Source organism: Xanthomonas arboricola pv. guizotiae (assembly GCF_002940205.1).
Classification (GTDB): domain Bacteria; phylum Pseudomonadota; class Gammaproteobacteria; order Xanthomonadales; family Xanthomonadaceae; genus Xanthomonas; species Xanthomonas arboricola_C.
This window is the reverse complement of record NZ_MDSK01000023.1, coordinates 1-57,671: the sequence shown is the minus strand read 5'-3', so window position 1 is coordinate 57,671 and position 57,671 is coordinate 1. Positions and strand designations below refer to the sequence as shown.

At 65.4% G+C, this 57,671-nt stretch carries 47 protein-coding genes (1 of these 47 running past the window's edge); 27 read left to right on the top strand and 20 right to left on the bottom strand.

The window, feature by feature from the left end; genetic code table 11:
* On the bottom strand, positions 1–479 hold the beginning of the coding sequence (locus XarbCFBP7408_RS14490) for an amino acid permease (RefSeq protein ID WP_181106882.1). 994 nt of this gene lie to the left of the window's left edge; the window shows 479 of its 1,473 coding nt (coding positions 1–479); its start codon is at positions 477–479; the stop codon falls past the left edge of the window.
* Positions 480–621: 142 nt separating this feature from the next.
* Between XarbCFBP7408_RS14490 and XarbCFBP7408_RS14485 the strand changes: the two genes are divergently transcribed.
* Complete coding sequence (locus tag XarbCFBP7408_RS14485; protein WP_181106880.1) at positions 622–1,221, top strand: NUDIX hydrolase; 600 nt, start codon at positions 622–624, stop codon at positions 1,219–1,221.
* A 62-nt stretch (positions 1,222–1,283) separates the two neighbouring features.
* On the opposite strand, the gene XarbCFBP7408_RS14480 is transcribed toward XarbCFBP7408_RS14485, so the two are convergent.
* Entirely contained in the window at positions 1,284–2,276 is a 993-nt protein-coding gene (locus XarbCFBP7408_RS14480) for a hypothetical protein (RefSeq protein ID WP_219820278.1), read from the bottom strand.
* Here XarbCFBP7408_RS14480 and XarbCFBP7408_RS22970 point away from each other — a divergent pair.
* Positions 2,275–2,574 carry a hypothetical protein gene (locus XarbCFBP7408_RS22970; protein WP_219820277.1) on the top strand — a complete coding sequence of 100 codons (300 nt, stop codon included), beginning with the start codon at positions 2,275–2,277 and terminating at the stop codon, positions 2,572–2,574. The two genes, XarbCFBP7408_RS14480 and XarbCFBP7408_RS22970, sit on opposite strands and share 2 nt — an antisense overlap.
* Positions 2,575–2,881: 307 nt before the next feature.
* On the opposite strand, the gene serA is transcribed toward XarbCFBP7408_RS22970, so the two are convergent.
* A complete protein-coding gene (serA, locus tag XarbCFBP7408_RS14475; protein WP_104563553.1) occupies positions 2,882–4,123 on the bottom strand; it encodes a phosphoglycerate dehydrogenase in 1,242 nt (413 codons plus the stop codon).
* A 208-nt stretch (positions 4,124–4,331) separates the two neighbouring features.
* On the opposite strand from serA, the gene XarbCFBP7408_RS14470 reads away from it, so the two are divergent.
* The 3 genes from XarbCFBP7408_RS14470 (at position 4,332) to XarbCFBP7408_RS14460 (ending at position 7,940) form a co-directional block, all read left to right on the top strand.
* Positions 4,332–5,750, top strand: coding sequence for an FAD-binding oxidoreductase (locus XarbCFBP7408_RS14470; RefSeq protein ID WP_104563552.1), 1,419 nt, complete (start codon positions 4,332–4,334; stop codon positions 5,748–5,750).
* Between the two features lie 34 nt (positions 5,751–5,784).
* Positions 5,785–6,084, top strand: a complete 300-nt coding sequence (locus tag XarbCFBP7408_RS14465; RefSeq protein WP_064634966.1) for a DUF2388 domain-containing protein — start codon at positions 5,785–5,787, stop codon at positions 6,082–6,084.
* 107 nt (positions 6,085–6,191) lie between these two features.
* Positions 6,192–7,940 (top strand): DUF4105 domain-containing protein, encoded by a 1,749-nt coding sequence (locus XarbCFBP7408_RS14460; protein ID WP_258072143.1) that lies wholly within the window; start codon positions 6,192–6,194, stop codon positions 7,938–7,940.
* Between the two features lie 375 nt (positions 7,941–8,315).
* Here XarbCFBP7408_RS14460 and yeiP read toward each other — a convergent pair whose 3' ends face one another.
* The 4 genes from yeiP to XarbCFBP7408_RS14440 all read right to left on the bottom strand — a co-directional run bounded on the left by yeiP (position 8,316) and on the right by XarbCFBP7408_RS14440 (position 11,584).
* The gene (yeiP, locus tag XarbCFBP7408_RS14455; RefSeq protein WP_016904354.1) at positions 8,316–8,882 is read right to left on the bottom strand and encodes an elongation factor P-like protein YeiP; all 567 of its coding nucleotides are present in this window, start codon (positions 8,880–8,882) and stop codon (positions 8,316–8,318) included.
* A 100-nt stretch (positions 8,883–8,982) separates the two neighbouring features.
* A complete protein-coding gene (locus XarbCFBP7408_RS14450; RefSeq protein ID WP_104563551.1) occupies positions 8,983–9,753 on the bottom strand; it encodes an SDR family oxidoreductase in 771 nt (256 codons plus the stop codon).
* 140 nt (positions 9,754–9,893) lie between these two features.
* On the bottom strand, positions 9,894–10,790 hold the full coding sequence (locus XarbCFBP7408_RS14445) for a hydroxymethylglutaryl-CoA lyase (protein WP_104563550.1): 897 nt from the start codon (positions 10,788–10,790) through the stop codon (positions 9,894–9,896).
* Positions 10,787–11,584, bottom strand: a complete 798-nt coding sequence (locus XarbCFBP7408_RS14440; protein WP_104563549.1) for an enoyl-CoA hydratase-related protein — start codon at positions 11,582–11,584, stop codon at positions 10,787–10,789. The genes XarbCFBP7408_RS14445 and XarbCFBP7408_RS14440 overlap by 4 nt, the downstream gene beginning before the upstream one ends.
* 116 nt (positions 11,585–11,700) lie before the next feature.
* Here XarbCFBP7408_RS14440 and XarbCFBP7408_RS14435 point away from each other — a divergent pair, with 116 nt between their 5' ends.
* From XarbCFBP7408_RS14435 to recJ, 13 genes are all read left to right on the top strand, one after another.
* Positions 11,701–11,949, top strand: coding sequence for a FeoA family protein (locus tag XarbCFBP7408_RS14435; RefSeq protein WP_016904358.1), 249 nt, complete (start codon positions 11,701–11,703; stop codon positions 11,947–11,949).
* Positions 11,946–13,805, top strand: a complete 1,860-nt coding sequence (gene feoB, locus XarbCFBP7408_RS14430) for a ferrous iron transporter B (protein ID WP_104563548.1) — start codon at positions 11,946–11,948, stop codon at positions 13,803–13,805. The genes XarbCFBP7408_RS14435 and feoB overlap by 4 nt, the downstream gene beginning before the upstream one ends.
* A 1-nt stretch (position 13,806) precedes the next feature.
* The gene (locus XarbCFBP7408_RS14425) at positions 13,807–14,061 is read left to right on the top strand and encodes a DUF6587 family protein (RefSeq protein ID WP_047125452.1); all 255 of its coding nucleotides are present in this window, start codon (positions 13,807–13,809) and stop codon (positions 14,059–14,061) included.
* Between the two features lie 132 nt (positions 14,062–14,193).
* The gene (locus XarbCFBP7408_RS14420) at positions 14,194–15,420 is read left to right on the top strand and encodes a PLP-dependent aminotransferase family protein (protein ID WP_104563547.1); all 1,227 of its coding nucleotides are present in this window, start codon (positions 14,194–14,196) and stop codon (positions 15,418–15,420) included.
* Positions 15,417–16,139 carry an MOSC domain-containing protein gene (locus XarbCFBP7408_RS14415; protein ID WP_104563546.1) on the top strand — a complete coding sequence of 241 codons (723 nt, stop codon included), beginning with the start codon at positions 15,417–15,419 and terminating at the stop codon, positions 16,137–16,139. Before XarbCFBP7408_RS14420 ends, XarbCFBP7408_RS14415 begins: the two co-directional genes overlap by 4 nt.
* Positions 16,140–16,442: 303 nt before the next feature.
* Positions 16,443–17,159 carry a 4-hydroxy-tetrahydrodipicolinate reductase gene (gene dapB / locus XarbCFBP7408_RS14410; protein ID WP_104563545.1) on the top strand — a complete coding sequence of 239 codons (717 nt, stop codon included), beginning with the start codon at positions 16,443–16,445 and terminating at the stop codon, positions 17,157–17,159.
* 239 nt (positions 17,160–17,398) lie between these two features.
* Positions 17,399–18,526 carry a glutamine-hydrolyzing carbamoyl-phosphate synthase small subunit gene (gene carA / locus XarbCFBP7408_RS14405; RefSeq protein WP_104563544.1) on the top strand — a complete coding sequence of 376 codons (1,128 nt, stop codon included), beginning with the start codon at positions 17,399–17,401 and terminating at the stop codon, positions 18,524–18,526.
* 105 nt (positions 18,527–18,631) lie between these two features.
* Positions 18,632–19,765 (top strand): AAA family ATPase, encoded by a 1,134-nt coding sequence (locus XarbCFBP7408_RS23195; RefSeq protein WP_258072142.1) that lies wholly within the window; start codon positions 18,632–18,634, stop codon positions 19,763–19,765.
* Positions 19,762–20,205 (top strand): type II toxin-antitoxin system VapC family toxin, encoded by a 444-nt coding sequence (locus XarbCFBP7408_RS14395; RefSeq protein ID WP_104563542.1) that lies wholly within the window; start codon positions 19,762–19,764, stop codon positions 20,203–20,205. The genes XarbCFBP7408_RS23195 and XarbCFBP7408_RS14395 overlap by 4 nt, the downstream gene beginning before the upstream one ends.
* A complete protein-coding gene (gene carB / locus XarbCFBP7408_RS14390; protein ID WP_104563541.1) occupies positions 20,183–23,425 on the top strand; it encodes a carbamoyl-phosphate synthase large subunit in 3,243 nt (1,080 codons plus the stop codon). The genes XarbCFBP7408_RS14395 and carB overlap by 23 nt, the downstream gene beginning before the upstream one ends.
* 8 nt (positions 23,426–23,433) lie before the next feature.
* Positions 23,434–23,898 carry a transcription elongation factor GreA gene (greA, locus tag XarbCFBP7408_RS14385; protein ID WP_024937720.1) on the top strand — a complete coding sequence of 155 codons (465 nt, stop codon included), beginning with the start codon at positions 23,434–23,436 and terminating at the stop codon, positions 23,896–23,898.
* A gap of 30 nt (positions 23,899–23,928) precedes the next feature.
* Positions 23,929–24,849 carry a phosphoglycerate mutase gene (locus XarbCFBP7408_RS14380; protein WP_104563540.1) on the top strand — a complete coding sequence of 307 codons (921 nt, stop codon included), beginning with the start codon at positions 23,929–23,931 and terminating at the stop codon, positions 24,847–24,849.
* Positions 24,846–26,585 carry a single-stranded-DNA-specific exonuclease RecJ gene (gene recJ, locus XarbCFBP7408_RS14375; protein WP_104563539.1) on the top strand — a complete coding sequence of 580 codons (1,740 nt, stop codon included), beginning with the start codon at positions 24,846–24,848 and terminating at the stop codon, positions 26,583–26,585. Before XarbCFBP7408_RS14380 ends, recJ begins: the two co-directional genes overlap by 4 nt.
* Before the next feature lie 230 nt (positions 26,586–26,815).
* Here the strand turns inward: recJ and XarbCFBP7408_RS14370 are convergent, their stop codons facing one another.
* Both XarbCFBP7408_RS14370 and XarbCFBP7408_RS14365 read right to left on the bottom strand, forming a co-directional pair.
* Positions 26,816–27,853, bottom strand: a complete 1,038-nt coding sequence (locus tag XarbCFBP7408_RS14370; protein WP_104563538.1) for a DUF1176 domain-containing protein — start codon at positions 27,851–27,853, stop codon at positions 26,816–26,818.
* A gap of 100 nt (positions 27,854–27,953) precedes the next feature.
* Positions 27,954–29,168 carry an acyltransferase family protein gene (locus XarbCFBP7408_RS14365; protein ID WP_104563580.1) on the bottom strand — a complete coding sequence of 405 codons (1,215 nt, stop codon included), beginning with the start codon at positions 29,166–29,168 and terminating at the stop codon, positions 27,954–27,956.
* 152 nt (positions 29,169–29,320) lie between these two features.
* Between XarbCFBP7408_RS14365 and XarbCFBP7408_RS14360 the strand changes: the two genes are divergently transcribed.
* From XarbCFBP7408_RS14360 to XarbCFBP7408_RS14340, 5 genes are all read left to right on the top strand, one after another.
* A complete protein-coding gene (locus XarbCFBP7408_RS14360) occupies positions 29,321–30,241 on the top strand; it encodes a LytTR family DNA-binding domain-containing protein (RefSeq protein WP_258072141.1) in 921 nt (306 codons plus the stop codon).
* A gap of 231 nt (positions 30,242–30,472) precedes the next feature.
* Positions 30,473–31,598, top strand: a protein-coding gene (gene prfB, locus XarbCFBP7408_RS14355; protein ID WP_104563536.1) for a peptide chain release factor 2 whose coding sequence is annotated in 2 segments (ribosomal slippage) — positions 30,473–30,547 and positions 30,549–31,598 — 1,125 coding nt in all. Because the reading frame shifts where the segments join, the coding sequence is not laid out codon by codon here.
* A gap of 208 nt (positions 31,599–31,806) precedes the next feature.
* Positions 31,807–33,324 (top strand): lysine--tRNA ligase, encoded by a 1,518-nt coding sequence (gene lysS, locus XarbCFBP7408_RS14350; RefSeq protein WP_104563535.1) that lies wholly within the window; start codon positions 31,807–31,809, stop codon positions 33,322–33,324.
* Between the two features lie 140 nt (positions 33,325–33,464).
* Positions 33,465–34,601, top strand: coding sequence for an HD-GYP domain-containing protein (locus tag XarbCFBP7408_RS14345; protein ID WP_104563534.1), 1,137 nt, complete (start codon positions 33,465–33,467; stop codon positions 34,599–34,601).
* 4 nt (positions 34,602–34,605) lie between these two features.
* Positions 34,606–36,804: an ATP-binding protein gene (locus XarbCFBP7408_RS14340; protein ID WP_181106953.1), complete on the top strand. Its 2,199-nt coding sequence runs from the start codon at positions 34,606–34,608 to the stop codon at positions 36,802–36,804.
* A gap of 55 nt (positions 36,805–36,859) precedes the next feature.
* Here the strand turns inward: XarbCFBP7408_RS14340 and XarbCFBP7408_RS14335 are convergent, their stop codons facing one another.
* The 3 genes from XarbCFBP7408_RS14335 to acnA form a co-directional block, all read right to left on the bottom strand.
* Entirely contained in the window at positions 36,860–37,729 is an 870-nt protein-coding gene (locus XarbCFBP7408_RS14335) for a crotonase/enoyl-CoA hydratase family protein (RefSeq protein WP_104563532.1), read from the bottom strand.
* A 183-nt stretch (positions 37,730–37,912) separates the two neighbouring features.
* Positions 37,913–39,595 carry a long-chain fatty acid--CoA ligase gene (locus XarbCFBP7408_RS14330; RefSeq protein ID WP_104563531.1) on the bottom strand — a complete coding sequence of 561 codons (1,683 nt, stop codon included), beginning with the start codon at positions 39,593–39,595 and terminating at the stop codon, positions 37,913–37,915.
* 438 nt (positions 39,596–40,033) lie between these two features.
* Positions 40,034–42,802 carry an aconitate hydratase AcnA gene (acnA, locus tag XarbCFBP7408_RS14320; RefSeq protein ID WP_104563529.1) on the bottom strand — a complete coding sequence of 923 codons (2,769 nt, stop codon included), beginning with the start codon at positions 42,800–42,802 and terminating at the stop codon, positions 40,034–40,036.
* A gap of 151 nt (positions 42,803–42,953) precedes the next feature.
* On the opposite strand from acnA, the gene XarbCFBP7408_RS14315 reads away from it, so the two are divergent.
* From XarbCFBP7408_RS14315 to XarbCFBP7408_RS14300, 4 genes are all read left to right on the top strand, one after another.
* The gene (locus XarbCFBP7408_RS14315; RefSeq protein WP_016903180.1) at positions 42,954–43,202 is read left to right on the top strand and encodes an AbrB/MazE/SpoVT family DNA-binding domain-containing protein; all 249 of its coding nucleotides are present in this window, start codon (positions 42,954–42,956) and stop codon (positions 43,200–43,202) included.
* A complete protein-coding gene (locus XarbCFBP7408_RS14310; protein ID WP_024937706.1) occupies positions 43,199–43,609 on the top strand; it encodes a type II toxin-antitoxin system VapC family toxin in 411 nt (136 codons plus the stop codon). Before XarbCFBP7408_RS14315 ends, XarbCFBP7408_RS14310 begins: the two co-directional genes overlap by 4 nt.
* A gap of 48 nt (positions 43,610–43,657) precedes the next feature.
* Complete coding sequence (acnB, locus tag XarbCFBP7408_RS14305) at positions 43,658–46,249, top strand: bifunctional aconitate hydratase 2/2-methylisocitrate dehydratase (protein ID WP_104563528.1); 2,592 nt, start codon at positions 43,658–43,660, stop codon at positions 46,247–46,249.
* A gap of 194 nt (positions 46,250–46,443) precedes the next feature.
* Positions 46,444–47,325: an alpha/beta fold hydrolase gene (locus XarbCFBP7408_RS14300; RefSeq protein WP_258072140.1), complete on the top strand. Its 882-nt coding sequence runs from the start codon at positions 46,444–46,446 to the stop codon at positions 47,323–47,325.
* Between the two features lie 336 nt (positions 47,326–47,661).
* On the opposite strand, the gene XarbCFBP7408_RS14295 is transcribed toward XarbCFBP7408_RS14300, so the two are convergent.
* The 8 genes from XarbCFBP7408_RS14295 to XarbCFBP7408_RS14260 form a co-directional block, all read right to left on the bottom strand.
* A complete protein-coding gene (locus XarbCFBP7408_RS14295) occupies positions 47,662–49,989 on the bottom strand; it encodes an EAL domain-containing protein (protein ID WP_181106946.1) in 2,328 nt (775 codons plus the stop codon).
* 6 nt (positions 49,990–49,995) lie between these two features.
* A complete protein-coding gene (locus XarbCFBP7408_RS14290) occupies positions 49,996–51,072 on the bottom strand; it encodes a protein-glutamate methylesterase/protein-glutamine glutaminase (protein WP_104563525.1) in 1,077 nt (358 codons plus the stop codon).
* Complete coding sequence (gene cheD / locus XarbCFBP7408_RS14285) at positions 51,069–51,665, bottom strand: chemoreceptor glutamine deamidase CheD (protein ID WP_024937701.1); 597 nt, start codon at positions 51,663–51,665, stop codon at positions 51,069–51,071. Before cheD ends, XarbCFBP7408_RS14290 begins: the two co-directional genes overlap by 4 nt.
* Positions 51,662–52,528: a CheR family methyltransferase gene (locus tag XarbCFBP7408_RS14280; protein ID WP_104563524.1), complete on the bottom strand. Its 867-nt coding sequence runs from the start codon at positions 52,526–52,528 to the stop codon at positions 51,662–51,664. Before XarbCFBP7408_RS14280 ends, cheD begins: the two co-directional genes overlap by 4 nt.
* 237 nt (positions 52,529–52,765) lie before the next feature.
* Positions 52,766–55,144, bottom strand: coding sequence for a methyl-accepting chemotaxis protein (locus tag XarbCFBP7408_RS14275; protein WP_181106949.1), 2,379 nt, complete (start codon positions 55,142–55,144; stop codon positions 52,766–52,768).
* A gap of 85 nt (positions 55,145–55,229) precedes the next feature.
* Positions 55,230–55,613: a hypothetical protein gene (locus XarbCFBP7408_RS14270; protein WP_003486337.1), complete on the bottom strand. Its 384-nt coding sequence runs from the start codon at positions 55,611–55,613 to the stop codon at positions 55,230–55,232.
* 171 nt (positions 55,614–55,784) lie between these two features.
* Positions 55,785–56,270 (bottom strand): chemotaxis protein CheW, encoded by a 486-nt coding sequence (locus XarbCFBP7408_RS14265; protein WP_016904902.1) that lies wholly within the window; start codon positions 56,268–56,270, stop codon positions 55,785–55,787.
* A 131-nt stretch (positions 56,271–56,401) separates the two neighbouring features.
* The gene (locus tag XarbCFBP7408_RS14260) at positions 56,402–57,187 is read right to left on the bottom strand and encodes a flagellar brake protein (protein ID WP_181106951.1); all 786 of its coding nucleotides are present in this window, start codon (positions 57,185–57,187) and stop codon (positions 56,402–56,404) included.
* Positions 57,188–57,671 lie beyond the last annotated feature (484 nt).

The window sequence follows — 57,671 nt, the reverse complement described above, 5'->3', positions numbered from 1 at the left end:
GCGCCGGCCAGCTCCGCCGGAAACGGCAATCCCAGCGTGCCGGTCAGGAAACTGATCAGGTAGGCGGACCAGCCGACCGCAACGCTGGAGCCGGCGAACAGGTATTCCAGTACCAGGCACCAGCCGATGAACCAGGCGATGCCCTCGCCGAGGGTGGCATATGAATACGAGTAGGCGCTGCCGGAAACCGGCATCATCGCCGCGAACTCTGCGTAGCACAGGCCGGCGAACGCGCAGGCGATGCCGGCAAACACGAACGACAGCATCACCGCCGGTCCTGCGTGGTTGGCAGCGGCCTGGCCGGTCAGCACGAAGATGCCGGCGCCGATCACCGCGCCGATGCCAAGCATGATCAGATGCTTGGCAGTGAGGGTGCGTTGCAGTGTGGCCTCGCCTTGCAGGCGGCCTTCGACCGGTTCGCCCCCATCGACATGTCCAGCGGGCTCGATCGGTTTGACCCTCAACAGAGACTTCAGCATTCGGTACATCCCCAAGTGGCAAAGCTAAGGCGCGCGCGCCTGGACGAAGGTGGTGCGCCGCATCCCGGTGGGACAGGCAAGCGGCCTACCTTGCCAAAGCTACGCGCTCACGACAAGCACGTACGCAGCATGAACGACGATAATGAGCGCCTGGCCCGCAACGGGCGACCGAGAACGACAGATGGTGGATGCGACGCTGCAACAGCAATTGGCTGCCTATCGCGCACGCTGGCCGGACGAAGCCGAGTTGGCCGAGCAATTCGCGCAACTGCTGGACGATGCCAGTAATCCATTCGTGCGCGAGCGTGTCGAAGGTCATTTCACCGGTTCTGCGTGGGTGGTCAGCGCCGATGGCACGCGCACGCTGCTGACCCATCACCGCAAGCTGCAGCGTTGGCTGCAGCTGGGCGGACACGCCGACGGCGACCGCGATCTGGCGCAGGTCGCTTTGCGCGAGGCGCAGGAGGAGTCTGGATTGAGCGGGCTGCGCCTGGCGGAGCCGGCAATCTTTGACCTGGACCGGCACTGGATTCCAGCAAGGGGCGAGGTGGCCGGGCATTGGCACTACGATGCGCGCTATTTGGTGGTCGCCGGCGAGAACGAGCACTTCCAGGTCAGCGAGGAGTCGCTGGCCCTGGCTTGGAGGCCGATCGCCGAACTGCTCGCGGAACCGGACCTGGATACCTCCTTGCGGCGAATGGCGCGGAAGTGGGTGGCGCGCCCATTGGTCTGGCTGAGCTGACAAGAGGTTCCGAGGCACCGCCAGTGTATCGCTGCAGGACTGATGCGCCCGAAGCGCGAGTTCTAGGGTCTGCAGCGATCTATGGAATCGGATAGCGGCTGCGAATGGGTGGCAGCCCCTCGATCACCGCTCAGCGCGACATTACCAATGTGCCGTGCCCGCAGCCGGATGCTGGACGCGTCGATGTCGTCGCTATCGATCATCTCGTCAATCAGTTCCCCGTGCCGGATCGTCAGCGTCTGTGCGCTCACGTTGGCAACATCCTGTAGATCCAGAGCAATCTTGCTCTTGCCGATAGACGGTGCGTCCAGGGTTTCATCGACCAATTCTCCCTCGTCGATACGCACGCAGCCGTTGCCCCGGACGTTTCCGGAATCGCGCAGCCTGACCTTGACCTTGCTATTGCGAATGCGCTTTGCGTCGACCGGTTCATCGATCAGTTCTGCATGATCGATGACCAGCGCCTGGTGTGCATGAAGGTTACCGCTCTGGCGCATGGTCACGCGAACATCGGCTCGCTCCAGAGACGGCGTCTCCACGATACTGCTCAATAACGCGCCTTGTCTGATCTCGATCCTGCCTGCCTCGACATTTGCGGCCTGGTCGAGATGCACGCCGGTCGTGCCGCTTCGCATCGACGAGACAAGCGAGGCATACGGCAAATAGGCTCGATCGATTTTCAGCGTACCTTGACTGCCTAGAACGTTTGCGCTCCGGCGCAGTTCGATGGCGATCGCAGGGGCCACCGAGGGATTGGACGTGCGTATGTCCATGAATGAACTCCGGCTCGGCGGCATCGGGCCGGTACGGCCGATGCGGACTTCAGCGCCAGGCTGAGATAGCAGGATGTTCGCTGAATCTTCAATCGCTATCCGAATATACGCATTTTTGCCCACCGGTCCTGCCACCAGACTCATCGGCGCTTGCGCAGCGCTGTCGTCACTGATATCGAGCAGGCCTGAGACGTGGAGGTTGCCACTGTGGCGGACGAGCAGCCGGACGTCGGCGGACCGTCCTATGCCATACACCAGCAAAGGCAACAGCGAGGCTGTCATGCGGGCATTATCCACGCTGGCATTGCGCTCGTTGCACACGGCAATGGAGACGTTTTGTCCATCGCCGATCATGACGGCGTCGGCCGTTGCAAGTCTCTTCCAAGGGCCGGCGTTGAAAGAAATGAAGCGGCCTGCCGTCGCGGGCCGTGTTGCCGTGCATGCCCTCGGTAGAGCAAAGCGAGAGCGAGGCTCCAAGACACTGGCCTGCGCGTACGTGCTGTGCAGCAACGCCAGCGTGATGAAAAAAACGATCTGCTCGATGTGTCTGGCGACCTTCGGCGAAGACCACGCGCTATGAAACCTGCTCCTCATCCGTATCGTCCCTATTAGGAAAGCGGCTGCTTGAAAGAGGGGGCGCTGCGAACGCTGCCTTGTTCGCACACTAGCACTGGATGCGATCGGAACGTGTGCCTGATGCCAGGTATCGGATGCTGCGCAGCCTCGCTCTCATTGTCTGCGCAATGTCGAGACGATGTGCACGATGCTGGATCGGGAGGTCAGCTCCAGCACATGCCCGCTGCTTTGCCTCGCGAAAACGTTCCTACGCAGTCAGAGAGCATGCGTAGCGTAAAAGCGGTGCGGATATCGGGCGGCGATATCCACCCTCAATACAGGATGCGCGTCCGCAAGGTGCCCTGGATCTGGGCCAATCCTTCCTTCAACGCGGTGGCCTGCGCCTCGCTGGCGCTGACATCGATCACTACGTAACCCACCCTGGCGTCGGTGCGCAGGAACTGGCCGTCGATGTTGACGTTATGGCGCGAGAACAGTTCGTTGATCTTGGACAGCACGCCCGGCACGTTGCGGTGGATATGCAGCAAGCGCAGGCTGTCGGGATGTTCGGGCAGGGTGACTTCAGGGAAATTCACCGCCGACAAGGTGCTGCCGTTGTCGCTGTAGCGCACCAGTTTGGCGGCCACTTCGACACCGATATTGTCCTGCGCTTCCAGCGTGCTGCCGCCCACGTGCGGGGTCAGGATCACGTTGTCGTGCGCAATCAACGGGGATTCGAACGCATCGCCGTTGCCCTTGGGCTCGATCGGGAACACGTCCACCGCCGCGCCGCCGATCTGGCCGGAGGTCAGCGCCGCATCCAGCGCGTCGATATCGATGACGGTGCCGCGCGAGGCGTTGATCAGATGCGCGCCATGCTTCATGCGGGCAATTTCTGCAGCGCCGATCATGTCCTTGGTGGACGGCGTTTCGGGCACGTGCAAGGTCACCACGTCCGAGCGCGCCAGCAGGTCGTTCAGATCGATCGCCGCACGCGCGTTGCCCAGCGACAGCTTGGTTTCGATGTCGTGGAAGATCACCTGCATGCCCAAGGATTCGGCCAGCACGCCGACCTGCGTGCCGATATGCCCGTAACCGACGATGCCCAGCACCTTGCCGCGCGTTTCGTGGCTGCCGGCGGCCGACTTGGACCAGCCGCCGCGATGGCATTCGGCGTTCTTTTGCGGGATGCCGCGCAACAGCAGGATCGCCTCGGCGATGACCAGCTCGGCCACGCTGCGGGTATTGGAGTAGGGCGCGTTGAACACCGGGATGCCGGCCAGCTCGGCCGCGTCCAGATCGACCTGGTTGGTGCCGATGCAGAAGCAGCCCACTGCGATCAGCCGCTTGGCATGCGCCAGCACCTCGGCGCTCAACTGCGTGCGCGAGCGGATGCCGACGATATGCGCCTCGGCGATGCGCGCGATGAGCTCGTCTTCCGGCAACGACTTGGCGTGCAGTTCGATCTGCGAATAACCGGCGGCGCGCAGCACATCCACGGCGGTCTGGCTGATGCCTTCCAGCAACAGGACGCGGATGTCCTGCTTGGGAAACGAGGTTCTCTTCGGCGACATGGGGGAGCGCATTGCAGCAATCGGGTCGGCAACTATGCCAGATGCGCCGCGCGATGGGGCGCCCGCAACGCAGTGTTTGCGCAGGCGAAGTCCTTGCGGTGCAACGGTTTCAGCTGAATCCAACGCCGTGGCGGCGCCACGCCGTGCAACTGGACGCGCCTGGCGCGCACTGGCACGCTGTGCGGTTCCTACTGCAGCGCCGTGTGCCATGACCGATCCCCGTATCCTTTCGTTGCAACAGGCCGTGCCCGGGTTGCGTTTGAAGACCGAGCCGGCCGACCTGGAACACTACGGCCGCGACTGGACGCGGCGCTGGACGCCCAACCCGCTCGCGATTGCCTTGCCCGGTGCGGTGGACGAGGTGCAGGCGGTGCTGCGCTGGGCCAATGCGAATGCGGTTGCGGTGGTGCCTTCGGGCGGGCGCACCGGCCTGTCCGGCGGTGCGGTGGCCGCCAACGGCGAGCTGGTGCTGAGCCTGGAGCGCCTGAACAAGGCGCTGGAGTTCAATGCGGTGGATCGCACGCTCAGCGTCCAGGCCGGCATGCCGCTGGAAGCGGTGCACAATGCCGCGCGCGCGCATGGGCTGGTGTATCCGGTGGATTTCGCCGCGCGCGGCTCGTGTTCGATCGGTGGCAACATCGCCACCAATGCCGGTGGCATCCGCGTGATCCGCTACGGCAATACCCGCGACTGGGTCGCCGGCCTGAAGGTGGTCACCGGTGCCGGCGATCTGCTCGAACTCAACAACGCGCTGGTGAAGAATTCCAGCGGCTACGATTTCCGCCATCTGATGATCGGCTCCGAAGGCACGCTCGGCGTGGTGGTCGAGGCGACGCTGCGACTGACCGACCCGCCGCCGCCCAGCAATGTGATGCTGCTGGCGCTGCCCTCGTTCGAGGTGCTGATGCAGGTGTTTGCCGCGTTCCGCGCGCAACTGCGGCTGGAGGCGTTCGAATTCTTCACCGACCGCGCGCTCGAACACGTGCTGGCGCACGGCGCGCAGGCGCCGTTTGCGCAGGTGCATCCGTATTACGTGGTCACCGAATTCGCTGCCGGCGACGAGGCGCAGGAAGCCGCAGCGATGGCGGCATTCGAGACCTGCATGGAGCAGGGCTGGGTCAGCGACGGGGTAATCAGCCAGAGCGATGCGCAGGCCGCGCAACTGTGGCGACTGCGCGAAGGCATCACCGAAGCGCTGGCGCGCTACACGCCGTACAAGAACGACGTGTCGGTGCGCATCTCGGCGATGCCGGCGTTCCTGGCCGAAACCCAGGCGTTGCTGCACGATGCGTATCCGCATTTCGATGTAGTGTGGTTCGGCCATATCGGCGACGGCAACCTGCATATCAACGTGCTCAAGCCCGACGACACCAGCCAGGCCGATTTCGTGGCGGCCTGCGATCAGGTGACCAAGTTGCTGGCGCAGGCCTTGCAGTGTTTCGGCGGCAGTATCTCCGCCGAACACGGCATCGGCCTGGTCAAGAAGGCCTACCTGTGGAGCACGCGCTCGGGCGAGGAGATCGCCTTGATGCGCGGGATCAAACATGTGCTCGATCCTCATCTTTTGCTGAATCCCGGCAAGCTGTTCGAGATGGACGACGCGCCTGCCGCCACGCGTGCCGGTTAGTCTTTCACCACCTTCACATGGAATCGATACGCCAATGATGCGCTCCTTAGTGTTTTGCGCTTTGACGCTGCTGCCGCTGGCGGCCTTCGCATCCAGCCTGGCCGGAACCTCGGCGGGTGCATCGTCGGCCGGTTCGTCCAATTCCTCCGGCAGCAGTTCCGGCGACGACAAGGTAGTGGCAGACGCACGCGAAGATGCCGCCGGCTTCGTCGCCAGCGATGGCGTGATCCGCGGCGCGCGGCTGGAAGCGGCGCTGCTGCAGTTGCGCAGTCGCAGCGATGCGGCGCGGCTGTCCAGCGACCTGGAACTGGCGCAGTCCATCCTGGCCCAGTGAGTTCTCTTCGCCGGTGCTGGTGGCTGTGGCTGGCCGCAGCGATCGCACCGGCGGCGCAGGCCGAATTACGCATCGATGTCGATCCGCGGGGCCTGTCTGCGGCGTAGATCGACACCACGCACGCATTGGTGAAACAGGTGGCGCAGCGTCTGCCGCCGGCCTGGATGCAGCGCATCGACGCACCGATCCAGCTGCAGTGGCGCACGGACTTGCCGGCACACGTGCATGGCCGCGCGATCGGCCGGCGCATCCTGCTCGATCGTGACCTGCTGGATGCCCGGAGCGTGCAGGCGACAGCCACGCAGACCGACCCCGAGACACCGGCCACGCGCGCGGCAATGGCCGCCGTGGTGCATGAACTGGCGCATGTGCTGGACCGCGGTGCGCACGGCGGCCTGTCGCGCGACCCGCGGCTGCGCGATCTGGCCGGCTGGCAGGTGCGTCCCTGGCGGATCGGGCGTGGCGCAAACCGGTTCAGCGATCGCAGCCCCGACGATTACGAGCGGCGCAGCCCAGCCGAATTCGTCGCGGTGAATCTCGAACACTACGTGCTCGATGCCGACTATCACTGCCGGCGTCCGGCGCTGGCGGCCTGGTTCGCCGAGCAGGTCGGTGGCATGCCCGATACGACCCATTGCGAGACGACGCTGCCGTACCTGCAGGCCGATAACGATGCCGGCGCGATGTCGCTGCTGGCACTGGATCCAGCGCGTGTGTACGCGGTGGACTACCTGCTGGCCGAGGGCAATGCGCAGCCGATGAGCCGCTGGGGCCACAGCATGCTGCGTCTGGTGATCTGTGCGCCTGGCCGCGCGCCGGGCCCCGATTGCCGTCTGGATCTGCAGTATCACCGCGTGCTGTCGTTCCGCGCCTTCGTCGGCGATGTGCAGATTTCCAGCTGGCGCGGGCTGACCGGCTCGTATCCCTCGCGGCTGTTCGTATTGCCGTTGAATCAGGTCGTGGACGAATACACCAAGGTGGAGCTGCGCGCGCTGTCGTCGGTGCCGCTGACACTGGCGCCCGGGGAGATCGCCGCGCTGCTCGCACGCGCCGCGCAGGTGCATTGGAGTTACGACGGCCGCTACTACTTCATCGGCAACAACTCTGCGGTGGAGACCTTCAAGCTCCTGCACGATGGCGTGCCGCGGCTGGCCGCGGCCCGGCTGTCGTCGATCACTCCGCGCGGCGTCAGGCAGCGCTTGCAACGCGCCGGCATCGCCGACATGCAGGTGCTGGACGAGCGTGCGCAGGCGATTCGCCAGGGCTATTACTTCGAGTCGGCGGCGGCGCATTACCAGACCATGTTCGAGGTGATCCGCCGCGGCCTGCCGGTGCCGCAGACCAGCGTGGAGCAATGGCTGGACGCGCGTGCGGACGCGCGTGCGCAGTGGTTCGACCGCGGCGGTCTACGCGAGACGGCTGCAGCGTTGTTGCTGGAACAGGCCGCGTTGCGCCGCCAGGAGTTGCTGGCACGCGATGCGCTCAAGCGCCTGCTGACACCCGGCGCAGCCGGGCGTCACTCGGTGCAGGGTCAGCTGCAATCGCTGTTCGCGCGGCAGGCCCGGCTCAGCCACCCGGCCACGCTGTTGGGCAGCGCCGGCTATGGACTGCCGCAAGCAGACGAGCGGCAGGACCTGAGCGCGCGCGTGGCGCAGGAAACCGGCGTATTGGTCGACGGCTGGAAACAGCTGCAGGCGCTGGGGCGGCAGCAACTGCCGGCCGACGTCCGCACGGGATTGGAGCAGGGCGAGGCGAATGTGCAACGCCTGCGCGCACGCCTGCGCGTGCTGGCGCGCGGTGATGCGGCTGCCGACAAAGTGCGGTCTGACATGGGTATACCTCTGCAGGCGCAATAACGATTCGGACCACGCCGGAGGGCGGTACCAGCCGCTCTCCCTACTGGGCGAGAAGGCACCGCTTGCGCGCCATTGGCGCGCGTGGCTTGGAGCGCCCGCGCTGCTAGCGCGGGCCGGGGCGCGGAGCGGGGGTTGGGGTGAGGGTACGGGCGAAGCTCTCGTATAGGTCCAACTGCATGAGGCTTCGCCCGTACCCTTATCCGACGCTTTGCGCCACTTTCTCCCGATGGGAGAAAGTGGCGCTGTCGCATGCAGCTGCAAGTCCCAGTTCCCAGTGCTCCGGCCAGGGACGACGCAACGCACCAACTGGCACCTGTCACACCAGCCGGCGCACCTCAGCCAGCCGGTTGCAGATCCGCCTGCACCGATTGCGCATCAGTCGGCGCGGCCCGCGAATTCGCCGGTCGTGGTGTTGACCAGCACGCGCTCACCGTTGGTGATGTACTCGGGCACCATGATTTCCAGGCCGGTATTGAGCTTGGCCGGCTTGGGCCGCTTGGTGGCGGTGCCGCCCTTGAGTTCGGGCGGGGTTTCGACCACTTCCAGCGTCACCGTCTGCGGCAGTTGCACGGCCACCGGCTGGTCGTCGATCACCTGCACGTAGATGCCGGTCAGCCCGTCGATGATGTAACCGGCATCGGTGCCGATCACGTCCGCATCCAGCGTGTAGGGCGTGAAGTCCTCGTCGTCCATGAACACGAACGCCTCGCCATCCTTGTACGAAAACGTCGACAGGCGACGCAGCAACTCCACTTCCGGCAGGTTGTCGTCGGCGTCGAAGCTGGCGTCCAGCTTGGCGCCACCGGGCACGCTGTACATGATGAAGCGGAAGCGCACGTTGCCACCGCGGCCCTGCGGCGAGCTGCGCTCGATGTCGCGGATCTGGTAAATGCCGCCGTTGTATTCGACGACGTTGCCTTTCTTGATGTCGTTGGCTTTCATGGGAATCGGGAGTTGGGAATAGGGAATCGAAAAAGCCGGGGCCGGGGTGCTGAGAGTAGGGCGCCGTTACGATTCCCCGTTCTCGATTCCCCATTCCCCGCTACTTGGGCGCCAAGCGCACGCCGCCGTCCAGGCGGATCACCTCGCCATTGAGGTAGCGATTGCGCAGGATGAAGGCGACGGTGTCGGCGTATTCGTCGGGTTGGCCCAGCCGCGAGGGGAACGGGATCGCCGCGGCCAGCGATTGCTGCACCGCCTCGGGCATGCCGTCCACCATCGGGGTCCAGAACACGCCTGGCGCGATCGTCATCACGCGGATGCCGAAGCGGGCCAGTTCGCGTGCCATCGGCAAGGTCATGCCGACCACGCCGCCCTTGCTGGCGGCGTAGGCGGCCTGGCCGATCTGGCCTTCGTAGGCGGCCACCGAGGCGGTGTTGATGATCACGCCGCGCTCGCCGTCGTCGCCGGCACTGTTGTGCTGCATCACATCGGCCGCGGCCTTGGCGACATTGAAGCTGCCGACCAGGTTGACCAGCACCGTGGTGCGGAAGGTCGCCAGCGGCATCGGCGCTTCCTTGCCGAGCACGCGGCCCGCGCCCAGGATGCCGGCGCAGTTCACCGCCAGGTTGAGCCCGCCCAGCGCCTGCGCGGCCTGCGCCACGTTGGCGGCGACCTGCGCCTCGTCGGTGACGTCGGTGGCGAAATACTGCGCGTTGCCGTCACCGAGCAGCGCCAGCGCCGCCTCGGCCTTGTCGGCGTTGACGTCGAACAGGGCGACCTTGCCGCCGTCGGCCACGATGCGCTGCGCCACGGCCAGGCCCAGGCCGGAAACGCCGCCGGTGACGATGGCAAGAACAGAAGAAGGCTGCATGCGGTGGTTCCTTGGAAATCCTGGAAGCCGGTGGATGCCGGCAGGCGAACGGGTGACGACGCAGCCGGCGATTCTAGCCGAAGCGTCCGTGTGACCGCCCTGGAAGATGCGCGGGTGCGGCAGCGTGCGGGACCGAAATCTCAGCCGGCGGCCGCCAGGGCCTTGCCGACCTTGCTGCCGGTCTCGCGGCCCAGCAGCTGCGCCAGCCAGCGGCCGGTGCGGGCGAGGGCGGGCAGGTCGATGCCGGTCGGCATGCCCAGCCCGTGCAGCAGATACACCACATCTTCGCTGGCGACATTGCCGCTGGCGCCCTTGGCGTAGGGGCAACCGCCGGCACCGGACACCGCCGAATCGACCACGCGCACGCCTTGCTCCAGGCAGGCGGCGATGTTGGCCAGCGCCTGGCCGTAGGTGTCGTGGAAGTGCACGGCCAATGCCGGCATCGGGACCGCCTGCGCCACCGCGGCCAGCATCTGGCGTGCCTTGGCCGGGGTGCCGACGCCGATGGTGTCGCCCAGCGAAATCTCGTAGCAGCCCAGTGCGTACAGCCGTTGCGCGACATCCACCACGTCGGCCACCGGCACCTCGCCCTGATACGGGCAGCCCAGCACGGTGGAGACGTAACCGCGCACGCGCACGCCGTCGAGCGCGGCCTGTTCCAGGATCGGCCGAAAGCGCGCGATCGATTCGTCGATGCCGGCGTTGGTATTGGTGCGATTGAAGGCCTCCGACGCCGCGGTGAACACCGCAACCTCCTGCGCACCGGCGGCGCGTGCGCGCGCATAGCCCTGCAGGTTCGGCACCAGCACCGGATAGGCGATGCCCGGCGCCTGGGTGATGCCGGCAAACACCTCGGCCGCATCGGCCAGCTGCGGCACCCAGCGCGGGCTGACGAAGCTGGTCGCCTCGATGCTGCGCAGCCCGGTCGCGGAGAGTTGATCGATCAAGGCGATCTTGTCGGCGGTGGCGATCGGTGTCGCTTCGTTCTGCAGGCCATCGCGCGGGCCGACCTCGACAATGCGGACAAAGTCGCTCACGCCGCGCCCTCCGGCACCCAGGCCGGGCTGCGCTTGTCGAGGAAGGCACCCAGGCCTTCCTGGCCTTCCGGGGAGACGCGCAGGCGTGCGATCCATGCGGCATTGGCAGCGTCGATGGCGTCGCGGTCGATCGGCGGCAGCACCGCGCGCACCAGCGCCTTGGCGCTGGCCGCGGCCAATGGTGCGGCCGCCAGCAACAGGCGGACCTGGCGCTCCACCGCGATATCCAGTTGGTCGGCGGCCACCAGCTGATGCAACAGGCCCAGCAACTGCGCGGTCGCCGCATCGAAGATCTCGGCAGTGGCGAACCAGCGCCGTGCCTGGCGCGCGCCGATCGCGGCGATCACATACGGCGAAATCACCGCCGGCAGCAGGCCGAGCTTGCTCTCGGTCAGCCCGAAGCGCGCCTCGGTGCAGCCGATGGCGATATCGCAGCACGCCACCAGGCCCACGCCGCCGCCGAACGCCGCGCCGTTGACGCGCGCGATGGTCGGCTTGGGCAGTTCGTCCAGCGTGCGCATCAGGCGCGCCAGGGCGAGCGCATCGGCCGCGTTGTCGACCTCGCTGGCACCGGCCATCCCGCGCATCCAGTTCAGGTCGGCGCCCGCGGAGAACGCGGCGCCGGCACCGGTGATCACCACGACGCGGATCTGCGCTGCCTGGCCGGCCTGCTGCAAGGCGTCGGTGAGCGCGCCAATCAAGGTCGCATCGAAGGCGTTGTGCACCGCCGGGCGGTGCAGTCGCAACGTGCGGACCGCTCCCTGGTCCTCCACGATCAAGCCGGTGTCCTGCATTGCGTCAACGTCCATGAATGGGATGCGAACCATGATAGCGGCACGGGTCGGCTGAGCCATGACGCGGTGCGTCGATGCTAGAATTGAGAACCATTCCTAACAATCAGGCCGTCTTTGTGACGCTGTCCGACATGCCCTTGCATCGCGCCGCCATCGTGGATTCCGTGGAGGATCGCCTCCCCAACGATACGATCGCCCGGCGTCTGCGCGAACTGGGTTTTGTCGCCGGCGAAGAAGTCACGGTGCTGGCGACCGGGCCGGTCGGGCGCGAACCGCTGCTGGTGCAGGTCGGTTACACCCGGTTCGCCCTGCGCCGCAGCGAGGCCGCACGCGTGCAGGTACGCGTCGACGGAGCACAGGCATGAGCGCGGCAAGTGTTCCGTTGCGGCTGGCGCTGGTGGGCAATCCCAACAGCGGCAAGACCGCGCTGTTCAATCAGCTGACCGGCAGCCGGCAAAAGGTCGCCAACTACACCGGCGTCACCGTCGAACGCAAGGAAGGGCAGTTCCGTGCGCCGTCCGGGCGCGACTTCGCGGTGCTGGATCTTCCCGGTGCCTACAGCCTGCAGCCGGCCAGCCTGGACGAGGCGATCACCCGCGACCTGTGCCGTGGCTTCTATCCCGGCGAACCGGCACCGGACGTGCTGGTCTGCGTGATGGATGCGACCAACCTGCGCCTGCACCTGCGCTTTGCGCTGGAGCTGCGCGAGCTGGGCCGGCCGATGATCGTGGCCTTGAACATGGTCGACGCGGCGCAGCGACGCGGCATCGTCATCGATTTGCCGGCGCTGGAGCAGGCGCTCGGCGTGCCGGTGGTGGAAACGGTGGCGGTGCGCCGCGGCGGTGCCAAGGCGCTGGTCGAGCGGCTCGATACGCAGGCCGCGCGTCTGGCCGCCCCCAGCGCCACGCCGCCGGCCGATGGCAGCTACCATGCGCAGGTGCGGCAGATCCTGAGTGCGGCGGTGACCATGCCGACGCGGACCTCGCGGGTGGACGATGCGCTGGACCGCTGGCTGCTGCACCCGCTCTGGGGCCTGGTCACGCTGGCGGTGGTGATGTTCCTGATCTTCCAGGCGGTGTATGCCTGGGCCACGCCGGTGATGGACCTGATCGACGGCGGCACCTCGGCACTGGGCGAGTGGGTCGGCGCCACCTTGCCGGAAGGCCCGCTCAACAGCCTGCTCAAGGACGGCATCATCGCCGGCCTGGGCGGGGTGGTGATCTTCCTGCCGCAGATCCTGATCCTGTTCGCCTTCATCCTGGCGCTGGAGGAGTCCGGCTACCTGCCGCGCGCGGCCTTCCTGCTCGACCGCATGATGTCCGCCGCCGGCTTGTCCGGGCGCTCGTTCATCCCGTTGCTGTCGAGCTTTGCCTGTGCGGTGCCCGGCATCATGTCCACCCGCAGCATCCAAGACCCGCGCGACCGGCTCGCCACCATCATGGTCGCGCCATTGATGACGTGTTCGGCGCGCCTGCCGGTGTATGCCTTGCTGATCGGCGCCTTCATCCCGCAGAAGACCGTGTGGGGCATCTTCAACCAGCAGGGCCTGATCCTGTTCGGGTTGTATGCCGCGGCCATCGTCAGCGCGCTGCTGGTGTCGTGGACAATGAAGAAGTGGCGCCGCGACAAGAGCGAGCACCCGCTGATGCTGGAGCTGCCGTCGTATCGCCTGCCGCATCTGCCCGACCTGGCGCTGGGGCTGTGGGAGCGTGCGCTGATCTTCCTCAAGCGCGTCGGCGGCATCATTCTGGCCCTGACCATCCTGCTGTGGTTCCTGCTGTCGTTTCCGGCCGCGCCGGCCGACGCCACCTTGCCGGCGATCGATTACAGCTTCGCCGGGCGCATCGGCCATGCGATGGCGACTTTCTTCGCGCCGCTGGGCTTCAACTGGCAGATCTGCATCGCGCTGATCCCCGGCCTGGCCGCGCGCGAAGTGGCGGTGGCCTCGCTGGCAACCGTGTACGCGCTGTCGGCTGCCGACGACGATGCCGCCGCGCAGGCCTTGTCGCCGCTGATCAGCGATGGCTGGTCGCTGGCCACCGCGCTGTCGCTGCTGGTCTGGTACATCTACGCGCCGATGTGCATCTCCACGCTGGCCACGATCAAGCGCGAGACCAACTCGTGGAAGCAGATGACGGTCAGCGCGGTGTACCTGTTCGCGCTGGCCTACCTGGCCTCGCTGGTGACCTACCAGCTGGCCGTGCTGCTGGGAGCCGGCTGAGGTGGATCTGTCGCTCACGCTGCAATACCTGGTCATCGCGCTGGCGGTGTTGCTCAGCCTGTGGGTGGTGATGAAGAAGCAATTCCCCGGCACGCTGCGGCGTGTGCGTGGCGCAGTGGCGATCGGCCTGCTGCGCGATGGGCGGCCTGCGTGGATGCGGGCGCTGGGCCGCCGCGTGGCGCCGCCGGCCGCGCAGAACGCCGCGGCCTGCGGTGGCTGCGACAGCTGCGGGCCGGCGCCGCCACGTCGTCACTGACACACCGCAGTTCTTCGGTAGCGCCACCGCAACCCAGGCGTGTGTGGTGACGCGTGGCGATGGTCGGTGCAGCAGCAACACCGTCACTGGCCGGGTTGTGTAGCCGACGCTGCAGTGCACAGCGCGTCGGCCATGGGCCTTCGCTATGCTTGCGCGATGACGACCTCCTTCCAGATCTCCCGACGTGCGCAGGCGCTGACCAGTTCGGCGATTCGCGAAATCCTCAAGGTGACCGAGCGGCCGGAGGTGATTTCCTTCGCCGGCGGGCTGCCGTCGCCGGCCACCTTTCCGGTGGAGCGCATGCGCGCGGCCAGCGATCAGGTGCTGCGCGATGCGCCGCAGGCCGCGCTGCAATACGGCCCCACCGAAGGCTATGCGCCACTGCGCGAATGGGTGGCCGCACGCCTGAGCCGCGACGGCGCCAGCATCCGGCCCAGCCAGGTGTTGATCACCACCGGCTCGCAGCAGGGCCTGGACCTGCTCGGCAAGGTTTTCATCGACGAAGGCAGCAAGGTGCTGGTGGAAACGCCGAGCTACCTGGGCGCGCTGCAGGCGTTCTCGCTGTTCCAGCCGAGCTTCGTCGGCATGCCCTCGGACGCGGACGGGGTGGTGGTGGACGCGCTGGATCCTGCGGTGCTGGCCGATGCGCGCTTTCTGTATTGCCTGCCGAACTTCCAGAACCCCACCGGTCGCCGGTTGCCGCTGGCGCGCCGTCAGGCCCTGGTGGCGCGCGCGGCGGAGGCGGGCGTGCCGATCGTCGAAGACGATCCGTATGGCGAGCTGTATTACAGCGGCCAGCCGCTGCCGAGCCTGCTGTCGCTCAACCCGGAGGGCGTGATCTACATGGGCTCGTTCTCCAAGGTGCTCGCACCCGGGTTGCGGCTGGGCTACGTGGTCGCGCCCGAAGCGGTGCTGGGCAAGCTGATCCAGGCCAAGCAGGCGGCCGATCTGCATACGCCCTCGTTCACCCAGCGCGTGGTCCACCAGACGTTGCAGGACGAGTTCCTGGACGCGCATATCCCGCAGATCCGCGCGCTGTATGCGCGTCAGTGCAGCCTGATGCTGGAGGCACTGGATCGGCATTTCCCGCCCCAGGTGCAATGGAATCGCCCCGAAGGCGGCATGTTCCTGTGGGTGACCCTGCCGCCCGGGCTGGACGGCACCGCGCTGCTGGCGCGTGCGATCGCGCGCAATGTGGCGTTCGTGCCGGGCGCGCCGTTCTACGCCACCTTGCCGCAGGTCAATACCTTGCGGCTGTCGTTCGTCACCGTGCCCGGCGACAGGATCGATGCCGGCATCCAGGTCCTGGGCGAGGTACTGCGCGAGGCGCTGGCCGAATTGCCCGGGCAGGGCGCGTGAGCACGCAGGCCGCTGGCGTGCAGGCGCCTGCGCTCGCGATCACCATCGACAGCGTCGCGGTCGGTATCGCACGCGACTTCACCCGGCCCGGTAGCCGCAGCGCGATCGACAAGCGGGCGGTGGACGGCAGGGTGCGCGTCGGTCCCGACGGTCTGCACGGCGACGAGCAGGGCGACCGGCGTGTGCATGGCGGGCCGGACAAGGCGATCCACCATTATCCGCGCGATCACTACGCCGCCTGGCAGGGCCAGCTTGGTGCGCATGCCTTGCTGGAGACGGCCGGCGCATTCGGCGAGAACCTGAGCAGCCTCGGCCTCACCGAAGCCAATGTCTGCCTGGGCGATCGCTTTGCGTTGGGCACGGCGGTGGTGGAGGTGTCGCAGCTGCGTCAGCCATGCTGGAAGCTGTCCGACCGTTTCGGCCTGCGCGACATGGCGCGCCGCGTGCAGGACACCGGCCGCACCGGCTGGTATTACCGCGTGCTGCAGCCCGGCGAGGTGGCGGCCGGCGATACGCTGACACTGCAGCAGCGGCCGCATCCGCACTGGACGCTGTCGCGCCTGCAACAGCTGCTGTATGCGCGCGATGTCGATGTCGCCGCCATCACCGAGGTGCTGCAGCTGCCGCTGGTGCCGTCATGGCAGGCACTGTTCGAACGCCGCCTGCAACGCCGCGAAATAGAGAGCTGGAGCAAACGCCTGCACGGCGCAAGCGACTGAGAGTCGCCAACACCATCGCATGCAATCAAAGGCCGCAGCCGCGCCAGCTGCAGCGTGTGCCATGCGTTCACGAACGTCGAACACCCGCCGCGCCAACCCACACCTGCCCGCCAAGTGGTATCGCCTTAACTCAGCAAACAACCACCACGTGCGTCTCGCGGACGCCACCAAGCCAAAGCGAAAGCGCTACTGCAGGCAAAACAGTGCACACCCGCACCCGCACCCGCACCAACGATTCCCGAATCCCGAATCCCGAATCCCAGCTATCTTGTACAACCCCACCGCCCAGCTAGGCCTGCCGCCATGACAACGTCTCCTGTGAAAGTTCTGATCCACGGCGCCTCCGGGCGGATGGGCAAGGCGTTGCTGCGCCTGGCTGCCGAAGACGAGGCGCTGCACGTCGTCGGTGCGGTGGTGGGGCGCTCGCCGTCGCAGCGCGTGGTGGACGGCGTGCCGTACTTTGCCGCCAGCGAACTCGGCGGTGCGCCGGCCTTCGATGTGGCGATCGACTTCAGCCTGCCGCAGGGCTTCGCACCGATCCTGGCGCTGTGCGCGCAGCGCGGCAAACCGCTGGCGTCCGGCACCACCGGCCTGGATGAGGCGCAGCGCGCCGCGTTGCTGGAGGCCGCGCAACAGATTCCACTGGTGTGGGCGTCCAACTTCAGCCTGGGCGTGGCGGTGCTGACCGAACTGGTGGAGCGTGCCGCCGGCAGCCTGCCGGGCTGGGATTGCGACATCGTCGAAGCGCATCACGTACACAAGCAGGACGCACCCTCCGGAACCGCACTGACGCTGGGGGAGGCGGCCACCGGCAGCGGCGCGCAGCCGCGCTTTGCCAGCCTGCGCGCCGGCGACATCGTCGGCGAGCACACGGTGCAGTTCACCGGATTGGGCGAGCGGGTGGAGCTGGTGCACCGCGCCACCAACCGCGACATCTTTGCGCGCGGTGCCCTGCATGCGGCCAAGCGGTTGCTCGGCAAGCCGGCCGGCAGCTATCGCGTGCGCGACCTGGTGCTGTAAGCCGGCGCGTCGCCGCGCATGAATGGCGAATGATCGCGGTGGCGCATTCATCCCGCCATTGCGATGGCGCTGCGGCAACCGGTGTTCTCCAGGCTGGCATGCCGGGGCACTTGCCTTTACAATTCTCGCTTGCCCGAACCAGCGTCGGACCGGTCCTCAGCACCGCGTCCGCGCTTTGCTGCAACCGGAATTTGGCCGGAAGCGCATCGGAGTCCCAGGCAGCCAGAGCGAGACCCCACGTGACCCAACCCGCAATCCTTGTCCTCGAAGACGGCACCGTGTTCGAGGGCGAATCCGTAGGCGCCAACGGGCTTTCCGTCGGTGAAGTGGTGTTCAACACCGCCATGACCGGTTATCAGGAAGTCCTGACCGATCCCTCCTACGCCCGCCAGATGGTCACGCTGACCTATCCGCATATCGGCAACACCGGCTTTACCGATCAGGATGACGAGGCCGGCAAGATCTGGGCGGCCGGCCTGATCGTGCGCGACGTGCCGCGTCGCCCCAGCAGCTGGCGCAGCGAAGTCGCACTGCCGGAGTGGCTGCAGGCCCGCGGTGTGGTGGCCATTTCCGGCATCGACACCCGCAAGCTGACCCGCCTGCTGCGGCAGAAGGGCGCCCAGAACGGCGCACTGATGGCCGGCGAGATCGAGGTCGACAAGGCGCTGGAAGCGGCGCGCAGCTTCCCCGGCCTGAAGGGCATGGACCTGGCCAGGGTGGTTTCCACCGAGACCAGCTACAGCTGGCAGGAAGGCTCGCTGGATCTGAATTCGGACACCTTCGTGTGCGCCGAGCTGAAGCACAAGGTTGTTGCTTACGATTACGGCGTCAAGCTCAACATCCTGCGCATGCTGGCCGACCGTGGGTGCGACGTCACCGTGGTGCCGGCACGCACGCCGGTGGCCGAGGTGCTGGCGATGAATCCGGACGGCGTGTTCCTGTCCAACGGCCCGGGCGATCCGGAACCCTGCGATTACGCCATCAGCGCCATCCAGGAACTGATCGCCAGGCAGGTGCCCACCTTCGGCATCTGTCTGGGCCATCAGCTGCTGGCGCTGGCCGCCGGCGCCAGCACGGTGAAGATGACCACCGGCCATCACGGCGCCAACCATCCGGTGCAGGATCTGGACGGCGGGCGGGTGATGATCACCTCGCAGAACCACGGCTTTGCGGTGGATGAAAGCACGCTGCCGGCCAATGTGCGGGTGACCCATCGGTCGCTGTTCGATGGCACCAATCAGGGCATCGCGCTGACCGACGCGCCGGCGTTCTCGTTCCAGGGCCACCCGGAAGCCTCGCCGGGCCCGCGCGATGTGGGGCCTTTGTTCGATCGGTTCGTGACGTTGATGGCGAAAGCTAAGTTTTGATGCACGGCAAATTATTTCATGATCACTCGAACTGGAGTTCGGACGTCCGGTCGACTCCAGCGCGCCGTCAGAAGTTTCGAGCAAGCTGCACATGCGGAGGCACGAATGTTGGATTCAGTTGACATTGAAGGCTTGAGAGGTGTGGGAAATGTCGAGCTTCGGTTCGATCCCAACCACCGTGTGCGTGTGCTGTTTGGCGTTAATGGCGTCGGTAAGACAAAGACGCTTGAAGCCATTTACCTAGGGCTGTTGTTCTCTCAGCAGGACTTTGCAGTTGCCGCCCGCCATACACTGATCCATGACACGGCATGGGAGCCAGCTAAAAAAGTAGTCATCGATGAGGAGGTTTGTCTGGACATTAACAAATCGTCCAGCGGACTCCCGATTCTTGGGAACTTCTTTGCGGAAGCTGCCAATCATTCTGCTTGCATTGTCTTAATCGGTGCCGGCGGGCGTTCTTCTGTAGCGGCAGAGCCTGCTGATGTTGGTCGTTTGGGGAAGTTTGATGACCGACGCAAAGCGCATTTTGACCGGCTAGCCAAGGAAATAACGTCGGGAAATCTTCGTACCTCCGGGATGAATGCAGATGTGCGAGCTTGGTTTGTCCAGCGCGCACAGTCTGTCAATCCATACCAAGTGGAAAAAGATAACTTGCAAGGCGAGATCAACGCCGTACTACAGCTTATCCATGAAGTCGATCCCCGAGTCGATGCTGGCAAGCTTCAAATTGATGGAGCCCAACGTGTTTTCTTGGGTGTAGATGGCCGGATGCTCGAACTGGGTGAACTCAGCTCTGGCTTTGCATCGGTGGTGAAGTTGTTTCAGGCCATCATTTCGGCCTACTCGAATTTCACTAATTCCAGGAACTTGCGCAACCTGCCAGGTGTCGTTCTGATTGATGAGATTGAAAGTCATCTGCATGTCAGTTGGCAAACAATAATTGTGAAGAAACTTAAGGACCTTTTTCCGAAGAGTATCTTCGTGATCGCCACTCATTCGCCGTTAGTGCTAACGCAACTAGAGCAGGGTGAGGCATATCTTCTTCAGCGCGATGAGGGTGATGGTGTGGTCAAGGTGGCCGAGATCAGTTCTCCCAACATGAAAGCGTTCGCTGACGTTCTCGAAGAAACATTTGGCGTCGACCTGAACGCTTTGAAGCGCGCGTCACTAGCATCGACGGATCAAGGTAAAGCGAAGGCCGCTCTACTGAAGTTGATCAAAAGTGATAGTCAGTCATGACCCGCGCGATTTTGCTGGATGCAAACCTGCTGATCGGTGCGCTCGATACTGATCCGAATAACTCTGTGCATTTATCAGCCAAGGCCGAGGTTGAGCGTTTGCTGACGGATGATCGTGTACGTGTGGCTATCTCACCTCTGATTCGTTATGAGGTCTTGCGCGGAGCAAAACGTGTACCACTCGATGAGCTGGAGCAGATCCTGAATGCTTTTCAGGAATTCGAGGTTGGAGCCAAGGATGCTCGCATGGCTGCCGAGGTCTTCCGACATGACCGTCGAGATGATGCAGAGCGTGCTATCGATAAGAAGCGCTTTGATGTTTTTCACTGTGTTTGCGCAAACCTCAACGATCTTGAGCTGATCAGTCACGATCAAGACATCAAAAAAATCCAAGATTTGATTAAAGAGCTGGAAGAAAATGCCAAAGCGCACCGACCTTAAAACCATCCTCATCATCGGCGCCGGCCCGATCGTCATCGGCCAGGCCTGCGAGTTCGATTACTCCGGCGCGCAGGCGTGCAAGGCGCTGCGCGACGAGGGCTATCGCGTGGTGCTGGTCAACAGCAACCCGGCCACGATCATGACCGACCCGGACATGGCCGATGCGGTGTACATCGAGCCGATCAACTGGCAGACGGTCGAGAAGATCATCGCCAAGGAAAAGCCCGACGCGCTGCTGCCGACCATGGGCGGGCAGACCGCGCTGAACTGCGCGCTGGATCTGGCCGACCACGGCGTGCTGGAGAAGTATGACGTCGAGCTGATCGGCGCCAAGCGCGAAGCCATCCGCATGGCCGAAGACCGCGAGCTGTTCCGCGTGGCGATGGGCGAGATCGGCCTGGATTGCCCCCGCGCCGAAGTGGCGCACACGCTGGAAGAGGCGCTGGATATCCAGACCCGGGTCGGCTACCCGACCATCATCCGTCCCAGCTTCACCCTGGGCGGCAGCGGCGGCGGCATCGCCTACAACCGCGAGGAGCTGATCGAGATCGTCGGCCGTGGCCTGGAACTGTCGCCGACCACCGAAGTGCTGGTGGAAGAATCGGTGCTGGGCTGGAAGGAATTCGAGATGGAAGTGGTCCGCGACACCGCGGACAACTGCATCATCGTCTGCGCGATCGAAAACCTCGATCCGATGGGCGTGCATACCGGCGACTCGATCACCGTGGCGCCGGCGCAGACGCTGACCGACAAGGAATACCAGCGCCTGCGCGATGCCTCGATCGCGGTGCTGCGCAAGATCGGTGTGGATACCGGCGGCTCCAACGTGCAGTTCGGCATCAGCCCGACCACCGGACGCGTGGTGGTGATCGAGATGAACCCGCGCGTGTCGCGTTCGTCGGCGCTGGCCTCCAAGGCCACCGGCTTCCCGATCGCCAAGGTCGCCGCCAAGCTGGCGGTAGGCTACACGCTGGACGAATTGAAGAACGAAATCACCGGCGGGCTGACCCCGGCCTCGTTCGAGCCGTCGATCGACTATGTGGTCACCAAGATTCCGCGCTTTGCGTTCGAAAAATTCCCGCAGGCCGATGCGCGCTTGACCACCCAGATGAAGTCGGTGGGCGAGGTGATGGCGATGGGCCGCACCTTCCAGGAATCGCTGCAGAAGGCGCTGCGTGGCCTGGAAACCGGCAAGATCGGGCTGGATCCGACCGGCCTGGATCTGAGCAGCGAAGACGATATCGCCGCGCTCAAGCGCGAGCTCAAGGCGCCGGGCCCGGAGCGTCTGTTCTATGTTGCCGACGCCTTCCGCGCCGGCATGAGCGTGGCCGATGTCTACGCGCTGTCGTTCATCGACCCGTGGTTCCTGGACCAGATCGAAGAACTGATCGGCCACGAACAGCAACTGGCCGACGACGGCATGCCGGCACTGGATGCGGCGCGTCTGCGCACGCTCAAGCGCGCCGGTTTCTCCGATGCGCGGCTGGCCGAGCTGACCGGCACCAATGAAGAATCGGTGCGCACGCTGCGTCGCGCGCTCAAGGTGCGCCCGGTCTACAAGCGCGTGGATTCCTGCGCCGCAGAGTTCGCCACCAGTACCGCGTACCTGTATTCGACCTACGAGGACGAGTGCGAGGCGCTGCCGACCGATCGCGACAAGATCATGATTCTTGGCGGTGGCCCCAACCGCATCGGCCAGGGCATCGAGTTCGACTACTGCTGCGTGCACGCGGCGCTGGCGCTGCGCGATGACGGCTACGAGACCATCATGGTCAACTGCAACCCGGAAACCGTCTCCACCGATTACGACACCTCGGACCGTCTGTATTTCGAGCCGCTGACGCTGGAAGACGTGCTGGAAATCGTCGAGCTGGAACAACCCAAGGGCGTGATCGTGCAGTACGGCGGCCAGACCCCGCTGAAGCTGGCGCGCGCGCTGGAAGCCAACGGCGTGCCGGTGATCGGCACCTCGCCCGATTCGATCGATCTGGCCGAAGACCGCGAGCGGTTCCAGCAGCTGGTCGACAAGCTGGGCCTGAAGCAGCCGCCCAACCGCATTGCCCGCAATGCCGAGGAAGCCTTGGTGCTGGCGCGCGAAATCGGCTACCCGCTGGTGGTGCGCCCGAGCTACGTGCTGGGCGGCCGCGCGATGGAAATCGTCTACGGCGAATCCGACCTGGCGCGCTACGTGCGCGATGCGGTCAAGGTCTCCAACGATTCGCCGGTGCTGCTGGACCGCTTCCTCGACAACGCGGTGGAAGTGGACGTGGACATCATCGCCGACAAGGACGGCAACGTGCTGATCGGCGGGCTGATGGAACACATCGAAGAGGCCGGCGTGCATTCGGGCGATTCGTCGTGCTCGCTGCCGCCGTATTCGCTCTCGCCGCAGACCCAGGCCGAGCTGCGTCGCCAGGTGGTGATGCTGGCCGAAGGCCTGAACGTGGTCGGCCTGATGAACACCCAGTTCGCGGTGCAGGTCAACGAGGCCGGCGACGACATCGTGTATCTGCTGGAAGTGAACCCGCGTGCCTCGCGCACCGTGCCGTTCGTGTCCAAGGCGATCGGCATGCCGCTGGCCAAGATCGCCGCACGCTGCATGGCCGGCAAGACGCTGGCCGAGCAGGGCGCCACCAAGGAAATCGTGCCGGGCTATTACTCGGTGAAGGAGGCGATCTTCCCGTTCGCCAAGTTCCAGGGAGTGGACCCGATCCTCGGGCCGGAGATGCGCTCCACCGGTGAGGTGATGGGCGTGGGCCGCAGCTTCAGCGCGGCGTTCGCGCGCGCACAGGAAGCCGGCGGCATCAAGGCGCCGCCGGTGGGCAAGGCGTTCGTATCGGTGCGTGACCCGGACAAGCAGCGCGTGCTGCCGGTGGCGCAGGCGCTGGTGGAACGTGGCTTTACGCTGGTGGCCACGCGCGGCACCGGTGCCTGGCTGCAGCAGAATGGGCTGAGCTGCGAGATCGTCAACAAGGTGGCCGAAGGCCGCCCGCACATCGTCGATTCGATCAAGAACGGCGAGATCGTCTACATCGTCAACACCACCGAAGGTCGCGCTGCCATCTCCGACTCGTTCTCGATCCGGCGTGAAGCGTTGCAGCATCGCGTGACCTATTCGACCACTGTCGCCGGCGCCAAGGCGCTGGTGCATTCGCTGGAATTCCGCGGCACCGGCCCGGTCTGGTCGCTGCAGGAACTGCACAAGGAGCTGGAAGCATGAGAGCACCCATGACCGCAAAGGGCGCGCAGCGTCTGCGCGAAGAGCTGGACCAGCTGAAGTCGGTCAAGCGTCCGGCGGTGATCAACGCGATCGCCGAAGCGCGCGCGCACGGCGATCTGAAGGAAAACGCCGAGTACCACGCCGCGCGCGAGCAGCAGAGCTTCATCGAAGGCCGCATCAAGCAGCTGGAAGGCGAGCTCTCGCATGCCGAGATCATCGACATCACCAAGCTGTCGGCCGGCACCAAGATCGTGTTCGGCGCCACGGTGACGCTGGCCGACACCGAGACCGACGAAGAGAAGCGCTACCAGATCGTTGGCGATCTGGAAGCGGACATCAAGCTGGGCATGATCGCGATCTCCTCGCCGCTGGCACGTGCGTTGATCGGCAAGCTGGAAGGCGACTCGGTCACCATCGATGCGCCGGCCGGCCAGCGCGAGTACGAAGTGGTCAGCGTTGCCTACCTGGACTGACGCGCCGGGATTGAACGACGCAACCGCCCGATGACCACCGCCACGCTGCTGCTGCCGGAAAAACGCCGCCTGCCCGGTGAACTGGGCGACACGCCGGTGGCGCGCGCACTGGCGCGTGCCGACCAGCAAGGTGCCGAGCCCGGCGAAGTGGCGCAGCTGCAGCGCCACTTCACGCTGACGCCTGCGCACTGGCCGGTGGCCGCGTTGACCCGCCAGCTCGATGCCGGCGATGCGGCTGGTGCGACCTGGGTGCGTGCGGATCCGGCCTATGTGGTGCCGGATATGCAGGGCGCGCGCTTGATGGGCTACGGCGAGGCGCTCGGCCCCACGGCCGAGGACCTGGCGGTGTTGCTGCCCATCCTCAAGCCGATGTTCGGCGATGCGGGCTTCCTGCTGGATGCGCCCACGCCTGCGCGCTGGTACCTGCGGCTGTCGCCGGATGCCAAATTGCCGGAATTTGCGCCACCGGGTCTGGCGATCGGCGATGACCTGTTCGAGCATCTGCCGGCCGGCGAGATCGGCCGGCGCTGGCGTGCCTTGCTGACCGAAGCGCAGGTGCTGCTGCATCAGCACCCCTGGAACGAGGGCCGCGTGGCCAGCGGCAAGCCGGCGATCAATTCGCTGTGGTTCTGGGGCGGCGGCGTGCTACCGCATGCGGTGAGCTCGCCGCACCGTCAGGTACGCAGCCGCGAATCGCTGCTGCGTGCGCTGGCGCTGGCGGCCGGTGCCGATGCGCAGGGCGAACAACGCGTGGATGCGTTGGTGGACCTGCGCCATCTGCGCTCGCTGCAGCAGTTCAGCGACGATGCGGTGGCGCCGCTGCTGGCGGCGATGGCGCGTGGCGAACTGGATCGGCTGGTGCTGGATTTCCAGGATGGCGAAACCGTGTCGCTGACGCATGCGCAACGCTGGCGTTTCTGGCGCAAGCCGCGGGCACAGCTGGCGCAATGACCTCCACCCCGCGGATCGTCCGGCGCCCGCCCGGGCAGGCCGGCAGCTGGCCCGATGCCATGTTGCCGCTGCTGCGCCGCATCTATGCCGCGCGCGGCGTCACCGATACCCACGGCGCGCAGCCGCGTCTGGGTCAATTGCTGTCGCCGCAGTTGCTGCACAACAGTGACGTGGCGGCCGAGTTGCTGGCCGATGCGATCGCCCGGCAACGGCGCATCCTGGTGGTGGGCGATTTCGACTGCGATGGCGCCACCGCCTGTGCGGTCGGCGTGCGTGGCTTGCGCATGCTCGGCGCGCTGGATGTGCATCACGCGGTACCCAATCGTATGGTGCATGGCTACGGCCTGTCGCCGGCACTGGTGGAGGAACTGGCCGCATTGCAGCCGGATCTGCTGGTCACGGTCGATCATGGCATCGCCTGCCACGCCGGCGTGGCCGCCGCCAAGGCGCGCGGCTGGACGGTGCTGGTCACCGACCATCACCTGCCTGGCGAGGTATTGCCGCCGGCCGACGCGATCGTCGATCCGAATCTGGCCAACGACCGCTTCCCGAGCAAATCCCTGGCCGGGGTCGGGGTGATCTTCTATGTGCTGATGGCGTTGCGCGGCGTGCTGCGCGCGCGCGGTGCCTTCGCCGAGCGCGCCGAGCCGGATCTGTCGGTATTGCTGGACCTGGTGGCAGTCGGCACCGTTGCCGATCTGGTGCCGCTGGACATCAACAACCGGGCGCTGGTGTCGGCCGGCCTGCGCCGCCTGCGCGAGGGCAAGGGTTGCATCGGCCTGCGCGCCCTGATCGATGCCAGCGGCCGCGACGTGGCGCGCCTGAGCGCCAGCGATATCGGATTTGCGTTGGGCCCGCGTCTCAACGCAGCCGGCCGGCTGGAAGACATGGCGCTGGGCATCGAGTTGCTGCTCAGCGAGGACTGGAACCGGGCGCGCGCGATCGCCGGCACGCTGGAAGAGATCAACGCCGAGCGCCGCGCGGTGCAGCAGCTGATGACCGACGATGCCGAACAGGCCGTCACCAGGGTGGTGCTGGATGCCGATGGCGCGTTGCCGATCGCCGCCTGCCTGTTCGATGCCGACTGGCACCCGGGCGTGATCGGCCTGGTCGCCTCCAAGCTCAAGGACCGCCTGCATCGCCCGGTGATCGCATTGGCGCCGGCCGAGCCGGGCAGCAGCCAGCTGCGCGGTTCGGCACGCTCGATCCCCGGCCTGCATATCCGCGACGTGCTGGCGGCAGTGGATGCGCGCCACCCGGGCCTGATCCAGAAGTTCGGCGGGCATGCGATGGCGGCCGGGCTGAGTCTGGAGCATGCCGCGCTGGCGACCTTCGAACAGGCATTCCAGCGCCAGGTGCAGGCGATGGTGGACGCCTCGCTGCTGCATGCCGAATTGCATAGCGATGGCGAACTGGCCGCGCACGAACTCGATCACCTGCATGCCGAGGCGCTGCGCGTGGCCGGGCCGTGGGGGCAGGGCTTTCCCGAGCCGCTGTTCGATGGTCGGTTCGAAGTGCTGCAGTACCGCGTGCTCAAGGAGCGCCACCTCAAGCTGACCCTGCGCTGCGCCGGCCGCGCCGAACCGCTCAACGCCATCCACTTCAACGGCTGGCGCGGCAGCGAACCGGCACGCCTGGTGCGGCTGGCGTACCGCCTGGTCAGCGACGACTATCGCGGCGGCACCGCGGTGCAGCTGATCGTCGAGCACTGCGAGCCGGCGACAGTCACGGGCTGAGCGCGCGGCTGTCAATCGCGGGCTTCGGTAGGGGCGACAGCGCGGCCCTGCAGCCAGGCTTCACATCAACCGCTCTGCACGGGAGGGCGCACCCACAGCCGGCATGCACGTGGTGGTACATGCCGCAAGTACGCATGCCTGATGGCGGCAAGGTGGTTTCGTTCGTCGCTCAAGGCGTCTTGCAAGACAGTGCTGCAAGCAGACCTGCGCTCGTACTGACCTCGCCCCGGTCAGGGCACCTTCTTGACCTCGGTCACCAAGGTCGGCAATTCCCACGCGCCGCCGGCGGCGACCAATCTGCACAGGCCGGAGGTGGATTCGGAGGTCGGTACGAAACGGCGGCCGTCCCAGGTCCAGCTGGACTCGCTGTAGCAGTCGCCCAGGCCGCGTCCCTTCTGCGATGCAAGGATGGTGGAGCCGTCGATATCGCTGGCTTGCGTGGTCACCAATGTCGGCGCGAACGGCGCGCGTGCATTGATGACCCAGAAACCGGTGCCAACGTTGTAGGCGCCCATCCAGCAGTCGGTCGAGACCAGCAGTTTGTCGCCGCTGAGCCGGGTGACCGACAGCGGCTCGGCTGCATCGCCGGCCTGTAGCCCCTTGCATTCCTCGTCGGCCGGCAAGCTGGCACGCAGCGCTTGGTACAACGCCGGCAGCGTGCCCAGGCGCGCATCGGCTGCTTGCGTTGCTGCGAGTTTGACCGCTCGCACCTGCGGTGCCGGCACGGCCGGCAGCACTGCAGCCTCGTCGCGATCGCCCTTGCGCACCAGGGCGCCGCGCGTGCCCAGCCGGCCCTGGAACTCGTCCATCTTCAGCAGCACCGCCGCAGCGCCGCGATCGGACAGCTGCCAGCGGCGACCATCGTTGCCGAGCGCCACGATCCTGCTGCTGCGGGTCAGTGCGGCCAGCAGTGCGGTCACCTGCGTGCTGGTCAGCGGCGCGGTGCCGCTGTCGCGATTCAATGCCAGCTTGCCCAGGTCGCGCTGGTCGATGCGCAAGGTGAGCGATGCCGGCAGCTTGACCTCGTCGTACTGGCCCAGCATCAACTCGGCAGTGACCTGCTGCCCCGCACCGGCCTTGCGCGTCAGCAAGACCGACACCGGCGTGCTGTCGTCGTCATCCGGCTGATAGCCGGCAGCGCGGCAGGTGCGGGTGTTGTCGCAGGCGATGGTCCAGTCCTGGTGATCGAAGGCGATGCCGACCGGCGCATCGGCAAGGGCGGCGGCAGGCGCGAGCAACAAGGTGGCGGCAAGCAGGGTAGGGCGCATGGTGTCTTCGAAAAAGCGTGTCCGGCGCGCATCGTGCGTTGCTGCCGACGGGCCGTCCAGGGCTGCGCATGCCGAAGCGGGACACGCCTGCGCAACATTTTCATGACGGCACCGGCGCGCTGTCGGTCCTGCCCGCCAGGCGCGGCCTGAGCGCACGCAATCCGAACAAGGGACGCAACCAGCGCAGCCGGCGGATCGCAAACTCATGCAACGCCAGGCAGCCGATCACGGTGGCGGCGAGGACCAGCGCCGGCTCCAGCCAGGCATTCAGATGCAGGGGCATCAGCCAGTACAGCGTCACGATGATCAGGCTCTGGTGCAGGATGTACCACGGGAATACCGCCTCCGTGCAGTACGCCAGCCAGCGCAGCGGGCGGTTCAAACGATGCCTTGCCCAGCCAAGAATCGTCAGCAGCGCCAGCCAGGTGTAGGCGGCACGTGCGCTATGCTCGATCGCCTCCCACGGCAGCGCGGCCAGCGGTGCACCCAGTTGCGCTGGCTGTCCATGGGTGCCGGAATAGCGAATGCCCAGTTCGGTGCCGATCGCCACCAGCGCGGCGACCGAGGTGAGCCAGCGCAGTTGTACGGCCAGCTGCCAGAAGCGTTCGCGGCGTGCCAGCAGATACCCCAGGACGAACAGCGGGAACGATTCGGCGTGCACGAACCAGTCGCCAAACAGCGCGTGGGTAGGCGGATGCCGCGGCATTACCCACAGCACGCAGAACGCTTCCCAAAGGATCGGCAACAGCAGTAGTGCCGGCACCGCCAGCGCAGCGGGCAAGCGCGGCCACGCGGCCAACCGCAGCGGGCGGGTCAGCGACACCAGCGCCATCAAGGCGATGGTGTAGGGCAACAGATAGGCCAGATACCACAGATGGTTCCAGGTGATGCCGTGCTCCCAGCCATCGAAACTGCCGGCCGGCCATGGCCGCACCTGCCAGTAGCGCAGCAGGAAGCTGCCGAAGCCCGGGCTGACCTTGCCGTTGCTCACGCCCTGGCAATAGGCCTGCACCGCGACCACCACGAACATGCCGAACAACAGCGGCGGCAGTAATCGCCCGCAGCGCTGCAAGGCAAAGCGCCAGGGCCTGGCCTGCGGCCGCGCCAGCCCGATCGCGATGCCGGAGATCATGAACAGCAGGGGCATCCGCCAGCGGTTGAGCACGATCATCGGCCATTGCAGCCACTGCGCGGTGTGCACGCTCTTGAGGTGGAAATCCCAGTCGGCCACATAGGCCATACCCACGTGATAGAGGATCAGCAGTGCGAAGGCGAAGACGCGCAAGGCATCGATATCGTGACGGCGTTCGGTCATGGTGGTGTCGGCAGGAGGCATGCCCGCATCCTCGGCAACGCAGGCAACAAGCAGCTGCGCCAAGGGCGGCAATGCCGTCCCCGAGTGACCAGTTGCTGTCCCACAGTGACGAACCGGGGACGGCAAACGGGCGGTTTGCATAGAATGCGCGGATGAATTCACCTGTGTCCGGGGCTATCGCACGCGCGACCGACAGCGATGCCGGCGCGGGCAGGCGCTGGGTGGCGTTGATCTGGCTGCTGGTTTTCTATGGCAGCGCGCTGGGCAACACCGCGAGCACATGGCTGGCGGCACGCCGCGATGGTCAGCCACTGCTGCTGTGGCAGGTGCTGACCTGGGAGCTGAGCAGCGCGACCGTCTCACTGCTGCTCTTGCCGGCACTGATCTGGCTGTGCACGCGTTGGCCGTTGCATGCCGATGTCTGGCGGCGGCGCGTTCCTCTTTATCTCGCGGCCGCACTTGTCTGGTGGCTGCTGCACGTGAGCGGCATGGTGCTGCTGCGCAAGCTGGTCTATCTGGCGGTCGGTGCGCACTACGATTTCGGTGCCTTGCGGTTGCAGTGGCTGTATGAACTCTCCAAGGATCTGCGCACCTTTGCCTTGCTGGTGGCGCTACGGCATGCGCTGGCATGGTATGGCCGGCGTCGGCAGGGCGAGGCACATCTGCTGGCCGCCCCGGACGAAGGCCCGCCGGTCGAGCCGCTGGACCGTCCGGAGCGTTTTCTGGTGCGCAAGCTGGGGCGCGACTTCCTGGTCGCCACCGCCGACATCGAATGGGTCCAGGCGTCGGGCAACTACGTCAATTTGCATGTACGCGGCCACGATTACCCGCTGCGCAGCACGATGGCCGCGATCGAGGCCAGGCTCGACCCGGCCGTGTTCGTGCGCATCCATCGCAGCTATCTGGTGCAGCTGGCACGCGTGCTGGCGATCGAGCCGCTGGAATCCGGCGACGCCCGCGTGCACCTGGCCGACGCCACCGTGCTGCCGTGCAGTCGCCGTTACCTGGCCGCGTTACGGGTGGTGGCAGGGCAGGCGCCTACGCCGCAGCGTGTGGAGGCCGCGCAGGGCTGACGGTTATCCAGGCTGTTAGCCGTGCGATCGCACCGATGGCTTCGCAGTGGCAGATGGGCCCAGGCGCCCGTCATCTGAGCCGCCTCCTGGCTGCCTTGTTCCGGTCCGAGCTTGCAGTGGTCGCCATGACGTCACGGCCGGCATGAAACTGCGGCCCGTCACGACCGCCACCGCGTTCCGCCACCGTCGCCCGCTTGCTAAACTACCGGGCTTGTTTGCCGGAAGTCCGTCATGATCGAAACCAATCCGATCCGCCAGCGCATCACCGATCTCAACGATCGCGTGCTCTCGCTCAGGGGGTATCTTTGACTACGACGTCAAGAAAGAACGTCTAGAAGAAGTCAGCCGGGAGCTCGAGAGCCCCGATGTGTGGAACGATGCCGAGCGCGCGCAGGCCCTGGGCCGCGAGCGCTCGCTGCTGGAAAAGACCGTCATCGGCATCGCCGATGTGCTGGCCGGCCTGAGCGATGCCGTCGATCTGCTGGAGCTGGCCGAAATCGAGCAGGACGAAGACACTGCGATGGCGGTGATCGCCGATCTGGACAAGTACCAGGCGCATGTCGAGAAACTGGAATTCCAGCGCATGTTCTCCGGCCAGATGGACGGCGCCAACGCGTTCGTCGACATCCAGGCCGGTGCCGGCGGCACCGAGGCGCAGGACTGGGCCGAAATCCTGTTGCGCATGTACCTGCGCTGGGCCGAGTCGCGCGGCTGGAAGACCGAGCTGATGGAAGTGTCGGGCGGCGAAGTGGCGGGCATCAAGTCGGCCACCATCCGCATCGAGGGCGAGTACGCCTACGGCTGGCTGAAGACCGAGATCGGCGTGCACCGGCTGGTGCGCAAGTCGCCGTTCGATTCGGACAACCGCCGGCATACCAGCTTCACCTCGGTGTTCGTGTCGCCGGAAGTGGACGACAACATCGAGATCGACATCAACCCGGCCGACCTGCGGACCGACGTGTACCGCTCTTCGGGTGCCGGTGGTCAGCACGTCAACAAGACCGAATCGGCGGTGCGTATCACGCACATCCCGACCAACACGGTGGTCGCCTGCCAGACCGGCCGCAGCCAGCACCAGAACCGCGACAACGCGATGAAGATGCTGGCCGCCAAGCTGTACGAGCTGGAAGTGCAGAAGCGCAACGTCGAGCGCGACGCGCTGGAAGCGACCAAGTCCGACATCGGCTGGGGCAGCCAGATCCGCAACTACGTGCTCGACCAGAGCCGCATCAAGGATCTGCGCACCGGCATCGAACGCAGCGACACCCAGAAAGTGCTGGATGGCGACCTGGACGAATTCGTCGAGGCCAGCCTCAAGGCCGGTCTGGCGGCAGGCTCCAAACGCCTGGATGCCTGACCGCAGTGAGACGTTGCCGCGCCTGCTGCGCAGCGACGTCATCCGCGCCCTGCCGCGCTATGCAGCGCCGTGCAGCCGGTAAATCGCCACGCCGTCCCGTTGCGCCGTGCAATTGTCACCGAGACACCGTAAAACGCAGGAGCCGGCCAGCCCGGTTCCGCATTCTCCACCGGGCATGCGCCCGACCTATCGCAGACCGATTTCCGCCATGACCGAGCAGACCCCCGCGCCGCAGATCCCCGCCGACGAGAACAGCCTCATCGCCGAGCGTCGCGCGAAACTGGGCGCGTTGCGCGGCCAGGGCATCGCCTATCCCAACGATTTCGTGCGCGAGCACTTCGCCGGCGACCTGCAGGCCGAATTCGCCGATGCCGGCACCTGGTCCCCCGAGGCGCTGGAAGCGAGCGGATGCACGGTCAGGATGGCCGGCCGCCTGATGGCCAAGCGGGTGATGGGCAAGGCCAGCTTTGCGCAGATCCAGGACGAGTCCGGGCGCGTGCAGTTGTTCCTGCAGGGCAACGTGCTCGGCGATGCCTATGCCGCGTTCAAGGGCTGGGATGTCGGCGATATCGTGGCGGTGGAGGGCGGCCTGACCCGCACCAAGACCGGCGAGCTGTCGGTCAAGGCCACTGCGCTGCGCCTGCTGACCAAGTCGCTGCGGCCGTTGCCGGACAAGTGGCACGGCCTGTCGGACGTGGAGCAGCGCTATCGCCAGCGCTACGTCGATCTGATCGTCACCCCGGAGGCACGCGAGGTCTTCATCAAGCGCTCCAGGATCATCCGCGCGATCCGCGCCTGGCTGGATGCGCGCCGCTTCCTTGAAGTGGAAACGCCGATGATGCATTACATCCCCGGTGGCGCCACCGCCAAGCCGTTCACCACCCACCACAACGCGCTGGACCTGGACCTGTACCTGCGCGTGGCGCCGGAGCTGTACCTCAAGCGGCTGGTGGTCGGTGGGCTGGAGCGGGTCTACGAGATCAACCGCAACTTCCGCAACGAGGGCGTGTCGACCCGGCACAATCCCGAGTTCACCATGCTCGAGCTCTACGAGGCCTATGCCACGTACCACGAGATCATGGACCTGACCGAGCAGGTGATCCGCGACACCGCGCAGTCGGTGCTGGGCACCGCCCAGGTGAACTGGGACGGCGCCGCCATCGATCTGGCGCCGGCTTTCCGGCGCTGGCGCATGGATGAGGCCGTTCGTCACCACAACCCGGAGATCAGCGCGGCCGATTGCACCGATCGCGATGCGCTGCTGCGCCACTGCGACCGGCTGAAGATCAAGGTCAAGCCGTCCTACGGCTGGGGCAAGCTGCTGCTGGAAATCTTCGAGGCCACCGTGGAACACACCCTGGTGCAGCCGACCTTCATCACCGACCACCCGGTCGAGGTGTCGCCGCTGGCGCGTTCCAGCGACACCGAGCCGGGGTATACCGACCGCTTCGAGCTGTTCATCAACGGCAAGGAGCTGGCCAATGGCTTCTCCGAGCTCAACGACCCGGAAGACCAGGCCGCGCGCTTCCAGGCGCAGGTGCAGGCCAAGGACGGTGGCGACGACGAAGCGATGCACTACGACGCCGATTACATCCGTGCGTTGGAGTACGGCATGGCGCCGACCGGCGGCCTGGGTATCGGCATCGACCGCCTGGTGATGCTGCTGACCGGCAGCACCTCGATCCGCGATGTGCTGCTGTTCCCGTACATGCGTCCGGAGGCCTGATCTTTTTTGTGTCGTCGGCGTGCCGACGGCACAGATACTGCATATGCTAGAGCGGAGCCCCGAATGGCGTATCGTCGGGGGAGTCGGCGCAGCGGCCGGCGTCATCGCTTTTCCGTTCTCGGGATAGAGGAGCAACGGCTATGCAGGATGTTTTGGGTAATCTTGCCGGCGCCTCGTCGGCGGATCCATCGGGAAGCTGGTCGGAAAAGGCGGATCTGGGATTGAACATCGTCATTGTCGATGACCAGATGTCCGCGCGGACGATGCTGCGCCACGTCATCGAGGACATCGCACCGGAATTGAAGGTCTACGATTTCGGTGACCCGCTCGATGCATTGGCGTGGTGCGAGGCCGGACGGGTGGATCTGTTGCTGCTCGACTACCGCATGCCCGGCATGGATGGCCTGGAATTCGCCCGGCGTCTGCGCCGGCTGCCCAGCCATCGCGATATTCCGATCATCCTGATCACCATCGTCGGCGACGAGCCGATCCGTCAGGCGGCGCTGGAAGCGGGCGTGATCGATTTCCTGGTCAAGCCGATCCGCCCGCGCGAACTGCGTGCGCGCTGCGCCAATTTGCTGCAGCTGCGTCAGCAGAGCGAAAGCGTCAAGCAACGCGCGTTGTCGCTGGAGCAGCGCCTGCTGGCCAGCATGAACGAGGTCGAAGAGCGCGAACGCGAGACGCTGTCGCGGCTGGCGCGCGCCATCGAGTACCGCGACTCGGGCACCAGCGCCTTCCTGGAGCGCATGTCGCACGTGGCCGGCCTGATCGCCGAGCAGCTCGGCCTGTCGGAAGAAGAGGTGCGCATCATCGAGATGGCCGCACCGCTGCACGACATGGGCAAGATCGCCATTCCCGATGCGGTGCTGCTCAAGCCGGGCAAGCTCACCGACGACGAGATGAGCATCATGAAGCGGCATCCGCGGATCGGCTACGAGCTGCTCAGCGGCAGCCAGAACCGCTTCATCCAGGTCGGCGCCCTGATCGCACTGCGTCATCACGAGCGCTACGACGGCACCGGTTACCCGGATGGACTGGTCGGCGAGGCGATTCCGCTGGAAGCGCGCATCGTGGCGGTGGCCGACGTGTTCGACGCGCTGCTGTCGCCGCGCCCATACAAGGACGCCTGGACCATGGATGCCGCGCTGGCCTATCTCTACGCACAGCGCGGTCGCCTGTTCGACCCGCGCTGCGTGGATGCGCTGCTGCGCGGCCGCACGCAGCTGGACCAGATCTGCGGCGAATTCTCGACCGCATCGGCACGACCCGGGGTGTGAGGCTATGAATCCGTTCGGAAGGATCCGGCAGCGGTTGATGAATCGACCTGACAGCGAACATGGCCAGGCGATCGTCCGCATCGTGCTGATCAGCTTGATCCTGTCATATGTCCTTGTGCCGGATGTCCGGCACAGCTTGCCGCTGCACCAGCACACCGGGGTCTTGGTCATCGTGCTGACAGGCCTCGGGCTGGGCCTTGCATTGTTCGGATGGCTGCTGTGGCGACCCGACCGCTCGGATGCGCGCCGCATCCTGGGCATGTTGGCCGATTACGGGCTGATGGCGGCCGGCATGATCCAGATGGGCGAGCCGCTGGCCTGGGTCTATGTCGTGGTGATGTGGGTCACCGTCGGTAATGGCCTGCGCTATGGCAACCAGTATCTGTATCTTGCGGTGGCAATGGCGGTGGTGAGCTTTTCCACGACGCTGTCGATGACCGAATACTGGCAACGCAACCAGCGCCTTGGGGTCGGGCTTGCGGTTGGTCTGGCTGCCGTTCCGCTGTATTTCTCCAGTCTTCTGCGGCAGTTGACCCGTGCAACCGCCGAGGCGCGTCGTGCCAGCGAGGCCAAGAGCCGCTTTCTGGCCAACATGAGCCACGAGTTTCGGACACCGCTCAACGGTCTGTCCGGAATGACCGAAGTATTGGCAACGACGCGGCTGGACAGCGAGCAGCGCGAATGCCTGAAAACCATTCAAGCCTCCACGCGCAGCCTGCTGGCGCTGGTGGAAGAGGTGTTGGATATCTCGGCCATCGAAGCCGGCAAGCTCCGCATCAATGCGTCCGATTTTGCGTTGCGCGATACGCTGCAGGCCATCGCCCTGATCCTGGAACCGCAGGCGAAGACCAAGGGCCTGGACTACCGGGCGAACGTGGCAGAAGACGTGCCGACGCTGTTGCATGGGGATGCGGTGCACCTGCAGCAGATCCTGCTCAATCTGGTCGGCAATGCGGTCAAGTTCACCGACCATGGCTGCGTGCAGCTGACCGTGGCGGTCAGCAATGCCCACGTGGCGACGGCGGCGCATGCCCGCACGGGACTGCGTGTGCGGTTCGAGATCCTGGACACAGGGATCGGCGTGCCGGTCGACATGCGCCCGCGCCTGTTCGAGGCCTTCGAACAGGCCGATACCGGGCTGGCCCGGCGGTTCGAAGGTAGCGGTCTGGGAACGACCATCGCGCGGGGGCTGGTCCAGTCGATGGGCGGCGCAATCGGTTTCGAGGAGAATCCACAAGGCGGTAGCCTGTTCTGGTTCGAGCTTCCGTTCGGTCCGGCGTCCGCCAAGCCGGCCGCCGCGACACCGCCCGTGTTGGCGGACGCCGATGCCACGACGATCCCGGGCAACGTGATCGCGTTTGCCGATCCATTCCTGCGCCATCGCGCCCGCGTGCGCAGCATGATGATCCTGGTGGCAGACGATCACCTGGCCAACCGCCTGGTGCTGCAGCGGCTGTTGCAGAAAGCGGGACATCGCGTGACCTGCGTGGATGGGGGCGAGGCGGTACTGGACGCGTTGGCCGACACCGACTACGACGCTGCCATCGTCGACCTGCACATGCCCGGCGTCAGTGGCCTGGACATGCTCAAGCAACTGCGGGTCATGCAGGCGGGCGGCAAACCGGGCACGCCGGTGGTGGTGCTGAGTGCCGACGTGACGCCCGAGTCGATTCGCAGTTGCGAGCAAGCCGGGGCATATGCCTTCCTGGCAAAGCCGGTTGCGGCGGTCAAGTTGCTGGACACCTTGTCCGACATCGCCGTCAACCAGAAATTGCGTCAGGCCGATCCGGCCATTGCCCAGCGCGGACCGGCGCCGAGCGGTGTCGTGCTCGATCCTGCCGTCCTGGACGAACTGGCCGAACTGGGCATGGGGAAGGAATTCGAACGCGAGTTCATCCAACAGTGCCTCAGCGACGCGGCTGCCTGTGTGGTGCAGCTTGGCAAGGCCGCCGCCGACCAGGACTGGGAGCTGCTACGCGAGCATGCGCATGCCGTCAAGGGCGTTTCCAGCAATCTCGGGCTGGTCGGACTGGCCGAGCAGGGTGGCGAGTTGATGCGGCTTTCCGAAACCCAGTTACGCGCCGAATGGCGGCAGCGGCTGGAGCAGCTCAATCACGGATTGGTACAAGGACGCGAAGCGCTTGCCCAGCGTGTACACAAAACATCCGATGGCGACGCCACCGGTAAAGGCGATTCGGGCTGAGCAAAGCCCGGCCATCGGCCGGGCCTGATTCCCCCAGTATTGGATCGACCAAAAATCAGGCAACGCTTGCGCTGGCTCGGCGATTTTGTGCCTTGACCAGGCGGTCCATCGTCCGCAGCGATTTGTCGCTCAGTGCCAGCGCCGTGTCGACCCAGACTTCGGTAATGCGCAGCAATTCGTCGTAAGGCACTGCCTGGGCCAGATTGCGTGCCGCGTTCATTGCCAGATAGGAGTTGGAGATGCGCTTCTGCTGACGGATGAGGGTCTGGGTAGCGGCGACGCCCTGTCCCTTGGGCACCAGCACGTCCACGATTCCCATCGCATGCATCTCTTCGCTGCTGTAGACGCGTCCATCGAGAATGATCTTCTCTGCCAGTTGGGGCGACACGCGACGGCAGAGGAACGAATACGCGCCCATGCCCGGAAACAGGCCGAACAGGACCTCGGGCAGCCCCATGCCGATGCCTTCCTCGGCAACGATGGTGTGGCAGGCCAGGGCCATCTCCAGCCCGCCTCCCAATGCATCGCCTTGCAGCAGCGCAATGCTGCGCACGTCCCCACCGAAGCCGACATGCAGGTGATGGACGCCTTCCACGCAGCGAATCGCGTAGCGCATGAGCTGCTCGCGATTCTGTTCGCGGATCAAGCGTGCGAACAGGTCCAGATCGCCACCGAGATTGAAGGCGTCCGCGTCGGAGGCGAGGACGAAATGACGAAGCTCGCCGGTGCGACGCTCGTGCGGTGCGCGGGTGATGGTGCTCATGATCTCCCACATGTCTTCCAGCAAGTCGGTCCGGCAGCACGGCCGTACTCCGGCGTCCGCGTCCGCATGCATAAACAACCAGTGGGTGCCGTCGGCGACCGATGAGTCGACACGAATGGTGGAATGAGGACGGCCGAGGTAGCGCTTTTCAATTTTGTTCATGGGCATGATCCTGGGAGGGCCCGCGGTGGGAGAGTGGATGCCGGCGGGCGCGCACGATCCACTCCGAATCGATGCTACACCGGCACTATCTCCACGAACGCAGAGGGCCTTCCCATCGCCGGGAAAGCCCTCTGGTGTACATCTTCGGCAGGGTCTTCACTTCCTGCCGGAACATGCCTGCGATTACCTGGTTGGTGCATCCCGCAATTCGCGGCGCAGGATCTTGCCGACGTTGGTTTTCGGCAGTTCCTTGCGGAATTCGATCACTCGCGGCTGCTTGTAGCCGGTCAGGTTGGCGCGGCAGTGCGCCTTGACGGCGTCGGCGGTCAGGGCAGGGTCCTTCTTCACGATGACGGCCTTGACGATCTCGCCGGACTTTTCGTCCGGCATGCCGACGGCGGCCACCTCCAGCACGCCGGGCATCTCGGCGATCACGTCCTCGATCTCGTTCGGATACACGTTGAAGCCGGACACCAGGATCATGTCCTTCTTGCGGTCGACGATGTAGACGAAGCCCTGTTCGTCCATCCGCGCGACATCGCCGGTGTGCAGCCAGCCGTCGGCATCCATGACCTTGGCGGTTTCCTCGGGCTTCTTCCAGTAGCCCTTCATCACCTGCGGGCCCTTGATACACAGCTCGCCGATCTCGCCCAATGGCAGCGCGGCGCCGGCGTCGTCCTTGATGCAGGCATCGGTGGACGGAATCGGCAGGCCGATCGAGCCGTTGTAGTCCTTCAGGTCCATCGGGTTGATGCAGGCGGCCGGCGAGGTTTCGGTCAGGCCGTATGCCTCGACCAGGGTCAGGCCGGTGACCTTCTTCCAGCGTTCGGCCACCGAACGTTGCACCGCCATGCCACCGCCGAGGGTCATCTTGAGCGATGAAAAATCCACCTGATCGAAGCCAGGGGTATTGAGCAGGCCGTTGAACAGCGTGTTGACCCCGGTGAAGGCAGTGAAGCGGGTCTTCTTCAGTTCCTTGACGAAGCCGGGCATGTCGCGCGGATTACTGATCAGGTGATTGCAGCCGCCGATCTTCATGAAGACCAGGCCGTTGGCCGTCAATGCAAAGATGTGATACAGCGGCAGCGCGGTGATGACCACCTCGGCGCCTTCTTCCAGCTCGCCGGTGCCGGCAAGCCACTGATGGGCCTGCTGCATGTTGGCCACCAGATTGCGGTGGGTGAGCATCGCGCCCTTGGCCACGCCGGTGGTGCCGCCGGTGTACTGCAGGAAGGCGATGTCGTCGGGCTCGATCTGCAGGGTCGGCACGCTGTGCTTGCGGCCCAGCGCCAGTGCCTCGCGGAAACGAATCGCGCCATTGATGCGGTAATCGGGCACCAGCTTCTTGACGTGCTTGACCACGAAGTTGACCAGCGCCGCTTTCGGGAAGCCGAGCATGTCGCCCAGCCCGGTGGTGATCACCTGCTTGACCGGGGTGTCGGCGATGACCTGCTGGACGGTGGTGCCAAAGTTGTCGATCAGCACCAGCACGCTGGCGCCGGAGTCGATCAGCTGATGCTTCAGCTCGCGCGGGGTGTAGAGCGGATTGACGTTGACCACGGTCAGGCCGGCACGCAGGATGCCGAAGGTGGCGATCGGGTACTGCAGACAGTTGGGCATCATCAGGGCGACGCGGTCGCCTTTCTTCAACTGCAGTTCGCCAAGCAGATAGGCGGCGAACTGCTCGACCAGCTGGTCGGCTTCGCGATAGGTGATGGTCTTGCCGAAGCTGTGATACGCGGGGCGGTCGGCAAACCGCTTGACCGAGGTGGCGAACACCTCGGCCACGGTACGGAACTGCTCCAGATCGATCTCGTCGGAGACGCCGGCCGGATAACTTTGCAACCAAGGACGTGCCTGATTCATCTGCCCCCCTCCAGGGTATTCGGTACGTGACGCGGTGTGTTCCACGGCACTACGACAGTGGGCAGCATACCGTCATGCATGGAAAAGGCGAAGCGTGATGCACAGCAGCATTCAAGCGCGGTGGCGGGTCGGGTTGGTCGCGATTTTGGTCGTGCTGGCGCCTGCAGGACGACGACTGGCAGCTGTATCACGCGCAATGGGAGCCGGTAGGGCGCTGAGCGCGGCGACTGCGGTGTGCGCATCGCCAGGCGAGCGCGGCCGGTGTCCGCTGGCTAGGTATCTTCCCGTTGCGTTGCGTTGCGTTGCGTTCGCGTGCTGCCTCTTGCTGCCTCCGACGAGGATTCATCCGTCCAGCGTCGGCACCTTCCGGCCGCCGAAACCGCACTCCCGCCAGGCGGCGGGAGTGCGGTCGAGCTGATGGCGCAGCGCGCCTTGCGATCAGGCCGCCTCGCGCGCCGCCAGTTGACGCAGTACGTACTGCAACAGGCCGCCATGCTTGAAGTACTCCACTTCCTTGGGCGTCAGCAACAGCACCTTGACCTGGAACTGCTTGACGCTGCCGTCGGACTTTCTGGCATCCACGGTGGCACGGCGGCTGGCGCCGTCCTGCAGGCCGGTGATGTCCAGCACCTCCGAACCATCCAGGCCCAGCGTCTGCGCGTTTTCGTTGTCCAGGAACTGCAGCGGCAGTACGCCCATGCCGACCAGGTTGGAGCGGTGGATACGCTCGAAGCTCTCGGCGATCACCGCCTTGACGCCGAGCAGGTTGGTGCCCTTGGCCGCCCAGTCGCGCGAGGAGCCGGTGCCGTATTCCTTGCCGGCCAGCACCACCAGCGGCACGCCCTCGGCCTTGTACTTCACTGCCGCATCGTAGATCGCCAGTTTTTCCGGCTCGCCGCCATTGGCCGGGTAATACAGCGTGTTGCCGCCTTCTTCGCCGCCGAACATCAGGTTCTTGATGCGGATGTTGGCGAAGGTACCGCGCACCATCACGTCGTCGTTGCCGCGGCGGCTGCCGTAGCTGTTGAAGTCGGCCGGCTGCACGCCGCGCTCCTGCAGGAAACGGCCCGCCGGCGAATCCTTCTTGATGTTGCCGGCCGGGGAGATGTGGTCGGTGGTGATCGAGTCGCCGAACAGGCCCATGATGCGCGCGCCGTGCACGTCCTCGACATGGCCGACCTGCATGGTCATGCCGTCGAAGTAGGGCGGGTTCTTGATGTAGGTCGAGGCCGCGTCCCATTCGTACAGCGCACCATCCGGGGAGGCGATGGTGTTCCAGCGGCTGTCGCCCTTGAACACGTCGGCGTAGTTCTGCTTGAACATTTCCGGGCCGACGGTGGCGGCGATGGTGTCGCCGATGTCCTTGTTGCTCGGCCAGATGTCGCGCAGATACACCGGCTGCCCGTCGCTGCCGGTACCCAGCGGATCGGTGGTGAGGTTGATGTCGGTGGTGCCGGCGATCGCGTACGCCACCACCAGCGGCGGCGAGGCGAGGTAATTCATCTTCACTTCGGGATGCACGCGCCCTTCGAAGTTGCGGTTGCCCGACAACACCGATGACACCACCAGGTCGTCCTTGGCGATCGCCGCAGACACATCGTCCGGCAGCGGGCCGGAGTTGCCGATACAGGTGGTGCAGCCGTAGCCGACCACGTAGAAACCGAGCGTTTCCAGATCGGCGAGCACGCCGGCCTTGCTCAGGTAATCGGTGACCACGCGCGAGCCTGGCCCGAGCGAGGTCTTCACCCACGGCTGCGCCTTCAGCCCCTTGGCCGCCGCGTTACGCGCGAGCAGGCCGGCGCCCAGCATCACTGCCGGGTTGGAGGTATTGGTGCAGGAGGTGATCGCGGCAATCACCACCGAGCCGTCGCGCAGCTGCCAGCCGGCACCGCTGGCGTTGGCGCTTTCGGCCTGGGATGCCTTCGCGCCGACCGCAGTGCCGCCGCCGCCTTCGTTCTTGAGACGGTCTTCCTGCTTGAGATCGGTGAGCTTCTTGCTGCGCGCGTCGGCGAATGGCTTGAGGCTTTCGCGGTAGTTGGACTGCATGTCTTCCAGCAGTACGCGGTCCTGCGGACGCTTGGGGCCGGCCAGCGACGGCTTGACCTCGGCCATGTCCAGCTCCAGCGTGGCGCTGTACTGCGCCGGCGGGGTGTTGGCGTCGTGCCACAGGCCCTGCGCCTTGGCATAGGCCTCGACCAGCGCGATCTGCTCCTCGCTGCGGCCGGACAGGCGCAGATAGGTCAGCGATTCGTCGTCGATCGGGAAGATGCCGCAGGTGGCGCCGTATTCCGGTGCCATGTTGCCGATGGTGGCGCGGTCGGCCAGCGGCAGGTGCTGCAGGCCTTCGCCGTAGAACTCGACGAATTTGCCGACCACGCCGGCCTTGCGCAGCATCTGGGTAACGGTGAGCACCAGATCGGTGGCGGTGGCGCCTTCGGGCAGCTTGCCGCTGAGTTTGAAGCCGACCACCTGCGGAATCAGCATCGAGGATGGCTGGCCCAGCATTGCGGCCTCTGCCTCGATGCCGCCGACGCCCCAGCCGAGCACGCCGATGCCGTTGATCATGGTGGTATGGCTGTCGGTGCCGAACACGGTGTCCGGGTAGGCGACCAGGCTGCCGTCCTCGTCCGCGCTCATCACCACGCGCGCCAGGTTTTCCAGGTTCACCTGGTGGACGATGCCGGTGTTGGGCGGCACCACCTTGAAGTTCTCGAACGCCTTCTGGCCCCAGCGCAGGAAGCCGTAGCGTTCCTGGTTGCGCTGGAATTCGATCTTGCCGTTGAGGTCGAGCGCGTCGGGCTTGCCGAACACATCCACCTGCACCGAGTGGTCGATGACCAGCTCGGAGGGGATCTGCGGGTTGATCTGGTCGGCGTTGCCGCCGAGCTTGACCACGGCATCGCGCATCGCCGCCAGGTCGACCACGCAAGGCACGCCGGTGAAGTCCTGCAGCACCACGCGGGCCGGCATGAAGGCGATTTCGATATCCGGCTCGGCGGTGGGGTTCCACTTGGCGACCGCTTCGATATGGTCCTTGCCGACGGTGACACCACCGTCCTCGTGCCGGAGCAGGTTCTCCAGCAGGATCTTCATCGAGTAGGGCAGGTGGCCGATCTCGAAGCGCTCGCCCAGCTTCGGCAGGCTGTAGTAGGCGTAGCGCTTGCCATGGACCTCAAGCGAGGTGCGGGTGGAAAAGGAATCGCTCATGCATCACTCCTATGGCTGCAGGCTGTAGGTCTGTTCTGAACAGTGTGACCAATTCAGTGTGTACGTTCGGTTGCAGGACAGGGTATGTGGCCTTGAGTACGACAAGTCAAGTATGTAGAATCTGCGCATACTTTCTGCCGGGGCCACCTCCATGGAAGCCACAGTTGCCGAACGCGGGCAGATCACCTTGCCCAAGGCCGTGCGCGATGCCCTGGGCCTGACCAAGGGCACCACGCTCAAGATCGAGCTCGACGGCGGGCGCATCATCCTGCGCAAGGACGTCAGCGAGGCGCTGCGCAAGGTGCGCGGCAAGTTCAAGCTGGTCGACGGGCTGACCAGCACCGACGAGGCGATGCGCGCCATCCGCGGCCGCGCCCCCGGGGACCCGTTCGACCCATGATCGCGCTGGATTCCTCGGTGCTGCTGGACATCCTGGTCGGCGATGCGGTCTACGGCGAGGTGTCGGAGATCTGCATCGGCGATGCGCTGGCGCGCGACGAGGTGGTGGTCTGCGATGCGGTAGTGGCCGAAGTGCTGGCCATGCTCGACACCCAGGTCGACCTGATGGAAACCCTGGCCTCGATCGGGGTGCGCTACGAAGCCACCCAGGAAGCGGCGGCGGTGCGCGCCGGCCATATGAACAAGCGCTTCCGCGCGCGCGGCGGCAAGCGCGAGCGGGTGGTGGCCGATTTCCTGATCGGCGCCCACGCGCTGCTCCAGTGCGACGGCTTGATCACCCGCGACGAGGGCTTCTTCCGCGATTACTTCAAGGGTTTGAAGATCGTTGTTCCCAAACCCGCAAGCTGATCCACGTTTCGCGTCTACACATTCACTGTTGTCTTTCGGAGAATCCGCATGTTGGAAGCCTACCGCCACCACGTTGCAGAGCGCGCCGCGCTCGGTATCCCGCCGCTGCCGCTGACCGCGCAGCAGACCGCCGAGGTCATCGAGCTGCTGAAGGCTCCGCCGGCGGGTGAAGAAGAGTTCCTGGTCGAGCTGCTCAGCCAGCGCGTGCCGGCCGGCGTCGACGATGCCGCCAAGGTCAAGGCCTCGTACCTGGCCGCGGTGGCCTTCGGCACCGAGAAAACCGCGCTGATCAGCCCCACCCGTGCCACCGAGCTGCTCGGCACCATGCTGGGTGGCTACAACATCCAGCCGTTGATCGACCTGCTCGACAACGCCGAGCTGGGCGCCACCGCCGCCGAAGCGCTCAAGCACACCTTGCTGGTGTTCGACGCCTTCCACGACGTGCAGGAAAAGGCGCAAGCCGGTAATGCGCATGCCAAGGCCGTGCTGCAGAGCTGGGCCGATGCCGAGTGGTTCACCAGCAAGCCGGAAGTGCCGCCGAGCCTGACCGTCACCGTGTTCAAGGTGCCGGGCGAGACCAATACCGACGACCTGTCGCCGGCACCGGATGCCACCACCCGCCCGGACATCCCGCTGCATGCGCTGGCGATGCTGAAGAACAAGCGCGACGGCGCGGCCTTCGAGCCGGAAGAAGACGGCAAGCGCGGCCCGATCCAGGCGATTGCCGATCTCAAGGACAAGGGCCATCTGGTCGCCTACGTCGGCGATGTGGTCGGTACCGGTTCCTCGCGCAAGTCGGCGACCAACTCGGTGCTGTGGTGGACCGGCGAAGACATTCCGTTCATTCCGAACAAGCGCTTCGGTGGCGTGTGCCTGGGCAGCAAGATCGCCCCGATCTTCTACAACACCATGGAAGACGCAGGCGCGTTGCCGATCGAACTGGACGTGTCGCAGATGGAGCACGGCGATGTGGTCGAGCTGCGTCCGTACGACGGCAAGGCGCTGAAGAACGGGCAGGTGATCGCCGAGTTCGCGATGAAGTCGGATGTGCTGTTCGACGAAGTGCGCGCCGGTGGCCGCATTCCGCTGATCGTTGGCCGCGGCCTGACCGCCAAGGCGCGCGAGTTCCTGGGCCTGCCGGCCTCGGACCTGTTCCGCCTGCCGATGGACCCGCCGGACACCGGCAAGGGCTTTTCGCTGGCGCAGAAGATGGTCGGCCGCGCCTGCGGCCTGCCGGAAGGCCAGGGCATGCGCCCGGGCACCTATTGCGAGCCGAAGATGACCTCGGTGGGCTCGCAGGACACCACCGGCCCGATGACCCGCGACGAGCTCAAGGACCTGGCCTGCCTGGGCTTCTCCGCCGACCTGGTGATGCAGTCGTTCTGCCACACCGCCGCCTATCCGAAGCCGGTCGACGTCAAGACCCACCACACCTTGCCGGAGTTCATCTCCACCCGCGGCGGCGTCTCGCTGCGCCCGGGCGACGGCGTGATCCACAGCTGGCTCAACCGCATGCTGCTGCCCGACACCGTCGGTACCGGTGGCGACTCGCACACGCGTTTCCCGATCGGCATTTCGTTCCCGGCCGGCTCCGGCCTGGTGGCCTTCGCCGCCGCCACCGGCGTGATGCCGCTGGACATGCCTGAGAGCGTGCTCGTGCGCTTCAAGGGTGAGATGCAGCCGGGCGTGACCCTGCGTGACCTGGTCAACGCGATCCCGCTGTACGCGATCAAGGACGGTCTGCTGACCGTGGCCAAGCAGGGCAAGAAGAACATCTTCTCCGGCCGCATCCTGGAAATCGAAGGCCTGCCGAACCTGAAGGTGGAGCAGGCGTTCGAACTGTCCGACGCCTCGGCCGAGCGTTCGGCGGCCGGTTGCACCGTGCACCTGGACAAGGCGCCGATCATCGAATACCTGACCAGCAACATCACCCTGCTGCGCTGGATGATTGCCGAAGGCTATGCCGATGCGCGCACGCTGGGCCGCCGCATCAAGAAGATGGAAGAGTGGCTGGCCGATCCGCAGCTGCTGCAGCCCGATGCCGACGCCGAATACGCGGCGGTCATCGAGATCGATCTGGCTGACATCGTTGAACCGATCGTGGCCTGCCCGAACGACCCGGACGACGTCAAGACGCTGTCCGACGTGGCTGGCGCGGCGATCGACGAGGTGTTCATCGGCTCGTGCATGACCAACATCGGTCACTTCCGCGCCGCGGCCAAGTTGCTGGAAGGCAAGCGCGATATCCCGACCCGCCTGTGGGTGGCGCCGCCGACCAAGATGGATGCCTCCGAGCTGACCAAGGAAGGCCATTACGGCACCTTCGGCGCGGCCGGCGCGCGCATGGAAATGCCGGGCTGCTCGCTGTGCATGGGCAACCAGGCGCAGGCGCGCGAGGGCGCCACGGTGTTCTCCACCTCCACGCGTAACTTCCCGAATCGTCTGGGCCGCAACACCAACGTGTACCTGGGTTCGGCGGAACTGGCGGCGATCTGCTCGCGTCTGGGCCGCATCCCGACCAAGGACGAGTACATGGCCGATGTGGGCGTGATCAAGACCAGTGGCGAGCAGATCTACCGCTACATGAACTTCGATCAGATCCAGCAATATCAGGACGTGGCCGACACCGTCGCTGCCTGATCCAGCTGGTTGCTCACCTGTTCGAAAACGCCCGGCAACGCCGGGCGTTTTTCGTTATTCGGGCGATGACTTCGTTTCAGCTGCGTAATGTCGGGAGTTAAGGCAAGCGCAGTTAACTCGTCTGTCGCATTGCAACAAAAATCTGAAGTCGGCGGGTCTAGAGTGGCCGCTCCCATCGCTCTGATTGATCTCCAATGCCTACTTGCACGATCGCTGGTCAAACGCTGCATTACGCACAATACGGTCAAGGGTTTCCGGTGTTGCTTGGCCACAGTTATCTCTGGGACGCGGCCATGTGGGAACCGCAGATCCAGGCCCTCTCGCCGCACTATCGGGTCATCGTTCCCGAGTTGTGGGGGCACGGGCAATCGGCGGCACTGCCAGCGGGCACGCAGACGGTGGGCGACCTTGCCAGGCAGATGCTGCTGTTGCTGGATGCGCTGGAGCTACCGCAATGCGCAGTGGTCGGCCTGTCGGTCGGTGGCATGTGGGGCGCCGAGTTGGCGCTGCTGGCACCGCAGCGTGTGCGCAGCCTGGTGCTGATGGATACCTTCCTGGGTGCCGAGCCGCAGGCCACGCAAACGCGTTATTTCGCTTTGCTCGATGCGATCGAAGCAGCCGGGCAGGTGACGCCTGCGTTGATCGAGGCGATCGTGCCGACCTTTTTCCGCCCCGGCATCGATCTGAATTCCGCGCTGCCGGCTGCGTTTGCGCAGTGCCTGGCGGCGATGTCGGCCGGGCAGTTGCGCACCTCGATCGTGCCGCTGGGCCGGCTGATCTTCGGGCGCGCGAATCGCCTGGAGGCGATGTCCGCGCTGGATCCGGCCAGCACCTTCCTGCTCGGTGGCGCAGACGACATTGCGCGGCCGCCGGAAGAATTGTGGTTGATGGCCGAGGTGGTCGGTTGCGACTACGAGCTGATCCCCGATGCCGGACATATCGCCTCGCTGGAGAATCCGGCGTTCGTCACCGCGCAGTTGCTGGGTTGGTTGAAGCGCACCGTGGCATCGGATTCGACGCGGATGCAAAGGCGCGCGCTTGAAGGCAGCGTTCAGGCACAGGCGCCGCTCCCATGATGTGCTGCTGATCTGGCGATCAGAACGACACCATGCGTTGCTTGCAAGCATGAGCACCGGCCACCTCACTTGGCGCTGCTTGCAATCATGAGCACCGACCACCTCACTTGGTCCTTGCCCGCTCAGCGTCGCCGGACCTTACGCGGCATGGATGCCGCGTAAGGTCCTACAGGGACGTACTTGCGGCGTGTCCTGCGAGGGGGGCGGGCAAGGGCCCTGCACCGAAGCACCAAATCAGATGATTTGCCTTCTGGCAGTTTGCTTCGATCTGTTGATGCGAGCGTAGAACGCTATGAGAACGGCCTGCCAAACCACGACGTAGTGTCGTGAGCCGCGCTAAGGCTGCGCACCCAGCCAGGCTTCCAGTGCCGCTGCCGGCAACGGCCGCGAAAATAGATAGCCCTGCAGCACTTCGCAGCCGAGGTCGGCGAGGAACAGGCGTTGGGCTTCGTTTTCCACGCCTTCGGCGACCACGTGCTTGCGCAGATGCTCGCCGATGCGCAGCACCGAGGTGGTGAGGGCGCGGGCGTCTTCGCTGTGTTCGATGTCGCGCACGAAGCTCATGTCCAGCTTGAGTTCGTCGATCGGCAGGCGATGCAGGTGGCTCAGGCTGGAATAGCCGGTGCCGAAGTCGTCCAGCGACAACGAGATGCCGGCTTCGCGGATGGCGTGCAGGTTTTCCAGCACGCCGGGCTGCCCGGACAGCATCACGCTTTCGGTCAGTTCCAGGGTCAGGTCGGAGGGCTGCACGCCCATGTCGGCGATGAGCCGGAGCAGATCCGACAGCATGCGCGGACTTTCGAAACTGCTGGCCGACAGATTCACCGAGACGCGTGCCACCGGTACGCCGCGCTTGCGCCAATCGGCAACCTGCCGGCATGCGCTGCGCAGTACCCAGTCGTTGATCTGCGGCATCATGCCTTGCTCTTCGGCCACGGGCAGGAACCGTGCCGGCGAAATGGCGCCCAGTTGCGGATGATTCCAGCGCAACAGCGCTTCCACGCCGTACAGCGCGTGCGGCGCGGCGCTGTGCAATTGCGGCTGGTAGTGCAACTGCAGCTGATCGCGGTCGATCGCCTGGCGCAGTTCCGCTTCCAGTGCAACGCGCTCCTGCGCCATGCGGTTCATGTCGGAGCTGAAGAAGCGGAACCGTCCGCCGCCTTCCTGCTTGGCGCGGTTCATGGCCAGATCGGCATGCCGCAGCAGGATGTTGATGTCGCGGCCGTCCTCGGGAAACATCGCCACGCCGATGCTGGCCGACGGATGCACCGTCATGTGCCCAACCGGCAGCGGCCTGGCAATGGTGCCCAGCACGCGTTCTGCGGCGGCACTGGCCTGCTCGGCGCTGCATTGCGGCAGTGCAAGCGCGAATTCGTCGCCGGCCAGGCGCGCCAGCATGGCGGTGGCGGTCAGCTGCTCGCCGATGCGCAAGGCGATGTCGCGCAACAGGCCATCGCCGGCGGCGTGGCCCTGGCTGTCGTTGATCAACTTGAAGCGGTCGATGTTGATGAACATCAACGTGGCAGGTTCGCCGGCGTATTCGGCCTGCGTCAGCGCCTGCTCGGCGCGTGCGCTGAACATGATGCGGTTGGGCAGGCCGGTCAGCGCATCGTAGAACGCGAGTTGATGCACGCGTTGGCGGATCTGTTCGCGTTCCAGCGCCAGCGTGCACAACTGCTGGCACAGATCGGTGAGGCGTACGTGCCAGGCATCGGCACGCTGCGCCTTGCGGTAGTACAACGCGAAGGTACCGAGCACGCGTGCGCTGTTGGAGCGGATCGGCGTGCTCCAGCACGCGTGCAGACCCATCGGCAGCAGCAGGTCGCGGAATTGCGCAAACAGCGGGTCGGTGGCGATGTCTTCCACCATCACCGCGCGGCCGCGCCAGGCGGCCGTGCCGCAGGCGCCCGCACCCGGGCCGATCTTCAGCCCATTGACCGCATCGGCGTATTCCGGCGGCAGGCTCGGCGCGGCCAGCGAATGCAGGCAGCCCTGATTGTCCGCGCTCATGACCGTGGCCAGCACGTCCGGCGCGATGCGCTCGACCTCGGTGCAGATCAGCGTCATCACCTCGATCAGCGGCCGCTCCTGCACCAGCGCCTCGAGCACGCGGTGCTGCAGCACCTCATGCATCTTGGTGTCGGTGATGTCGGTCAGCACCGCCACGTAATGCGACGGCAGATGCCTGGCGTCGTAGATCGGATTGAAGTTGAGCGAAATCCACAGCGGTGTGCCGTCCTTGCGGTACACCAGCAGGTCGGCCTGGGTCTGCTGCAACGCGTCGGCGCGGTCGCGGATGCGCGCCACCTCGTCCTGGTCGCTTTGCGCGCGGGTCAGCACGTCGGACGGGCGCTTGCCGACCAGTTCGGCTTCGGTATAGCCGAACATGCGCTGGAAACCGTCGTTGGCGTAGAGCAGGCGCGATTGCAGATCGCAGATCAGGATCGCACTGCTGCTGCCGTCCAGCGCTTCGGCCAGCAGGCGCGAGCGCGTGGCGTCGGGATGTTCGTCCGGCCTGCTCACGCCAGCGGTGATCGGGCCCGCCTTGAGCGTCCTGGGGAGGGGCGCGTGATCTGCCGGCCTATCCGCCGTCGCCAGCGACGCGGTGACCGCGACGCCGGGAACCGCCGCCTGTTCAGACGGATGCGGGGGACGGACGGTCATGCCGGATCAACGCGCCTGTGCCGACAGCGCGATCAGGCGCTCGGCAACGCGGTCCAGCGGCACCACTTCCTGCGCGGCGCCGAGCTTGTAGGCGGCGCCGGGCATGCCCCACACCACGCTGCTGGCTTCGTCCTGCACCAGCGTCGGCGCGCCGGCCTGCAGCATTTCCAGCAGGCCGCGTGCACCGTCGTCGCCCATGCCGGTGAGGATGGCGCCGACCGCATTCGGCCCGGCATTGGCGGCGACGGAGCGGAACAGCACGTCCACCGCCGGCTTGTGGCGATTGACCGGCGGGCCGTCGTCGATGCGGCAACGCCAGCGCGCACCGTCGCGGATGATGCGCAAGTGCTGGCCGCCCGGCGGCAGGTAGGCGTGGCCCGGCAGGATCGCCTCGCCATCGCTGGCCTCGCGCACCGACATCGCCGAATGGCGATTGAGGCGATCGGCGAAGGCGGTGCTGAAGCTGGCCGGCAGATGCTGGGTCATCACCACCGCCGGGGCATCGGCGGGCATGTGTTCGAGCACCACGCGCAGGGCTTCGGTGCCGCCGGCCGAGGCGCCGATGGCGATCAGGCGGTCGGTGGTGCGGAAGCGCAGCGCGCTGCCGGGGACCGGCGCGGACTGCATGTCCAGGGTGACCTTGGGCGCGCTGGGACGATTGAGCGCGCTGACCTTGGCCTTGGAGGCCATCTTGACCTTGCTGACGATCTCTTCCGCGTAGCCTTCCAGCCCGCGGGCGACGTCGATCTTGGGCTTGGAGACGAAATCCACCGCGCCCAGCGACAAGGCCTGCAAGGTGGTGTCGGCGCCGCGCTCGGTCAGCGACGAAATCATCACCACCGGGGTGGGGCGCAGGCGCATCAGGTTTTCCAGAAACACCAGGCCGTCCATGCGCGGCATTTCCACATCCAGCGTGATCACGTCCGGATTGAGGCGTTTGATCTTTTCGCGCGCCAGGATCGGGTCGGCGGCCGAGCCGATCACCTCAATGCCGGCATCGCGCGAGAGGATTTCGGTCAGCATCTGGCGTACGACCGCCGAGTCGTCGACGATGAGTACGCGTACAGGGGTTTCCAGCGTCATTCGAACAACTCCACTCCACCGGTAACCGGTGCTTTGGACAGACGGGCGCGCACGGCCGATTCGGCGGCGGCGACTTCGGCTTCGTGTGCATGCGGCAAACGCTGCACGACCACGCGTCCGGTCGTCGGGAAGAACCACACCTTGCGCGGATGGATGCCGCACAGATCCTCGGCAATGATGGGAATGTGTTCGGCCTGCAGGTACTGGCGCACGAACTCGGCGTTGCGGGTGCCGACCGGGTTGCTGGTGAAGCCCTTGAGCACGTTGGCGCCGCCGAAGACCTTGGCTTCGATACGTTTGCGGTGCGCGCCGCGCTTGAGCATGTCGTTGATCAGCAACTCCATTGCATAACTGCCGTAACGCGCGGGTGCGCCATCGCCGACCTGGCCTTCCGGCAACAGGAAGTGATTCATGCCGCCGATCTTCAGGACCGGGTCGCGCAGGCAGGCGGCAACGCACGATCCCAAGGTGGTCGTCAACGCGGTGTCGTCGTCGACCACCAGGTACTGGGTGGGCAGCAGCTTGGCGGTGATGGTCTGGAACCGCGAATCGCGGTAGCGCATGACATCGTCGACCTGCACGGCGGTACTCATGCGGACGCTCCCGCGCGCGGGCTGCGCCGATACAGCGTGCGCCCGCACGGCTGGATCAGATCGGCCGCGTGCAGGTAGTTCTCCGAATGCCCGGTGTAGAGCAGACCGTCGTCGCCCATGTGGCTGACCAGCCGCGACAGGATGCCGCGCTGGGTCGGCTTGTCGAAATAGATCATCACGTTGCGGCAGAACAGCGCCGCGTACGGGCCGCCGACGTCGTAACGCGGTGCCAGCAGGTTCAGCTGGCGGTATTCGATGAGTTGGCGCAGCGCCGGAATGACCCGGCACTTGCCCTCGTTGGGACCGCTGCCGCGCTGGAAGTACTTGCGCTTGATCGATGCGTCCAGCGAGGCGACGCGGTCGATGGCGTAGACGCCGCGCGAGGCGGTCTCCAGCACCTGGGTGTCGACGTCGGTGGCGACGATGCTGACCGGCGGGGTCAGGGTGCCGAAGGCTTCGCAGGCGGTGATGGCGATGGAGTAGGGCTCCTCGCCGGTGGAGGCCGCGCACGACCAGATCTTCAACGGCGCCTGCGAGGCGCGCTTTTGCAGTTCTTCGCGCAGTTTGTCGAAGTGGTGCGGCTCGCGGAAGAACGCGGTCAGATTGGTGGTCAGCGCGTTGGTGAACGCCTGCCATTCCTCCTCGTCGTTGCCGGCTTCGAGCTGATCGAGATAATCGCGGAACGAGCGCAGGCCGAGCACGCGCAGGCGACGCGACAGCCGGCCATACACCATGTCGCGCTTGGCCGGAGCCAGGGCGATGCCGACACGCTGATAGATCAGGTCGCAGACGCGTTTGAAATCGCGGTCGCCGAAATCAAATTCGCGTGTGTCTGAAGCGGAAGTCGTGGTCGTCATATCCATACGCGTCGTGAGCTATAACTGGATATCGGCCACGGAGCCGCGCAACTGAAGCGTCAATGCGTGGATTGCACGCGGTTGGGTTCGGTCTGCAGTGTGCTGGGGCAGGGCGGTGGCGTTTGCCAGCCGCTGCAGGCTGCACGCTGTGTCATTCCGGCATCGTGCGCCCCGTGCTCGGCGCAGGTGGGCAGATGCACAACGCCCCGGCAGTGCCGGGGCGTTGTGGGTGACAGCGGTGAATCAGAACTCTTGCCAGTTACCGTCGGCCAGTGCGGCCTGGGGTTTGGCAGGCCGCGACGCGCTTGCCGCAGCCCGCGCCACCGGCTTGGCGGCGCTTTTCACTGCAACCGGGCGCGAGGCGATCGGCCGCCCCCGCGCGGTCTGCGCAACCTGCGCCGCTTCGTCCAGCTTGAACACCGACACCGCTTCGGCCAGGTGGCCGGCCTGCTCCTCCATCGAGCGGGCAGCGGCGGTGGCTTCTTCCACCAGGGCGGCGTTCTGCTGGGTGGTTTCGTCCATCTGGGTGATGGTCTGGTTGACCTGCTCGATGCCGGCCGACTGTTCCTGCGAGGCAGCGGAGATCTCGCCCATGATGTCGGTCACGCGCTGCACGCTGGCCACGATCTCGGCCATGGTCGCACCGGCCTTGCGCACCAGTGCCGAACCTTCGGCCACCTTGTGCACGGAGTCGTCGATCAAGCCCTTGATCTCCTTGGCCGCACCGGCCGAACGCTGTGCCAGCGTACGCACTTCCGAGGCGACCACGGCAAAGCCGCGGCCCTGTTCGCCTGCACGGGCGGCTTCCACCGCCGCGTTCAAGGCCAGGATGTTGGTCTGGAACGCGATGCCATCGATCACCGAGATGATGTCGGCGATTTTCTTGGACGAGGCTTCGATGCCGGACATCGTGGTGACCACCTGCGACACCACTTCGCCGCCCTGCGAGGCCACGCCGGTGGCGCCGATGGCCAACTGGTTGGCCTGACGGGCGCTTTCGGCGTTCTGCTTGACGGTCGAGGTCAGCTCCTCCATCGAGGCGGCGGTTTCTTCCAGGTTGGCGGCCTGCTGTTCGGTGCGGTGCGACAGGTCGCTGTTGCCGGAGGCGATCTCGCCGGCGGCCGAGTTGATCGCGGTGGACGAGACCTTGATGCGTCCGACGATGTCGGCCAACTGCTCGGCGGTGGCATTGGCATCGTCACGCATCTGCGCGAACACGCCGCTGAACTCGCCGTGCATGCGTACGGTCAGGTCACCACGCGACAGCGCCGACAGCAATGCGGAAATCTGCTCCAGGCTGCCGGCGTTGGCATCCAGCAGGCCGTTGAGCTGTTGCGCCAGCTGCAGGAAGAAGCCCTGCTTGCCGTCGGTTTCCACCCGCCCACTCATGTCGCCGCTGGCGGCAGCACGCACGATGCGGGCGACTTCTTCTTCGACCTGGACTTCGATGGTGCGGTCGCGCCATTCGCAGACTTCGCCGGTGCTTTCGCCGTGCTCGTTCTTGATCGAGGTAACGGTCTGGGTCACCACGAACTCGCCATAGCGCTCTTCGAAGCTGGTGATGCCGTCGCGTTCCAGTGCTGCGATGGCCTTGCGCACGGTCGATTCGGGCAGGCCGAGATAGCTGATGTGCTGGCCGATGATCTTGTTCGCATCGAAGTCGGACGATGCCAGGCGGATGCTGCCTTCGTAATGCGTCACGATCTTCATGAACGCCTCGTTGGCGTAGATGATGGTGCGATCGGCATTGGTGATGAAGGTGCCGGTGGAGGATTCGTCCAGTGCGGTACGGATACGCAGGTTTTCGTCGGCGATCTTCTGATCGCGTTCGATGCGTTCCTTCAGGTCGCGCTGCATGCGGTGCATGGAGCGCATCAGTTCGCCCACTTCGTCCTGGCCCTGCACATTGATCTGGCCGTCGAGCTTGCCGCTGGCGATTTCGGTGGCGGTGGAAACGGCGCCACGCATGCTCTTGACGATGGAGCGTGCGAACAGGAACGCCAGGCCCAGGCCGCCGACGATGCCGATCAACAGCACCATCACCGTCAACGAGACCGAGGTGGCATGGACTTTTTCGGCCTTGCTCTTTGCAGCCTGCGCCAACTTGTTGTCTTCGGTGATCAATGCGGCCAGCGAATCCTTGGCCTTGTTGTGCAGGGTGCGGGTCTCGCCGACGAAGGTGTCGATGGCGTCGTCGGGCAGGTTGAGCTCGATCATTTCATCGACGCTGGCGTAGGACTCCGCTGCCTTCTTCCAGTCCGCCACGAACACGTCGAACAATTTCTTCTGCTGCGGGCTCTCGATCAGGCGGGGGTAGCCCTTGATCGTGGCATCGATTTCGCCATGGAGCCGCTTGGCGCGGACCTTGGCTTCCTGCTTGACCGAGTCGCTGGCGCGCACCAGATTCTGGTAGGCCGCATTTCGATATTCGCCGAGCATGCCGCGCAGGTCGCCTGCTTCGCGCACGCTGGACATGGTGTTGCCGGCCAGGTCGCGGGTGACGTTATTGAGCGACGCCAGGCCCGCATAGGCGATGATGCCCTGCACCAGCATGATCAGCAGCACGATGCCGAACGCCAGCATCAGCTTGGGCATCAATTTCAGATTGTTGATCCATTGCATTGACACGATTCCCCGGTAGAAGTCAGTGCGCATAACCGCAAACGGCAGATCGCCACGCGCGAGGGCGTGGCGATCTGCGAGGCGATTACTTGATGGTGGCCAACTTCAGGCTGGCCGGTGAGCTGACTTCGATTTCGGCACGCGAGCTGTCACGCTGGATCTTGCCGAGCACACACACGTCCTTGCCTTCCAGGGTTTCCGGGGCAAAGCTGAACTTGCCGCGGTTGGCGCCGTCGATGCGGGCCGAGAAGGTGTGACGCGGGAACATGCCGCCCATGTACAGGAAGGTGGGTTCACCTTCGGAGCTCTGGGCGTACTTGGCCTTTTCGACCTTGCCGCACACCATGCCGTCCTTGCCGACGAAACGGGTCGCCATTTCCGGCGGAATCATTTCCTGCGACTGAGCCGACAGCGTGGGAGCGACGATCACGAGAGCAGCGACGGGGAGGAGCGAGAGCAGGAACTTCATTGGGATTCTCCAGAATCAAAAGTCGAACGGTGACCCGTTTGTGGACGCGGGCTTCTATTCAGCTATCGGCTAGCCGCCGTTCAACTTGAATCCGAAAAACGTGATTTCAATCACACTTCAACTTCGTTGTGTGTCTCGTGTCGGGAAGCTCCCGACACCAGATGGTCTGAATCAGGCCGCTTCTTCGGCCAGTTGCTGCTGACCGAGCTCGGTGCTGTCCAGCAAGGTCTCGATATCGAGCAGGATCAGCATGCGATCGTCCTGGGTGCCGATGCCCGAGATGAAGCGGGTGTCGACCGAGGCGCCGAATTCGGGGGTGGGGCGGATCTGGTCGTCGTTGAGCGGAATCACGTCCGAGACGCTGTCCACCACGATGCCGACCACGCGGTCTTCGACGTTGAGCACGATCATCACGGTGAAGGCGTCGTAGCGCGCTTCTTTCAGGCGCAGCTTCAGGCGCAGGTCGATCACCGGCACGATGGTGCCGCGCAGGTTGATCACACCCTTGATGTAGTCCGGTGCGTCGGGCAGGCGGGTGACCGAATCGTAGCCGCGGATTTCCTGCACCTTCAGGATGTCCACGCCGTAGTGTTCTTCGCCCAAGGCGAAGCTGAGGAATTCACCACCGGTGCCGGTGGTCGTGCTTTTGTCGTTCATGGAAACTCCGGGCGTTGCGGCTGAGTGTCGGATTGCAGCGATGGGAAAAGCATGCGGATGAGGATTGCCCTAGCAACATCGGCGCAGCGCAGGGCAACTTTAGCCGCGCGCCATGGCTGGTGCGGGCGGGTTCAGAACACGCCGCTCTTGCGCGCATTGCGCTGGCGGTCGACCCGGAAGATGTAGCGCTGGATGGTCTCGTCGGCACCGCGTGGCAGGTCGCTGAACTGCATGCCGACACGGAAACCTTCGCTGCCGTTGGGCAGGGTCTGCTTGTACTGGCTGCACACCGTCAGCGGCAGGGTGATCGGCGCGGTGTCGGGCAGTTGCAGCGTGCAATTGCGGTAGGTGCGCTGCGGTTCGAGCAGGGGCATGCCGTCGGTGAGCGAGACCGCCAGGCCGCCGCTGCTGATATCGATCACGCGCAGCTGCAGGTTGAGAGTGCCGCCCTGTGCCTCGTCCTGGCGAATGATGCAGACGGGCGAGTCGGTGATCGGCGTTTCCAGCCGGTACGACTCGCGACGCTGCAGGTGATACATCGCCTCGGGCAGCTCGGCGCGGAAGGCGACGTGGATGTCGCGCTCCAGCCGCTCGGGCGTTTCCAGGCGGAAGCGGATATTGACCCGTTCCAGTTGTGCGTAGCACAGCAGGTACTTGGCGTCCTGGATGGCGCGGTTGGAGGCCTCGTTATGGCTGCCGTCCAGAATCACGCAGTCGTCGTCTTCGTCCACCTCGAGCACGGCGGTGGGCACGGCCATGTCGCGCCCGGCCACATGCATGGTCACGATGGCGCGCTGGTCGAGCAACTGGCGCAGCAGGCCACGGATCTGCCGTTTGTTGCGTAGCAGATAGCGCTCGTCGCCTTCGGCGAGGTGGTCGGCGTCGTGGTCCAGCTCGGAGGTATCGCCTTGGGACATGGGCACAGGCACAGTAGATGCGGGAAGCCGCCGGAACGGTTGTCCCGGCGTCGCCTTGATATCGGCGGTAAAACGAAATCTTTAACAGCGGCTGACAAACACGATCGCGTGAAGTCCTGGTTGCTTTGGGCGTTGTGTTCCCAGTGGCTGGATAGTGCACATGGATCAAGTGTAGAGCGCGTGGTGCTGCCGCTTGGCTGCAGGGCCCTTGCCCGCCCGCCATCGCAGAACACGCTGCAAGTACATCCATCTAGGCGGTGGCGCGGCATCCATGCCGCGCAAGGTCCCGCGACGGTGGGCGGACAGGGACCAGTGGAAATGGTCGGTGTGCACGGTTCCAGGCCTCTTTTTTAGTTGCCGTGTTTCGATGGACTTGGGTAGTGCAAATATATAAGAGCGGCTAACAAAACCCTTGAATTCTGTTGAGTCGGCGACAACATTGCCGGCATGACACGTCGCAACGAGATCCCTAGTGCGCTTTGGA

Bases quoted from the DNA above. Each gene is read 5' to 3' on its own strand.
- XarbCFBP7408_RS14295 (WP_181106946.1), bottom strand. From the start codon at position 49,989: ATGACCGTCCGTCCCCCGCATCCGTCTGAACAGGCGGCGGTTCCCGGC.
- feoB (WP_104563548.1), top strand. From the start codon at position 11,946: ATGAGCGCGGCAAGTGTTCCGTTGCGGCTGGCGCTGGTGGGCAATCCC.
- cheD (WP_024937701.1), bottom strand. From the start codon at position 51,665: ATGAGTACCGCCGTGCAGGTCGACGATGTCATGCGCTACCGCGATTCG.
- XarbCFBP7408_RS14395 (WP_104563542.1), top strand. From the start codon at position 19,762: ATGACCCGCGCGATTTTGCTGGATGCAAACCTGCTGATCGGTGCGCTC.
- XarbCFBP7408_RS23195 (WP_258072142.1), top strand. From the start codon at position 18,632: ATGTTGGATTCAGTTGACATTGAAGGCTTGAGAGGTGTGGGAAATGTC.
- XarbCFBP7408_RS14485 (WP_181106880.1), top strand. From the start codon at position 622: ATGAGCGCCTGGCCCGCAACGGGCGACCGAGAACGACAGATGGTGGAT.
- XarbCFBP7408_RS14365 (WP_104563580.1), bottom strand. From the start codon at position 29,168: ATGACCGAACGCCGTCACGATATCGATGCCTTGCGCGTCTTCGCCTTC.
- dapB (WP_104563545.1), top strand. From the start codon at position 16,443: ATGACAACGTCTCCTGTGAAAGTTCTGATCCACGGCGCCTCCGGGCGG.
- XarbCFBP7408_RS14300 (WP_258072140.1), top strand. From the start codon at position 46,444: ATGCCTACTTGCACGATCGCTGGTCAAACGCTGCATTACGCACAATAC.
- XarbCFBP7408_RS14280 (WP_104563524.1), bottom strand. From the start codon at position 52,528: ATGGATATGACGACCACGACTTCCGCTTCAGACACACGCGAATTTGAT.
- yeiP (WP_016904354.1), bottom strand. From the start codon at position 8,882: ATGAAAGCCAACGACATCAAGAAAGGCAACGTCGTCGAATACAACGGC.
- acnA (WP_104563529.1), bottom strand. From the start codon at position 42,802: ATGAGCGATTCCTTTTCCACCCGCACCTCGCTTGAGGTCCATGGCAAG.
- XarbCFBP7408_RS14480 (WP_219820278.1), bottom strand. From the start codon at position 2,276: ATGACAGCCTCGCTGTTGCCTTTGCTGGTGTATGGCATAGGACGGTCC.
- lysS (WP_104563535.1), top strand. From the start codon at position 31,807: ATGACCGAGCAGACCCCCGCGCCGCAGATCCCCGCCGACGAGAACAGC.
- XarbCFBP7408_RS14465 (WP_064634966.1), top strand. From the start codon at position 5,785: ATGATGCGCTCCTTAGTGTTTTGCGCTTTGACGCTGCTGCCGCTGGCG.
- XarbCFBP7408_RS14315 (WP_016903180.1), top strand. From the start codon at position 42,954: ATGGAAGCCACAGTTGCCGAACGCGGGCAGATCACCTTGCCCAAGGCC.
- greA (WP_024937720.1), top strand. From the start codon at position 23,434: ATGACCGCAAAGGGCGCGCAGCGTCTGCGCGAAGAGCTGGACCAGCTG.
- acnB (WP_104563528.1), top strand. From the start codon at position 43,658: ATGTTGGAAGCCTACCGCCACCACGTTGCAGAGCGCGCCGCGCTCGGT.
- XarbCFBP7408_RS14270 (WP_003486337.1), bottom strand. From the start codon at position 55,613: ATGAAGTTCCTGCTCTCGCTCCTCCCCGTCGCTGCTCTCGTGATCGTC.
- XarbCFBP7408_RS14345 (WP_104563534.1), top strand. From the start codon at position 33,465: ATGCAGGATGTTTTGGGTAATCTTGCCGGCGCCTCGTCGGCGGATCCA.
- carB (WP_104563541.1), top strand. From the start codon at position 20,183: ATGCCAAAGCGCACCGACCTTAAAACCATCCTCATCATCGGCGCCGGC.
- XarbCFBP7408_RS14380 (WP_104563540.1), top strand. From the start codon at position 23,929: ATGACCACCGCCACGCTGCTGCTGCCGGAAAAACGCCGCCTGCCCGGT.
- recJ (WP_104563539.1), top strand. From the start codon at position 24,846: ATGACCTCCACCCCGCGGATCGTCCGGCGCCCGCCCGGGCAGGCCGGC.
- XarbCFBP7408_RS14330 (WP_104563531.1), bottom strand. From the start codon at position 39,595: ATGAATCAGGCACGTCCTTGGTTGCAAAGTTATCCGGCCGGCGTCTCC.
- XarbCFBP7408_RS14265 (WP_016904902.1), bottom strand. From the start codon at position 56,270: ATGAACGACAAAAGCACGACCACCGGCACCGGTGGTGAATTCCTCAGC.
- XarbCFBP7408_RS14275 (WP_181106949.1), bottom strand. From the start codon at position 55,144: ATGCAATGGATCAACAATCTGAAATTGATGCCCAAGCTGATGCTGGCG.
- XarbCFBP7408_RS14470 (WP_104563552.1), top strand. From the start codon at position 4,332: ATGACCGATCCCCGTATCCTTTCGTTGCAACAGGCCGTGCCCGGGTTG.
- XarbCFBP7408_RS14420 (WP_104563547.1), top strand. From the start codon at position 14,194: ATGGGCCTTCGCTATGCTTGCGCGATGACGACCTCCTTCCAGATCTCC.
- XarbCFBP7408_RS14360 (WP_258072141.1), top strand. From the start codon at position 29,321: ATGAATTCACCTGTGTCCGGGGCTATCGCACGCGCGACCGACAGCGAT.
- XarbCFBP7408_RS14260 (WP_181106951.1), bottom strand. From the start codon at position 57,187: ATGTCCCAAGGCGATACCTCCGAGCTGGACCACGACGCCGACCACCTC.
- XarbCFBP7408_RS14450 (WP_104563551.1), bottom strand. From the start codon at position 9,753: ATGCAGCCTTCTTCTGTTCTTGCCATCGTCACCGGCGGCGTTTCCGGC.
- XarbCFBP7408_RS22970 (WP_219820277.1), top strand. From the start codon at position 2,275: ATGCGGGCATTATCCACGCTGGCATTGCGCTCGTTGCACACGGCAATG.
- XarbCFBP7408_RS14335 (WP_104563532.1), bottom strand. From the start codon at position 37,729: ATGAACAAAATTGAAAAGCGCTACCTCGGCCGTCCTCATTCCACCATT.
- XarbCFBP7408_RS14310 (WP_024937706.1), top strand. From the start codon at position 43,199: ATGATCGCGCTGGATTCCTCGGTGCTGCTGGACATCCTGGTCGGCGAT.
- XarbCFBP7408_RS14440 (WP_104563549.1), bottom strand. From the start codon at position 11,584: ATGCAGGACACCGGCTTGATCGTGGAGGACCAGGGAGCGGTCCGCACG.
- serA (WP_104563553.1), bottom strand. From the start codon at position 4,123: ATGTCGCCGAAGAGAACCTCGTTTCCCAAGCAGGACATCCGCGTCCTG.
- XarbCFBP7408_RS14370 (WP_104563538.1), bottom strand. From the start codon at position 27,853: ATGCGCCCTACCCTGCTTGCCGCCACCTTGTTGCTCGCGCCTGCCGCC.
- XarbCFBP7408_RS14290 (WP_104563525.1), bottom strand. From the start codon at position 51,072: ATGACGCTGGAAACCCCTGTACGCGTACTCATCGTCGACGACTCGGCG.
- XarbCFBP7408_RS14340 (WP_181106953.1), top strand. From the start codon at position 34,606: ATGAATCCGTTCGGAAGGATCCGGCAGCGGTTGATGAATCGACCTGAC.